Source organism: Muricoccus harenae (assembly GCF_009848505.1).
GTDB lineage: Bacteria > Pseudomonadota > Alphaproteobacteria > Acetobacterales > Acetobacteraceae > Roseomonas > Roseomonas harenae.
The window spans coordinates 1-56455 of the sequence record NZ_WWDL01000011.1; the positions used below are offsets into that span (position 1 = coordinate 1).

Annotated in this window: 51 protein-coding genes and 3 pseudogenes (1 of these 54 cut by a window edge); 13 read left to right on the plus strand and 41 right to left on the minus strand. The window is 69.0% G+C overall.

Annotated elements, in window-relative coordinates; genetic code table 11:
• From GSE44_RS09800 to GSE44_RS09815, 4 genes and pseudogenes are all read right to left on the minus strand, one after another.
• Positions 1-726 (minus strand): annotated as a pseudogene (locus GSE44_RS09800) (IS630 family transposase); the annotation flags it as partial.
• A gap of 91 nt (positions 727-817) precedes the next feature.
• Complete coding sequence (locus GSE44_RS09805; protein WP_159348620.1) at positions 818-1396, minus strand: helix-turn-helix domain-containing protein; 579 nt, start codon at positions 1394-1396, stop codon at positions 818-820.
• A gap of 143 nt (positions 1397-1539) precedes the next feature.
• Complete coding sequence (locus tag GSE44_RS09810; RefSeq protein WP_159348621.1) at positions 1540-1908, minus strand: MFS transporter; 369 nt, start codon at positions 1906-1908, stop codon at positions 1540-1542.
• Positions 1905-2042 carry a hypothetical protein gene (locus GSE44_RS09815; protein ID WP_159348622.1) on the minus strand — a complete coding sequence of 46 codons (138 nt, stop codon included), beginning with the start codon at positions 2040-2042 and terminating at the stop codon, positions 1905-1907. The genes GSE44_RS09810 and GSE44_RS09815 overlap by 4 nt, the downstream gene beginning before the upstream one ends.
• 318 nt (positions 2043-2360) lie before the next feature.
• Here GSE44_RS09815 and GSE44_RS09820 point away from each other — a divergent pair, with 318 nt between their 5' ends.
• Positions 2361-3050: a Crp/Fnr family transcriptional regulator gene (locus GSE44_RS09820; RefSeq protein ID WP_159348623.1), complete on the plus strand. Its 690-nt coding sequence runs from the start codon at positions 2361-2363 to the stop codon at positions 3048-3050.
• A 13-nt stretch (positions 3051-3063) separates the two neighbouring features.
• On the opposite strand, the gene GSE44_RS09825 is transcribed toward GSE44_RS09820, so the two are convergent.
• Genes GSE44_RS09825 through GSE44_RS09840 form a run of 4 tightly spaced genes read right to left on the minus strand, consistent with a single transcriptional unit; the run spans position 3064 to position 6926 of the window.
• Positions 3064-3594 carry a hypothetical protein gene (locus tag GSE44_RS09825; RefSeq protein WP_159348624.1) on the minus strand — a complete coding sequence of 177 codons (531 nt, stop codon included), beginning with the start codon at positions 3592-3594 and terminating at the stop codon, positions 3064-3066.
• Positions 3591-3893 carry a hypothetical protein gene (locus GSE44_RS09830; RefSeq protein ID WP_159348625.1) on the minus strand — a complete coding sequence of 101 codons (303 nt, stop codon included), beginning with the start codon at positions 3891-3893 and terminating at the stop codon, positions 3591-3593. The genes GSE44_RS09825 and GSE44_RS09830 overlap by 4 nt, the downstream gene beginning before the upstream one ends.
• Complete coding sequence (locus GSE44_RS09835; RefSeq protein ID WP_159348626.1) at positions 3883-4920, minus strand: radical SAM protein; 1038 nt, start codon at positions 4918-4920, stop codon at positions 3883-3885. The genes GSE44_RS09830 and GSE44_RS09835 overlap by 11 nt, the downstream gene beginning before the upstream one ends.
• Positions 4917-6926 (minus strand): S8 family serine peptidase, encoded by a 2010-nt coding sequence (locus GSE44_RS09840; protein ID WP_328799066.1) that lies wholly within the window; start codon positions 6924-6926, stop codon positions 4917-4919. Before GSE44_RS09840 ends, GSE44_RS09835 begins: the two co-directional genes overlap by 4 nt.
• A 206-nt stretch (positions 6927-7132) precedes the next feature.
• Here GSE44_RS09840 and GSE44_RS09845 point away from each other — a divergent pair, with 206 nt between their 5' ends.
• Complete coding sequence (locus GSE44_RS09845) at positions 7133-9970, plus strand: ATP-binding protein (RefSeq protein WP_159348628.1); 2838 nt, start codon at positions 7133-7135, stop codon at positions 9968-9970.
• A gap of 88 nt (positions 9971-10058) precedes the next feature.
• Here the strand turns inward: GSE44_RS09845 and GSE44_RS09850 are convergent, their stop codons facing one another.
• The 4 genes from GSE44_RS09850 to GSE44_RS09865 form a co-directional block, all read right to left on the minus strand.
• On the minus strand, positions 10059-11072 hold the full coding sequence (locus tag GSE44_RS09850; protein ID WP_159348629.1) for a zinc-binding alcohol dehydrogenase family protein: 1014 nt from the start codon (positions 11070-11072) through the stop codon (positions 10059-10061).
• 281 nt (positions 11073-11353) lie between these two features.
• On the minus strand, positions 11354-12577 hold the full coding sequence (locus tag GSE44_RS09855; RefSeq protein ID WP_159348630.1) for a serine hydrolase domain-containing protein: 1224 nt from the start codon (positions 12575-12577) through the stop codon (positions 11354-11356).
• A gap of 177 nt (positions 12578-12754) precedes the next feature.
• Positions 12755-13318, minus strand: coding sequence for a peptidoglycan-binding domain-containing protein (locus GSE44_RS09860; RefSeq protein ID WP_159348631.1), 564 nt, complete (start codon positions 13316-13318; stop codon positions 12755-12757).
• Positions 13319-13644: 326 nt separating this feature from the next.
• Entirely contained in the window at positions 13645-14691 is a 1047-nt protein-coding gene (locus tag GSE44_RS09865) for an NAD(P)-dependent oxidoreductase (RefSeq protein ID WP_159348632.1), read from the minus strand.
• A 287-nt stretch (positions 14692-14978) separates the two neighbouring features.
• On the opposite strand from GSE44_RS09865, the gene GSE44_RS09870 reads away from it, so the two are divergent.
• Positions 14979-15794 (plus strand): MBL fold metallo-hydrolase, encoded by an 816-nt coding sequence (locus tag GSE44_RS09870; RefSeq protein WP_159348633.1) that lies wholly within the window; start codon positions 14979-14981, stop codon positions 15792-15794.
• Between the two features lie 29 nt (positions 15795-15823).
• Here GSE44_RS09870 and GSE44_RS09875 read toward each other — a convergent pair whose 3' ends face one another.
• From GSE44_RS09875 to GSE44_RS09950, 16 genes and pseudogenes are all read right to left on the minus strand, one after another.
• Entirely contained in the window at positions 15824-17407 is a 1584-nt protein-coding gene (locus GSE44_RS09875; RefSeq protein WP_159348634.1) for an ABC transporter substrate-binding protein, read from the minus strand.
• Between the two features lie 112 nt (positions 17408-17519).
• Positions 17520-17639 (minus strand): biotin/lipoyl-containing protein, encoded by a 120-nt coding sequence (locus tag GSE44_RS26215; RefSeq protein ID WP_268893641.1) that lies wholly within the window; start codon positions 17637-17639, stop codon positions 17520-17522.
• 121 nt (positions 17640-17760) lie between these two features.
• Positions 17761-17835, minus strand: a pseudogene (locus GSE44_RS25660) (hypothetical protein); the annotation flags it as partial.
• Between the two features lie 63 nt (positions 17836-17898).
• A complete protein-coding gene (locus GSE44_RS09890; RefSeq protein WP_159348636.1) occupies positions 17899-18546 on the minus strand; it encodes a peroxiredoxin-like family protein in 648 nt (215 codons plus the stop codon).
• Between the two features lie 156 nt (positions 18547-18702).
• On the minus strand, positions 18703-19266 hold the full coding sequence (locus GSE44_RS09895) for a DNA-3-methyladenine glycosylase (RefSeq protein WP_159348637.1): 564 nt from the start codon (positions 19264-19266) through the stop codon (positions 18703-18705).
• A gap of 75 nt (positions 19267-19341) precedes the next feature.
• Complete coding sequence (locus GSE44_RS09900; RefSeq protein WP_159348638.1) at positions 19342-22368, minus strand: caspase family protein; 3027 nt, start codon at positions 22366-22368, stop codon at positions 19342-19344.
• A 13-nt stretch (positions 22369-22381) separates the two neighbouring features.
• Complete coding sequence (locus GSE44_RS09905) at positions 22382-23380, minus strand: YMGG-like glycine zipper-containing protein (protein ID WP_159348639.1); 999 nt, start codon at positions 23378-23380, stop codon at positions 22382-22384.
• 326 nt (positions 23381-23706) lie between these two features.
• A complete protein-coding gene (locus tag GSE44_RS09910; protein ID WP_201306010.1) occupies positions 23707-26154 on the minus strand; it encodes a GcvT family protein in 2448 nt (815 codons plus the stop codon).
• An 89-nt stretch (positions 26155-26243) separates the two neighbouring features.
• Entirely contained in the window at positions 26244-27215 is a 972-nt protein-coding gene (locus GSE44_RS09915; protein WP_328799067.1) for a DMT family transporter, read from the minus strand.
• Between the two features lie 20 nt (positions 27216-27235).
• Complete coding sequence (locus GSE44_RS09920; RefSeq protein WP_235924692.1) at positions 27236-28225, minus strand: Gfo/Idh/MocA family protein; 990 nt, start codon at positions 28223-28225, stop codon at positions 27236-27238.
• Positions 28226-28322: 97 nt separating this feature from the next.
• Entirely contained in the window at positions 28323-29159 is an 837-nt protein-coding gene (locus GSE44_RS09925) for a metal ABC transporter permease (RefSeq protein WP_159348643.1), read from the minus strand.
• Positions 29156-30025, minus strand: coding sequence for a metal ABC transporter permease (locus GSE44_RS09930; RefSeq protein WP_159348644.1), 870 nt, complete (start codon positions 30023-30025; stop codon positions 29156-29158). The genes GSE44_RS09925 and GSE44_RS09930 overlap by 4 nt, the downstream gene beginning before the upstream one ends.
• A complete protein-coding gene (locus tag GSE44_RS09935) occupies positions 30025-30807 on the minus strand; it encodes a metal ABC transporter ATP-binding protein (protein WP_159348645.1) in 783 nt (260 codons plus the stop codon). The genes GSE44_RS09930 and GSE44_RS09935 overlap by 1 nt, the downstream gene beginning before the upstream one ends.
• Positions 30807-31727 (minus strand): metal ABC transporter substrate-binding protein, encoded by a 921-nt coding sequence (locus GSE44_RS09940; protein WP_159348646.1) that lies wholly within the window; start codon positions 31725-31727, stop codon positions 30807-30809. The genes GSE44_RS09935 and GSE44_RS09940 overlap by 1 nt, the downstream gene beginning before the upstream one ends.
• A 95-nt stretch (positions 31728-31822) precedes the next feature.
• Positions 31823-32302 (minus strand): hypothetical protein, encoded by a 480-nt coding sequence (locus GSE44_RS09945; protein ID WP_159348647.1) that lies wholly within the window; start codon positions 32300-32302, stop codon positions 31823-31825.
• Positions 32303-32677: 375 nt separating this feature from the next.
• Positions 32678-33016 carry a hypothetical protein gene (locus tag GSE44_RS09950; RefSeq protein ID WP_159348648.1) on the minus strand — a complete coding sequence of 113 codons (339 nt, stop codon included), beginning with the start codon at positions 33014-33016 and terminating at the stop codon, positions 32678-32680.
• A gap of 120 nt (positions 33017-33136) precedes the next feature.
• Here GSE44_RS09950 and mntR point away from each other — a divergent pair, with 120 nt between their 5' ends.
• Together mntR and GSE44_RS09960 are read left to right on the plus strand one after the other, a co-directional pair.
• On the plus strand, positions 33137-33625 hold the full coding sequence (mntR, locus tag GSE44_RS09955) for a manganese-binding transcriptional regulator MntR (protein ID WP_235924693.1): 489 nt from the start codon (positions 33137-33139) through the stop codon (positions 33623-33625).
• Positions 33626-33902: 277 nt separating this feature from the next.
• Complete coding sequence (locus tag GSE44_RS09960; RefSeq protein ID WP_235924694.1) at positions 33903-35165, plus strand: D-alanyl-D-alanine carboxypeptidase family protein; 1263 nt, start codon at positions 33903-33905, stop codon at positions 35163-35165.
• 16 nt (positions 35166-35181) lie between these two features.
• On the opposite strand, the gene GSE44_RS09965 is transcribed toward GSE44_RS09960, so the two are convergent.
• Positions 35182-36609 (minus strand): mandelate racemase, encoded by a 1428-nt coding sequence (locus tag GSE44_RS09965; RefSeq protein WP_159348650.1) that lies wholly within the window; start codon positions 36607-36609, stop codon positions 35182-35184.
• Entirely contained in the window at positions 36606-37427 is an 822-nt protein-coding gene (locus GSE44_RS09970) for a sugar phosphate isomerase/epimerase family protein (protein WP_159348651.1), read from the minus strand. Before GSE44_RS09970 ends, GSE44_RS09965 begins: the two co-directional genes overlap by 4 nt.
• Before the next feature lie 147 nt (positions 37428-37574).
• On the opposite strand from GSE44_RS09970, the gene GSE44_RS09975 reads away from it, so the two are divergent.
• The 3 genes from GSE44_RS09975 to GSE44_RS09985 are packed head-to-tail and all read left to right on the plus strand — an operon-like array spanning position 37575 to position 40652.
• A complete protein-coding gene (locus GSE44_RS09975; protein WP_159348652.1) occupies positions 37575-38582 on the plus strand; it encodes a Bug family tripartite tricarboxylate transporter substrate binding protein in 1008 nt (335 codons plus the stop codon).
• A complete protein-coding gene (locus tag GSE44_RS09980; protein ID WP_159348653.1) occupies positions 38579-39121 on the plus strand; it encodes a tripartite tricarboxylate transporter TctB family protein in 543 nt (180 codons plus the stop codon). Before GSE44_RS09975 ends, GSE44_RS09980 begins: the two co-directional genes overlap by 4 nt.
• A 10-nt stretch (positions 39122-39131) precedes the next feature.
• Positions 39132-40652, plus strand: coding sequence for a tripartite tricarboxylate transporter permease (locus GSE44_RS09985; RefSeq protein WP_159348654.1), 1521 nt, complete (start codon positions 39132-39134; stop codon positions 40650-40652).
• A gap of 39 nt (positions 40653-40691) precedes the next feature.
• On the opposite strand, the gene GSE44_RS09990 is transcribed toward GSE44_RS09985, so the two are convergent.
• The 4 genes from GSE44_RS09990 to GSE44_RS26220 form a co-directional block, all read right to left on the minus strand.
• Positions 40692-41255, minus strand: a complete 564-nt coding sequence (locus GSE44_RS09990) for a hypothetical protein (RefSeq protein WP_159348655.1) — start codon at positions 41253-41255, stop codon at positions 40692-40694.
• Positions 41256-41890: 635 nt separating this feature from the next.
• Complete coding sequence (locus tag GSE44_RS26755; protein WP_201306011.1) at positions 41891-42523, minus strand: FAD-dependent monooxygenase; 633 nt, start codon at positions 42521-42523, stop codon at positions 41891-41893.
• A gap of 597 nt (positions 42524-43120) precedes the next feature.
• Positions 43121-44824, minus strand: a complete 1704-nt coding sequence (locus tag GSE44_RS10000; RefSeq protein WP_159348656.1) for an IlvD/Edd family dehydratase — start codon at positions 44822-44824, stop codon at positions 43121-43123.
• Positions 44825-45033: 209 nt separating this feature from the next.
• A complete protein-coding gene (locus GSE44_RS26220; protein WP_268893642.1) occupies positions 45034-45162 on the minus strand; it encodes a hypothetical protein in 129 nt (42 codons plus the stop codon).
• Between the two features lie 32 nt (positions 45163-45194).
• Here GSE44_RS26220 and GSE44_RS10005 point away from each other — a divergent pair, with 32 nt between their 5' ends.
• The 3 genes from GSE44_RS10005 (at position 45195) to GSE44_RS10015 (ending at position 47090) form a co-directional block, all read left to right on the plus strand.
• Positions 45195-45635 carry a hypothetical protein gene (locus GSE44_RS10005; RefSeq protein WP_159348657.1) on the plus strand — a complete coding sequence of 147 codons (441 nt, stop codon included), beginning with the start codon at positions 45195-45197 and terminating at the stop codon, positions 45633-45635.
• Positions 45632-46327, plus strand: a complete 696-nt coding sequence (locus GSE44_RS10010) for a GntR family transcriptional regulator (protein WP_159348658.1) — start codon at positions 45632-45634, stop codon at positions 46325-46327. Before GSE44_RS10005 ends, GSE44_RS10010 begins: the two co-directional genes overlap by 4 nt.
• A 376-nt stretch (positions 46328-46703) precedes the next feature.
• Positions 46704-47090, plus strand: coding sequence for a response regulator (locus tag GSE44_RS10015; protein WP_159348659.1), 387 nt, complete (start codon positions 46704-46706; stop codon positions 47088-47090).
• A 49-nt stretch (positions 47091-47139) separates the two neighbouring features.
• Here the strand turns inward: GSE44_RS10015 and GSE44_RS10020 are convergent, their stop codons facing one another.
• The 3 genes from GSE44_RS10020 to GSE44_RS10030 form a co-directional block, all read right to left on the minus strand.
• Entirely contained in the window at positions 47140-48825 is a 1686-nt protein-coding gene (locus GSE44_RS10020; protein WP_328799068.1) for a PAS-domain containing protein, read from the minus strand.
• 438 nt (positions 48826-49263) lie between these two features.
• The gene (locus tag GSE44_RS10025; RefSeq protein ID WP_159348661.1) at positions 49264-49671 is read right to left on the minus strand and encodes a hypothetical protein; all 408 of its coding nucleotides are present in this window, start codon (positions 49669-49671) and stop codon (positions 49264-49266) included.
• A 241-nt stretch (positions 49672-49912) separates the two neighbouring features.
• Positions 49913-50410 carry a PrpF domain-containing protein gene (locus GSE44_RS10030; protein WP_159348662.1) on the minus strand — a complete coding sequence of 166 codons (498 nt, stop codon included), beginning with the start codon at positions 50408-50410 and terminating at the stop codon, positions 49913-49915.
• 149 nt (positions 50411-50559) lie between these two features.
• On the opposite strand from GSE44_RS10030, the gene GSE44_RS10035 reads away from it, so the two are divergent.
• On the plus strand, positions 50560-50748 hold the full coding sequence (locus tag GSE44_RS10035; protein WP_159348663.1) for a DUF1328 family protein: 189 nt from the start codon (positions 50560-50562) through the stop codon (positions 50746-50748).
• A gap of 82 nt (positions 50749-50830) precedes the next feature.
• On the opposite strand, the gene GSE44_RS10040 is transcribed toward GSE44_RS10035, so the two are convergent.
• Together GSE44_RS10040 and GSE44_RS10045 are read right to left on the minus strand one after the other, a co-directional pair.
• Complete coding sequence (locus GSE44_RS10040) at positions 50831-51817, minus strand: Bug family tripartite tricarboxylate transporter substrate binding protein (RefSeq protein WP_159348664.1); 987 nt, start codon at positions 51815-51817, stop codon at positions 50831-50833.
• 401 nt (positions 51818-52218) lie between these two features.
• Complete coding sequence (locus GSE44_RS10045; RefSeq protein ID WP_159348665.1) at positions 52219-52890, minus strand: extracellular solute-binding protein; 672 nt, start codon at positions 52888-52890, stop codon at positions 52219-52221.
• Between the two features lie 310 nt (positions 52891-53200).
• On the opposite strand from GSE44_RS10045, the gene GSE44_RS10050 reads away from it, so the two are divergent.
• Positions 53201-54148 carry a sugar-binding transcriptional regulator gene (locus GSE44_RS10050; protein WP_201306012.1) on the plus strand — a complete coding sequence of 316 codons (948 nt, stop codon included), beginning with the start codon at positions 53201-53203 and terminating at the stop codon, positions 54146-54148.
• Here the strand turns inward: GSE44_RS10050 and GSE44_RS10060 are convergent.
• Both GSE44_RS10060 and GSE44_RS10065 read right to left on the minus strand, forming a co-directional pair.
• Positions 54134-55761, minus strand: a pseudogene (locus GSE44_RS10060) (FGGY-family carbohydrate kinase). The gene GSE44_RS10050 and the pseudogene GSE44_RS10060 sit on opposite strands and share 15 nt — an antisense overlap.
• Positions 55739-56455: the 3' portion of a zinc-dependent alcohol dehydrogenase gene (locus tag GSE44_RS10065; protein WP_159348667.1), read on the minus strand. 72 nt of this gene lie beyond the right edge of the window; the window shows 717 of its 789 coding nt (coding positions 73-789); the start codon falls outside the window, past its right edge — the gene reads right to left on this strand; its stop codon occupies positions 55739-55741. Before GSE44_RS10065 ends, GSE44_RS10060 begins: the two are co-directional and overlap by 23 nt.

A 56455-nucleotide genomic window follows, 5' to 3' on the forward strand; every position in this document is an offset into this window, starting at 1 on the left:
CCTTGACCTCGGGCAGCACGACAGCGGCGCCGACGGCGCGCTCGGGGCAGACCGCGCCGAAGAGCCAAGCCCAGGTATAGCGGTGGTCGCGCACGGCACGTGGGCGCGTGCCCCGCTTGGCCCAGATCCATGTCAGCGTGCCCTGTTGGCCCACACGGGCTTCGTCCATGAACCAGACCTCAAGGGGAGTGCCGGGTGCAACCGCGCCGACAACCTCCTTCACCCGATCAGCAAAGCCCCCCTAAAAGCGGCTTGCGCGGCGGGGTCGCTCTGGGGGTGCTGTGGCCGCACGGAAAGTCGGCGGAAGCGCAGCTTAGCGAGCAGCTTGCCGACCGTGCGCTCGTGCAGGCTGACCCGGAACTCGCTGCTGATCCGCTCCTGCAGGTCGCGGCAGCGCCAGCGCACAACGCCGTCCCGCTCCAGGTCTGGTCCTTCCTCCACCCAGCGGGCCACCACCGCCTCCTGCTCACTTGAGAGCCGTGGAGCCGGACCCGGAGCACGGCGGTTCACCAGCCCGGCAAGCCCCTCGGCGTTGTAGCGATGCACCCAGTCACGCAGCGTCTGCCGATCCATACCGCAGCTCTCGGCCGCCTCCTCACGCGAGACCCCCTCCAGCACCAGCGCGATCGCCAGCATCCGGCGTGCCGCATTCGCATCACGGCTCCGCGCCGCTGACTTCCGGAGTTCGGCCGCCGAAAGATCCTGCCGCGTGATCGCCAACGCCATCTCAGCCTCCCGAACCAACCATGGGGAGGAGCGAATCACACCTGTGGCGCTGGCGGGATCACATGCGAGTCAGCGATCAAGGCGGTTGGTATCAGCCGATCCCCTGGAAGAATGCAGCTTCCTCGCGCAGCGCGGAGTTCACCATGTCCAACGCCTCATCGGACAAGGTGATGCAGACGCGGCGCCGGTCCGTTCCATGGGAGTAGCGCCGCACAAGTTGTGCGCCTTCGAGCGCAGCCAGCTTCCGCAGGGCGGTGCTCTGCGGCGCTCCGGAGGAGATGCACACGGCGGAGACCGACACATGGGCGCCCTCCGCCCAGACCGCGGCCAGATCGAGCAGCATGTCCCAGGCCGGCCATTCGAAAAGCTCGTCATTCGACCGGGAGCGCCGCCGGGCACGCATCCGCAGGAGCTGCTTGAACCGTGCGGCGGTGAAGTCATCGGGCGACGCACGCCGCACTTCGGTGGGATGGACCGGCGGCGAGTCCTCTCCGGGACTCTTGGTCTCGCCAAACTTCGCGAAGAGACGGTCGCAGGTCGCCCGCAACTCCGCGAGCAGAGAGGCAGCACTCGCATGCATATCGAGCGTGTGCTCCCCCGGTGCCGCCGAAGACCTGGACAGGGTGGAGCGGAGCTTCTCGACGTTTGAAACGTTCAGGACCTGGTTCATCAGCACGTCGCCTTTCCCTCGTTGAAGCTTGCAATCATCGGAATGGACGCAGCGGTATCCGGTCTCGCCACGGCCTGGCCCGTCCCCGGGAGGAAAGTCATCCCGTGCGACTGCGGGACGCCGGATCGCGCGGCTCCACCGCGTCACCATGAGGACGGACACACGGGTGAAAGTCGCTCGGCCCCGCGGCGCGGCGCCCCGGCGCTGCGCAACGCGCGCGCCAGCAGCAGCGTGCCGGCCAGCGCGAAGGCGTTCACGATTGACAGCGGCAAGGCATGGCCGCGGGCAGAGCCGATCACAGCCACGAAGGGTGGGCCCATGAGCACGGCCAGGGCGTGGCCCGTGAACAACACGCCGATCACCGCGCCCGCCGAGCGCCGCCCATAGAAATCCACCCCGGCACTGGGCAGCAATGCGACGAAGCCGCCCTGGAAAAGACCGAAGCTTAGAGCGAAGACCACGAAGGCCACGCCCCGGCGGTCTCCGCCCATGCTGTCGGGCAGGACGATCACAGCGGCGCAGGATCGGCTGCGGGCGGCAGCGCGACACGCACAGGGCCGGCGCCCGGCCAATCGACAAGCTCGATGCGAAGCCCGTCCGCAGCCGCGTCCACGCCCAGCAGGGCCAGGCTTGCGAGCGCCGCCATGGCTGGCAGGCGCGATGGAGAGGTGAAGTCATCCGGGCCGTCCTCCGATCGACGGGGGGACCCTGATCGCTCTCCCGTGTGGCGCGCTGTGCCCTTGGTCACATCGCGTAGCCCGACCGCCGCCGAGACTTGCCCTGGCAGGCCAGGAGGCAAGGATGCCGCGAGCCGTATCTTGCCCCTGCCGCCAGGGTGGAGGCCTGCCACGGGGATCAACACTGCAGGGCCCCTCGCCAGCCTCGTCCGAGCTGGCGCCCTGAGGCCGCCATGCGTTTACGCAGGCGGGTGAAGGCGGCACTCTGGCCGGATGAGCCCTGCCTGATGGACGACCTCAGCCGCCTGGCCTTCTTCCGCCCGTTCAGCCGCGCCGCGCTGGAGTCCCTTTCGGCGGTCGCCCGTTGGCGCGGCTTTACGCCGGGACAGACGGTGCTGGAGGCGGGCGATCCGGCGCCGGAAGTCTACTTCATCGCCGAGGGCGAGCTGCGCGTCGTGTCGCGCAGCAGCGGCGGACATGAAATGATCCTCAACGAACTGCACCCCGGCAGCTTCTTCGGCGAGATCGCGGCGATCGATGGCGGGCCACGCTCCGCCGGCATCGTGGCGCTCACCCGGGCCAAGGTCTGCGCCATAGCGGCCACGCCCTTCTTGGAGTTCGCGCTCTCCACGCCCGAAGCCTCGCACCACCTCATGCGGATGCTCGCCGCACTGGTGCGCGAGAAGGACATGCGGCTGCTGGAACTCGCGGTGCTGCCGGTGCGTGCCCGGCTGGCGGCCCTATTGCTGCGGCTTGCACGCCCGCGCGACGGCGGCGGCTGGATCGTCTCTCCGCCACGGCCACATCACGAGCTCGCAGCCCGCATCGGCACGCGCCGCGAAGTGGTCTCCCGCACGCTGGGTGCGATGCAGCGCGGCGGCATGGTCGAGCTGACGCGCGGCGGCGTGGTGCTTTCGAGCCGGGACGGGCTGGAGGCGGAGGTGGAGGCCGGCTACCGCGCAGCCTCCGGCGGGTGAGCCGAAGGATGCGTCATCCAGGTGGCTTCGCCGTCTCGATCAGCGTCGCCGCCGCGAGCTGCAGGATCACCTGGCTGCGGCCCGCCGTGTAGTCCGGGTCGCGGAAGCCCATCAGCGCCTTGACCGCCTCGCCCCATTTGTTCTTCGGATCGGCCACCTGCGCGGACATATCCTCCAGGAGCTTCAGGCTCTCCAGGCCCCAGATGGTCCGGAAGCTGCCGAGGCTGCGCTCGCTCTGCTGAAAGACCGTGTAGGTGCCGTGATAGGTCAGGCCCGCAACAGGCGATGTCGCGAGCAGGCCGTTGTTGTCGCGCAGGAAGGCCTGGAAGGCGCCATACTGGGCACGCGGCACCTCATAACCCCATTCGAGCAGGATGCGCCCGAGCGCGCTCGCGCTCGGCTCGCCATCGGACGGCGGAATGATCAGGAACTGCTCGCCGCTGCGCACCACCGAGACGAGCGGTGTCACGCTGGCCGGCGGAACGCGGCCCTGGGCGCGCAGAAGCGCCTCCGCGGCGCCCGCGGGATCGGATGGTTCGGTCATGCGGAACTCTCCTCGTCGGCGCTCGGGCCGGGAACACGCTGCAGCAGGCCGGAGGCGCACAGCCCCGCCAGGCCTTCGTCGAGGGTTTGCCGCGACGCCTCGGCCGAGAGTGCTGGGGCCGTACGGAGGGCGAAGGCTTCCGCAAGCGCCGCATCATCGCGGCCATCGGCCAGCTCGAGGATCAGCCAGGCGGTCGCGTTGAGCTGGTGCAACTGCGGCGCGGCCGGCGTGTAGGCGAGGCAGGCCCCGAGTTCCGGCAGAGGCCGGAGCCGGAGGCCGGGCGCGTGGCTATGGCGCATCGGTACGCGCGCCCTGCACCGGATCGAAGGAGGGCAGCACCCGCAGGTCCACACCATCATTCAACCCGGCATCGAAGGGGTCGGGCGCATCCCAGCGCCCATGGAAGGCGAAGGCGGTGGAGCGGCAGCCGCCATGGGTGTGCTGCGTGGAGGCGCAGCCGCCACAGCTCTTCTCCACCTTCCCCGCGCGCAGATGCCGGTACAGCGGGTCCTCCCAGGTCTCCAGGAAGGGCGTCACCGTTACGTCGCCATAATCGACGTATTCGCGCAGATACATGCAGCCGATGGAATGGCCATAGGCGTTGACGGCCGCCATCTGCCAACAGCAATTCGCGTCGTTCGGATGCCAGGACTGCATGAGGCGGAGCCCGGGCGGGGGCCGCAGGACCGCGATCGCCGCCATCATCTCGTCCAGGGACAGCGACAGCTCCGCCCAATCCCGCTTCATCCGCCCCAGCGGATAGGGGCGCAGCACGCCCACCGCCTCGGCGCCCTCGGCATAGGCGAGTTCCAGCAGCGGCTGCAGTTCCCGGTGGTTGATCCGGTTCATGATGACCAGCACTGTGACCGGCAGGCCGGCGCGGCGCAGCGCGCGAATGCCGGCAAGGCTGCGGGCGTGGCTGCCCGGCACGCCGGTCAATGCGTCGTGCGTTTCAGCCGTGGCGCCCAGCAGATCCACCATCGCATCGCCCAGGCCAATGGATTTCAGCCGCGCCGCCATGGCGTCATCCACCAGCGTCGCATTGGTGCGCAGCCGCGTCATGGCGCGCGGCGCCGCATGAGCAATCACCTCCAGCACGTCCGGACGGTGCAGCGGCTCGCCGCCCTCGATCATCACCGAGATCACGCCGGCCTCGAAGAATTCATCCAGCAGGCGCAGCCAAGTCTTCCCCGGCACCTCGCGCGGCGAGGGCTCGCGCGTGCAATCGGCGTAGCAGACGCGACAATCGAGGTTGCAGGATTGCGTGTAGCCGATGGTCACCTTCATCGGCCGGTGCAGCGGTGGCGATCCGCCGGTCAGGCTCATTCAGGCTCCTCCAGCGTCATCGCCAGCGCCGCGGCCGCATCCACCCGGCCGGCGCCCAGGTCGGGCTTCCAGGCGGCGCCGGCATGGGCCTGCCGCTCCAGCGTCGTCTTGCGCAGGATCTCGCTGATCCTCTCGGCGGTGAGCCGCGGCCGCGCCTGCAGCATCAGAGCCACGACGCCCGCGACCTGCGGCGCCGCGGCGCTGGTTCCGTCCATCGTCACGCGTGCGACATGGGTCTGGCCGGCACCGTCGCGCAGCCCACCCAGTCCGGAAGCGCCGATCACCGCCTTGCCGGGCGCCGCGACGTCCGGCTTCAGGCGGCCGATCCTCGTGGGGCCGAGGGAGCTGAATGGCGCGGGCTCGCCGTCGGGAAGCGTGTAGGCCCCGACGCAGATCGGCCCATCGGCGCAAGCGAGCGAACCGAGGGAGCAGCCGGTCTCGGCCTCCGGCGCCAGCGGCGGCTCGAAGCGCGAGCTGCTGAACGGGCGCAGGTCATCGCGCTCGATCCAGGCCGCGAACTCCCAAGGCACCGTCGCTGCATCCGGGCGCAGGCTGAGCGTCACCTGCCAGCTTTCCTCCGCCGCCGAGGGCTTCAGGCGGATCTCGACATGCTGGATCGGCTCCTCGGAGGAGGGCGGGTGGATCGTGGAGGCTGCGGTGCCGATCATGTCCCGCCCGGCGGCATCGCGCAGCACGACCGCGGGCTGCTGCCGCAAGGCATCTGGCGGCAGGGCGGAACCCGGCGCCTCGTCGGGCCGGCCCAGGGCGATATCGAGCACGGGTCTGCCGGCCTGCAACGGAGAATAGACGCGCAGCATGTTCACGGTGGGATCGCCGGCCGCGAAGCGCCAGTGCAGCGTCGCCGGCTCGTCCGGGGTCACCCGGCCGGAGCGGTGCTGACAGGCGCCGCGCATGTTGCCCGCCGCGACCGTGATCGCCCGTCCAGGCGTCCGGAGCAAGGCGTTGAAGGCGCGGTCCATGAGGCCCTGGCCATCATGCGCGCCCGTATTGGCGCCGATGCTGAGGTTGACGACGGCCGGCATGCCTTCGCGCCGCGCCAGTTCGAACAGGGCGCAGACACCGTCGAAGACATCCGTCGCGTCCCCTTCCGACACCAGGGCGCGCGGCCGGAGATGCACGAAGGCCAGGGCCGCACCGGGCGCGATGCCCGGCGGCGTCGAACTGGCCCAGGGCCCCTCGGCGGGCTGCCGGCCGCCGGCCAAGGAGAGAACATGGGTGCCATGGACCCGGGCGCGGCGGCTGAGTTCGGCGGCGGGGCTGTGGGCCGGCCCCGCATCCTCGGGCGCGTAGCCCTTTTCCCAGGGGACATAGCCGCCGGCGGGATAGGGATTGGGCAGGTCCAGCAGCGCATCCAGCTCGGCGGGCCCGTAGAAATGGCCAGGCAGGTTCGCCCCCGGCGGGGTGGCGCCGTTCTGGTCCCAGAGCAGGCGCAGCCGGGTTCCACCCAACCCGTCCGGGCCGTTCCGGAAGGCGGGATGCGCGAAGGCGCAGCCGAAATCGACGGCGCCGACCAGAACGCCCGTGCCATCCACCGTACGGGGCGGCAGCACCGGAAGATCGGCGGGCCGGGCATGTATTGCGGCCATCGTCGCGGAGGAGGGCACTGCGGCCACGCGCTCCACCTGCATGGCCCAGCCTTCGTCGGCGAGGTCGCCGAGCGTCCCCAGCAGCTGCTCCATGAAATCGCCTGTCTTCAATCCGGCGATGGGCGCCAGGTCGATCCGCATCGCCGCGAAGACCCCGCCATCGCTGCGCGGCGGCCCGCCATTGGGCGGCAGGATAGTGCCATCGGCCTCGCGCACCGCGTGGCCGAAGCGGAGCCCCGGCCTGGCGCGGATCGTGCTGCCGTCCGGAATGAAGGCAAGGACGCCGAACTCCGTCTGGTTCGGGTCCATGACCAGCGCAAGAGCCGCCGCCCTCAAGACGGGGTCGACGCCGAAGGGTAATGCGTCCTTCTCCGCAGTATCCGACTCGAACAAGACCATTCCACCTGCCCTGCTGTTAGGAGGTTAACAGGCCGGAACATCGCGTGTCAGTGATTTCGGTCACGTCCTGACAGCCCTCTCGGGCTCTGCCAGATTGGCGGCGGTGCCACGGAGAACTTGTCCTGAGTCCCTTTTCCGCTGCTGCCCTGTGCGAGGCCTGCGGCTTCTCCAATCCCCCGGGAATGCGTTTCTGTGGCGCGTGCGGGGTGCGGCTGCGGGTGCTGACCGGCTCCGATACCGGAGAGGCGGGGGAGCGCCGGCCGATCACCGTCCTCTTTGCCGACCTGGTGGGATCGAGCGCCCTGGCGGCCCGGCTGGACCCCGAGGACCTGCGGCGCCTCCTGCTGGCTTATCGGGAGGAAGCAGGCGCTGCGGTGGCACGGCAGGGCGGCCGCCTCGCACAACATCAGGGCGACGGGCTGCTCGCGCGCTTCGGCTTCCCCATCGCGCATGAGGATGATGCCGCACGGGCCCTCCGCGCGGCGCTGGACCTGGTCGCGGCGGTCGAGGGCCTGCGCGAGCGCATGGAGGTCAACCTTCAGCTGCGCGTGGCGGTGCATAGCGGCATCGTGGTGGTGGCCACGCTGGGCCATGGGGCTGTGGCGGAGCCGGGCGCCATGGTGGGGGAGGCCACCACCATCGCCGCGCGCCTGCAGCATGCCGCCGCGCCCGGCGAGGTCTGGGCCAGCGAGGCGACCCGCCGCCTGGCGCATGGCCGCTTCCGCTTCACTCCCCAGGGCGAGATCGCGCTGGCCGGCCTGCCGCGCCCGGTCCTGGCGCATCGGGTGGAAGCCGAGCTGCCGGCGGGGCTCGTGGCCCCTGCCCTGCCCATGGTGGGGCGCGAGGATGAGCTGCGCAGCCTGTTCGCGGCCTGGCGCGATGCCGAGGAGGGAGCGGGCACGGTGCTGATGATCGAGGCTGAGCCGGGATACGGCAAAAGCCGGCTGATCGATGAGTTCCGTACCGGGGTGGCGAACGCTGCGACGGTGCTGATCGCTTGCGGCGCTCAGGACGATGCCAGCGCCTTCCGCCCCTTGCTCGCCTGGCTGGCCGGTGTCGCCGGCATCCCGCCACGCGCAACGCCACCCCGGGCCCGCGCCGCCCTGCAGGACTGGATGACGCGGCGTGGCCTGGCTGGCACCGAGCATGCCGCCCCCTTGGCCGTCCTGCTCAACTGCGCCACGGCCGCGGAAATGGGGGAGATGGAGGCAGCGGCCCGGCGGCGGCGGCGGCGCAACATAGCCGCCCTGCTGGCCGCGCTCCGCGCCGAGGCCGCCGGCCCGACGCAGCTCTTCATCGCCGAGGATATTCACTGGGCCGATGACAGCACGCTGGCGGTGCTACGGAGCTTGGCCGATGCCTGCATGGCACCGGATGCGCCGATGCTGCTGCTGCTGACCCGCCGCCCCGAGGGGCGCAACCTGCCCGGCCCCTCGCCGCTCACGCTGCGCCTTGCCCGGCTCGGCAAGGAGGAAGCCGCGCGCCTCGCGGTCGCGGCCGCGCCGGAGGGGGTCGACGACGCGCTGCTGGCCGGGATCATCGCGCGCGCCAGCGGGGTGCCCATGTTCCTGGTGGAGGCGGCGCGGGATGCCCAGGCCGATGCCACCCTTCCGCTCAGCCTGCGCGCGGGGCTGACGGCCCGGCTGGATACGCTGCCGGAGGCGAAGCCCGTGGCGCAGCTCGCGGCCGTGCTCGGGCGGTCCTTCCGGGGCGACATGATTACGGCGCTGGCCGAGGCGGTGGGCCTGCCCTCCCCGCGGCGCCCGCTCCGCCGCCTCGTCGAGGCTGGCTTCATGGAGCCCGAAGGTCCTGCGGAAGCGCCAACCGGCTATTCCTTCCGTCACGAGCTGATGCGCGACACGGCTTATGAGACCCTGCTGCGCAGCCGTCGTGCCACCCTGCACCTGGCGCTTGCGCGGCTGTTGCCCGAGCGCTTCGGGGAAATGGTCGAGGAGCGGCCCGAATTGCTGGCCCGGCACCTCGCCGCCGGTGGCGCGGCGCGGGAGGCTATAACGGCCTATGAGCATGCGGCCGCGCGCGCGGGCCGTGCGCAGGCCCATGGAGAAGCCGCGGGGCATTTCCGCGCCGCCATCGCGCAGGTGCCGAAACTGCCGAAGGGCGAGCGCGACGCGATCGAGGCGAGGCTGCAGATCGGGCTGGCCGCGCAGGTCACCGTTGCCCGCGGCAATTCGGTGGCCGAGGTCGGGGAGGCCTTCGCCGCAGCGCATGCCGCGGCCCTTCGGCTGGATGACCGGCGCCTGCTCCTGCGTACATTGCGGGGGCTGCAGACCTTCCATCTCGTGCGCGGGGACGTGTTCGAGGGCCATGCCATCGGCGAGCGGATCATGGCGCTGATGGAGGGAGAAAAGGACGAAGCCACCTTGCTCCAGGCGCATCGGCCCTTCGGGCTCGGCCTGCTGTACCTTGGACGTTTCGCGGAGGCGCGGCAGCATCTGGAGCGCGTGCTGTCGCTCTACGACCCGGCGCGGGACGAGCCGCAGCGCTTCGACTATGGCTCCGATCCGGCCGTGCTGGCCCGGGCCCATCTCGGCTGGGTCCACTGGTTCGAGGGCGATGCGGAGGGCGCGCTGGCGGCCGATGCCGCGGCGGTGGAAGCCGCGCGCGATCTCGATCATGCGCACAGCCTCTGCTTCGCCCTCGCCTTCCGCTGCGCGCTGGCGCAGTTCGGCGGGCGTGCCTCCGATTGCCTGGACGCCGCGCGCGAATTGCAGGCGATCGCCGCCGCGCAGGAGTTCGCCTACTGGTCGGCCTGGGGCGCGATGCTCGACGGCTGGGCACGCGGCCGCATCGGCGATCTGGCAGGCGGCGAGGCGCTGTTGCGCCGTGGATTACGCGACTATGCGGCCACGGATGCGGGGCTGCTCCGGCCTTACGGACTGGCGCTCCTGGCGCAGACCCTGCCGCCCGGCCGCATGGAGGAAGCACCCGGCCTGTTGGATGAGGCCGAGCGGCTGAGTGCAACGGGCGGCATCTTCTTCTCGGCCTCGATCATCGCTGAAACGCGTCAGCTGCTCGGCCAGTAGACCGCGTCGGGTGCCGGCGGATCCGGCGCCGCATCAGCAGCCGGCATCGCGCCCCTCCTCATCCGCTGCCCCGCGCAGGACCGCCGGGTCAGTGGCGCGAGAGAATGGCCTTCCCGATGCTCCGCCCACTCTCGACCGCCGCATGGGCACGACGGAGATTGGATGCATTCAGAGGGCCGAAATCCTCGCGCATCGTGCTGCGCAGCACACCACGGTCCACCAGGCCCGAAACCTCGCTCAGGATTCGGTGCTGCCCGATCAGATCAGGCGTGTTGTAGAGCGTGGGCGTGAACATGAGTTCCCAGTGCACCGCGATGCTCTTGCGCTTGAGCGGCACGACATCGAGCGTCACAGGATCGTCGATGAGGGCGAGCGCGCCGTGCGGTGCAAGCGATGCCTCGATCGAGGGCAGGTGCTTGTCGGTGGCGGTGAGGCTGGCGACGTAGCGAAGCTGAGGAATCCCGATCCCCTTCAACCCTTCCTCGAGCGGCTGACGGTGATCGATGACGTGGTGTGCTCCCATCTCGCGGCACCAGGCTACGGTTTCGGGCCTCGACGCCGTGGCGATGACGGTGAGACCGGTCAGGCGCCGGGCGATCTGCGTCAGGATGGAGCCGACGCCACCGGCCCCGTTGATGATGAGGAGCGCGTCCTCGGTGTTCATCTTGCCATGCGGTACGCGCAGCCGGTCGAACAGCAGCTCCCATGCCGTGAGCGAGGTCAGCGGCAGGGCGGCCGCCTCCGCGAAGGAGAGCGTGGCGGGCTTCGGCCCGACGACGCGCTCATCTACTGCATGCAACTCCGCATTCGTGCCGGGCCGATCAAGGGCCCCGGCATAGAAGACGACATCGCCGGGCTTGAACAGCGTCACCGCCGGCCCGACCGCCTCCACGGTTCCCGCGGCATCATAGCCAAGGACGCGCGCGGTGCCGGCCGGCGGGCGGGCACTGGCCCTGACCTTGACGTCCACCGGATTTACCGAGACAGCCTCGATCCGGACGAGCAGGTCGTGAGGGCGGAGTTCCGGCGGGGGAAGCTCGAGCTCGACCAGGGAGTCCGGTGCCGATATGGGCTGCGGGTTGTGAAAGCCGATGGCCTTCATGATGGCCTTCTCCTGGAAGGATGACGATGGGGTAGGTCGGGCTGGAGTGCCCGGCGGCCATGGCTGCGACTGACGCCCGCAATGCTGCTGGTGTCAGGCGCGGATCCGGCTGCCGGGCCAACATGCGGCCCCGCCATGGATTGCTGCCGGAGTGGTAGGCCCGCGCCTGGCAGATGTTAAGCGCATAGTTCTTCCAAGAAGCATTTGACAGGCAACCAGATGGGCCTCGTGGCGCGTCAGGCGGAAGGCACCATCCTCCGATGAGGCATGCCTTCCCAACATCAGTCGATGATCGCGCCATAGGTCAGGGACCGAAGCTCCCGCCGGATGGGATAGGTCGATGACGGCGTGAGCTGGGTCATCAGGATCACGGCCAACTCCTCGGCGGGGTCGATCCAGAACGCAGTGCTCGCTGCACCGCCCCAGGCATATTCCCCAAGCGTGCCGACGATCTGCGCGCGCGCCGGATCGAGCATGACGGAGAAGCCGAGGCCGAAACCCACGCCCTCATAGGAGCTCTCACTGAAGCGGGGCTGACCCATCGCCGCCATATCACCCCGGAGATGGTTGGTCGTCATCAACTCCACGGTCTTGCGGCCGAGCAGGCGCACGCCGTCGAGTTCCCCCTTGTTCAGCATCATCCGGCAGAAGCGGAGGTAGTCACCCGTGGTGGATACCAGCCCGCCGCCGCCCGAACACACGCGGCGGGGCTGCAGATAGCGGCTCGTGGCCGGATCATCGATGAGCTGAAGGGCGCCATCGGCGCCGCAGATGTAATTCGCCGCAAGGCGCGCGTGCTTCGCCGCCGGCACATCAAAGCCGGTATCCTCCATGCCGAGCGGGACGATCACGCGGTCGCGCAGGAAATCCTCGAAAGGCTGTCCCGAGATGACGGCCACCAGATGCCCCAGGACATCCGTGGCGATGCTATAGTTCCACTCGCTGCCGGGCTGCGCCAGCAGCGGCAGCGCCGCGGCACGCTCGACGACTTCGGCAAGGCTGGTTTCGGCGGTCTGGAAGTCGATCTCCTGCTCGCGGTACTGCGCGTCCACGAGCGTCGTGTTCATGAACCCATAGGTCAGGCCGGAGGTATGGGTCAGCAGATCCCGGAAGGTGATGTCACGCATGGCCGGCGCCGTCTCGATACGGCCACGGTTACCGCCCACGGCGACGCGCATGTCCCTGAAGCATGGCAGGAAGCGCGTGATCGGGTCGTCGAGCTGAAAGCGGCCCTCCTCATACAGCATCATGATCGCGACGCTGGTGAGAGGTTTGGTCATCGAATAGATGCGCAGGATCGTGTCCGGCGCCATCGCCACGCCACGGGCCTTGTCGGCAAGGCCGGTGCAGCGGGCATAGGCGACCATCCCGCGGCGAGAGACCAGCACGCTCAGCCCCGCCAGCCTTCCATCTTCGACGAGGCGGTCCATCCAACCATCGACGCGCGCAAGGGCCCGCGAAGAGAGGCCGACCGCTTCGGGCTCGGCTTGCAGCGTCCATTCCATCGGTGTTTCCAGCTGATCGAGGCGTTCGGATCCGCTGCCTTCGCGATCATCCTCGCGAGAACGGCGGACGCACCGAGTATGCGATGCGACACTGCCCCGGACCAGGGAGCTCCGCCGGATGCCCCGCTGCCTGCCCCCCTTACGTCATCCGGCGGGCGCCCGCCGCCCTGTCATCCCTCAACGAACGGGAACTTCGAGGTTGTTCGGATCAAGGCCCATGGCCTGGACCGTTGCCGGGTTGAGTTGCCCCGTCGGCTGAAGGCCACGGCCCTGCTGGAACCGCTCGATAGCGGCCTGCGTTCCGGCGCCCCACGCGCCATCGACACCGCCGCGATAGAAGCCCAGCGCGCGGAGACGCGACTGCACGTTCCTCACCGCGGATCGGCTGAGCGGGCCCGGCGCGGGATCGGCCGCTGGAACGCTAGCCGGCCCGGGAGCGGCTGTCAGCAGGTCGCCAGCGTTGAGGCCGAGCGTCGCCGCCGTCGCCTGGTTGAGTTGTCCGGTCACCTGCAGGCCGTTCCGCTGCTGAAAGCGCTCCAGCGCCGACTGGCTGTCCGGGCCCCACACGCCGTCGGGCCGGCCAGGATAGGCACCGGCCTGCCGCAGACGCTCCTGCACCTGCATCAGCGCCGCCGGCCCGAGCGGCTGCACGTAGCTCAGCCCTGGCGCCGGCTGCGCCACCGCAAGGGATGCGAAAAGTGGTGCCGCAAGGATCAGCCCCGCCAGGGCCACCCGGTTCATTCTCATCACGCTTCCTCCCGCGGCAATATTCCGGCTGAACACCGAAGCGCGTATGGGGTTGCAGAAAGCTGCGGGCGGTCGGCGCCATCGCGACAACCTCCGTGGCCGGACGCGCCTGCGCCGCGCACCATTCTGCGGTGCGGGACACGGCCAGTTTTGAACACCAATGCAGGCCGCGGTGCTTCCGTGTTCTCGCAAGACGACATTCACGCCATTGGAGGCAGTGGCCTGTTTGCGTGACTGAACCTGCAACGGATGCGCGGAGGCAGGCCGACATGACGCGGTGGATCGAGCCACCGCGCCCGCCTAACTGATCCGTTACGCGGTCAGCCCGCCGGTCGCTCCGCGCCTTTTCCCAGGATGGCCTGTCGGCGCTCCGTAAAGCGTGGCACCGCCTCCGGATTCAGCAGACGCGGCGGAAGACCCGCCACCGCCGCCGCGAATGCCTCCGCCGCCATGCTGGCCACCCGCGCCCGGCTCTCGGCCGTGACGCCGGCCGTATGCGGGCTGCCCAGTACGGCTGGATGGGCGAGGAGCGGGTGGGACGCAGGCGGCGGCTCCTCGTTCCACACGTCCAGGCCGGCGCCGGCCAGATGCCCGTCCTCCAGCGCCGCCAGCAGCGCTGCCTCATCCACGATGCCGCCGCGGGCGGTGGAGACCAGGACTGCGCCCGGGCGCATGGCGCGCAGCGCGCCGGCATCGATCAGCCCGCGCGTCTCGCTCGTCAACGGGCAGTGAAGGGAAACTACGTCGCTGGCAGCGAGCAGCTCCGGCAACTTCACCTTCTGCGCACCGCGCGCGGCGCAGCCGGCCGCATCAATGGCAGGATCGGCGGCGAGCACGCGGCAGCCGAAAACGGCCAAGAGCTCGGCCATGCGGGTGCCGACATGACCAAGGCCAACGAGCCCGACTGTCCGGCCCAGCAGCTCGCGCCCCAGAAAGGCATGGCGTGCGCCCACCCTGCCCTCGCGCATGGCGGCCCAGGCCTCTGGAACCCGCTTGAGCAGCAGGAGGATCATGCCAAGGGCATGCTCGGCGACCCCTTCGGCATTGCCGCCGGCCTGGTTCACCGCAAGGACCCCAGCCTCGCTGCAGGCCTCGACATCGATCGTGTCGTAGCCGGCACCATAACTTGCCACCATGAGGAGCCCCGGCAGTTCGGCCAGAAGCGCGGAGGTGACGTGCAATCGGTCCGGCAGCTCATGCCGCGCCGCCCGGACGTAATAGCCCTGGCAACCAGCCAGGGCGGCGATCACGTCGCGCTCCGGCTGATCCGTCGTGATGTGGCAGATCTCGAGGTTGGGAAACGCGGCCGCCGATGTGAGGAAGGCCTCGTTCATCGGCAGGTCCAGATAGGCAACGCGGAAGCGCATCTCTCTCATCCCCAAACTCGCATCGGTCTCTGCCTGGTCACGGGCCGGACCTTCGTCCCGGGACGAAGCATGACCTTGGGCAGAGATCGCGGACAAGCCAGGACGGGTATGCCGCATCCTGGAATCTCCACAAGAGATGGCACGTTCCGACGATCGCCCCCATCCATTCCGCTGCTGCGATGCCGACCGGGCTGGCTGTTTGCCGATGATGGCTGCAACATCACCATGCTCATGCCCGGGGAACCCGCGTGAAGCGGTGGTCCCAAACGCACCTGCAAGGCGACGTCATGAAGGCTTTCATCTGCACGACCTGCGGCACGCAATTCGCTCCCAGCGCGGCACCACCCGATGCCTGCCTCATCTGCGAGGATGAGCGGCAGTACGTGCCGCTGACCGGCCAGGCCTGGACCACCCTGGACCGCCTCCAACTCTCCCACATGCCGATCTTCCGCTACGAGGCGGAGCTGATGGCAGTGGGCATCGCACCGGCCTTTGGAATCAACCAGCGCGCCCTGATCGTGCCAACGGCCCAGGGCAACGTGCTGTGGGACTGCGTCAGTCTCATCAGCGATGCGATGGTCGGGCTCATTCAGGGCATTGGCGGCATCCAGGCAATCGCCATCTCGCACCCACATTACTACACGACCCAGGTTGAATGGAGCCGCGCCTTCGGTGGCATCCCGGTCCATCTCCATGCCGCGGACCGCGAATGGGTCATGCGGCCAGATCCCTGCATCCAGTTCTGGGAGTGCGAGACGAAGGAGATTGCGCCGGGCCTCACCCTCATCCGCACCGGCGGTCACTATGAGGGCGGCACCGTCATGCATTGGCAGCAGGGGCATGGAGGGCGCGGCGCAATCCTCTCCGGCGACCTGCTGCAAGTGGTGGCCGACCGGAAACACCTCGGCTTCATGCGCTCCTATCCCAACTACATTCCGCTAGGCGCGAGGGCCGTGGAGGCGGTGGCGGGCCGGGTGGCGCCCTTCGCCTATGACGCCATCTACGGCGCCTTCTGGGGCGGCGTGATCCCGGCCAATGCGAAGCGTGCCATGGATGTCTCCGTCGCCCGCCACCTGGAATGGCTCGAGCGCCCGGCCCTGTGACGGGCGCGGGCCGCGCGGCGTGAAGCGCGTCAGGTCCTGCGCACGTTCCAGGGGAAAGGCGTGCTGGCCTCCAGCAGCCCGGTCAGGTTCCGCCGGAAGGCGGTGCGGATGGTGAACTGGCCCAGGGGGATGGTCGCAACATCTTCGAGCGCCAACCTTCCGAGTGCCTCGGCGGCGCGACCACGGCTGGCCTCGTCCGGCGCATCGATCCACTCGGCAGTCAGCGCCTCCGCCCGCTCGCTCTTCCACCAGCCGAACCAGCCGGCCTCCCCCTGTCCGCGGATCAGCGGCGACATGGCCGGGCTGCCATAGGTGTTCGAGGTGCCGGTGGTGTGAAAGATGCTCCAGCCGCCCTTTTCCACCGGCTCGCGCGAATTGCGCCGCTGGATCACCGTGCCCCAGTCACTCTCGGCTAGGTCGACGTTCATGCCGATCCGGCGGAGCGCGTCACCTGTCACTTGGCCGAGCGGGCCGATATCCGGGTAGTCCGTGGGATTGATGATGACGACCTTCGCGCCACCATAGCCGGCCTCCTTTAACGCGGCGCGAGCCGCGTCCAGGCTACCCGGCATCAGGTCCGGATTGTCCTTGTAGTAAGGCGTGCGCTTGGGGAAGAGGCTGCGCGTATCTGTCCAGACGGAGGTGTCGTCGCCCTGGGCTGCGCGCATGTAGTTCTCCTGGATGACGGAGAGGCGCACGGCGCGGCGCAGGCGCACGTCGTCGAAGGGCGGCTGCAAGCAGTTCAGCCGCATCAGCGCCATGCGGCCTTCCACATCCAGGATTTCGCGCCGGATCTCCCGGCTGCGTGCAAGCATGGATTGCAGGTCGGGGAGCGGCCGCTCCCACCAATCCACCTCTCCGTTGATAAGGGCGCCGGCGGCCGTTGAGGGATCGGTGATGATGTTCCATTCGACGCGCTGCATATGTGCGACCTTGCCGCCCGAGGCTCGCTCGGGCGGCTCCTGGCGCGGCACATAGCCGTCGAACTTCTCGTAGACGACGCGGGAGCCGGAATTGTACTCGCCGGCGAGGAATCGGTAGGGACCGGAACCGATCATCTCTGTCACCGCGCGCATCGGATCGGTGGCGGCAAGACGTTCCGGCATGATGAAGCAGACGCTAGCATCCGGCTTTGATAGCGCGGCCAGGATTAGCGGAAAGGGCTTGTGGAGGCGCAGCTCAAAGCTGCGGTCGTCGATGGCGCGCCATTCGGCGGTGGCTCGGGCGAGAAGCTGACCAAAGGGATCGCGCACGGTCCAGCGGCGGATGCTCGCGATGCAATCCGCCGCGCGCACCGGTTCACCATCATGGAAGCGCAAGCCGTCGCGCAGGCGGAATCGCCAACGCTTCCCGTCGTCCAGCACCTCATGCCCCTCCGCCATCTGCGGGCGGGGCGTGTTCGAGGCATCGACGGCGTAGAGCGTGTCGAAGACGTTGTAGCCGTGGTTCCCGGTGACGGTGGCCGTCGTCCAGATCGGGTCCAGGCTGGCGAGATTGGCCTGCGGCACGAAGCGCAGCGTCCGCGCGCGCATGTCCTGACCGAGTGCCGGGGCTGCGAGGCCACCCATCAAGGCAGCGCCAGCACCGGTACGGAGCAGGGTTCGGCGATCCATCCTGTTATCCTCCCGCGGGGCCCAGTCCGGGCATTTGGGCGCAGCCTGCGCCCGCTGGCAGGAAGGAGGCAAGCCTCGGCCTGGAAGGGAACCGCGCCAGAGCGGCCCATTTTTATTCCAGGGTGATGAGTTCGGTGTTGTCTTGGGCGAGTTCGCCCTTGTTGCAGAGAATGCGGGCGATGGTGGCGTCTTTGGGTGCGGTGATGCGCATCCGGACTTTCATGGCTTCCATGCCGAGCAGGCGGGGGCCAGGGCTTCGCGCGGGGCGGGGCGAGGAGGGTGCTGGCGTGGTAGCTGATGAAGCCCGTATCCAGCTCGCCCGCGCGAAAGGCCGGATGGGCGATGATGCCGCGCAGCAGGGGCAGGTTGCTGGCCGGGCCGAGGAGTTCCGTCCCCTCCAGCGCCCGCGCGAGGCGCGCCAGGGCCACGCCGCGATCCGCTTCCCGAACGAATTTTGACGAAGCCTGCGGCCCTTAGCCGGCGAATGCCCGCTAACGGTCCGAGAGCCCGCGAAGCGCCGCCAGCACTTCGGAAGGTTCCGCGCGCCGCGTGAAGTCCACGTCCACGAACGACCAGCGCACAATGCCGTCACGGTCCACGACGAAGGTCGCCGGGACAGGCAGGAACCAGGCTTCGCTGCCCTGACGCACCATGAGGTCCAGGCCACGTCCCGACAGCATCTCTCGCAGGGGCATGGGGCTCTTGAAGGCGATGCCGCAGGACAGTGCGAGGCCATGGTCCACATCCACCAGGATGTTGAACCCTGGCTGGGAGCAGCAACCCGCGCGCTGCGCCTGCCCACCGGTCTCGGGCGTCACGGCGATCAGCCTGGCGCCCAACTTCCGCATGGCCGGCAGCGCCTCGACCAACGCATCGACGGCAGCCACGCAGAAGGAGCACCAATGCCCGCGGAAGAAGGTCACGACGATCGGCCCTTCGGCCAGCAACTCGTCGCGCTCCACCAGGCTGCCAGCGGGATCGGGCAACAGGAAGTCCGGGAAGGGATCCCCGACGCCAATCGCATGCAGCGCAGCGCCGTTGCGCTTCAGCTCGGCGACCGTCTCGGCGACGCGCTCGTGCAACCCTGGCGCGTCCGCCATTTCTTCGCGCATCCCGTCCAGGGTCCTAGTCAGGGTCATGCCGATCTCCTCGGCCAGCACTTTGGCCGATCCGCTCGTCTCCGTCAGCCTGGATTGCCGGCATGGTTTCGATGCCGCCGTGTTATACGCCCTCCGGCGCCGGATGGCGCATGACGATCTGCTGGCGCGGGTCGGGATGTCCCGCCTCGCGAAGCCTCACTTGAAGCGCCGGCTCAGGAAGGCCGATCCAGCCATCCCGAAGCGCCAGGGCGTCTCCACCCCCCGCGTGATCCCGATCCGCGAGCCCGTGACCACTGGCACGGCCGCCGGGCGGGGCGACCAGGAGAACGGGGGGCGGTCCAGCGGCTGGCCGTCCAGCGCACCGGTCACGCCCAGGGCTTGGCACAGGCGCCCCGGTCCGCGGCAGAGGAGCGAGGGATCCGTCATGCCGCGCCGCTGCCGCATCACCTCCAGGCCCACTCTCGGCTCCAGCGCCCTGACCAGCACCGCACTGCCGAGCGGTGCCTCGCCGCAGACGAAATTCAGGCACCAGTGCAGGCCGTAGGAACGGTAGACATAGGCGCGGCCCGGCGGGCCGAACATCGAAGCATTGCGCCGGGTCGGCCCGCCGAAGCTGTGCGAGGCCGGATCCTCGTGATCATAGGCCTCCGTCTCGACCACCAACCCGCCGACCCCGTCGATCAGCAGCGTGACCCCGATCAGATCACGCGCCACTTCCGCCGCGGGGCGCTGAAAGAAGGCTGGGGGCAGGAAGGGCAAGGGACCTCCGAGGGCACGGGCGGGCTGTCTCCTATCCAGAACCGCCGCTGCCGGACAGGCCCGTCATGCCCGGCCTCAGGGAGGGGCCATTCCCATCGGGAAGCTGCGCAGATCGCGCGTGGCGGTCCGGAACACCGCGTTCTGGCGATGCTGCCGCTCCGCCGCCAGTTCCGGTACGCGGCGGGTGACGTATTCGCCCAGCGCCAGGGCGCTGACCCGCCCATCGCCATCCTTGGCGGCGCGGCCGCGCAGGCCCTCGCGCAGCGCATAGGCGAAGACGCCGTTGCGGTTGTCGTAGCTGTCCAATGCCTCCTGCACCGAGGAGGCAGCGGCCAGGAGATAACGTCCCGTCTCGTTTCCAAGGGCCGAAAGGCTGTCGAGCGCGATCTGGCCGGCATAGCAGGTGTCGATCAGCAGGAAGCCGTCCCGCGCGCGGATGCGCGCGAGCGCGGTGATCAAGGCATCATCGTCCAATCCGCGCCGGGCCAGATCGGCGATGGAGGTGGGCGCGCCGATATCGGCAGGCAGGAACAGGAAGCTCCCATTCTGCTCCACCCGCACGCCATGGCCGGCGATGTAGAACACGAAGGTGTCCTGCGGCTGCACCTGACGCGCGGCATTCGCCAGCGCCTTCAGGATGCCCTCCCGCGTCGCCTCCTGGTCCGTCAGCACCACGGTGTCCACGCCCGCGAACAGGCCGGCGCTGCCGGCCCGCAGCACCTCCACCACGGTCCGGGCATCCGGCACGGCGAATTGCAGGTTCATGTCCCGCCGGCCGTATTCGTTTACCCCGACTGCGAGCACCACCAGCCGCCCTGCCCCCGCTGGCGGCGCCGCCTCGCCCTCGCGCCGCAGGTCCAGCCCCGGCCCCTCGGCGAACAGGGTGCGATCGGCGGCGTAGAGGCGGGTGGCGACGTTGTTCGGCCCAGGATCGAGCGGCACCTCGGCCTGGATCGGCGCGACGACCGCATCGCCCCGGCGGTTTCCATCCGCCGCGCCCTTGGGCGCGTCAACGCGCACGGCGATGCGGCCGTTCACCATCACGTCGAGCGGGCCGAGCCCGAGGCCGCGATCCTGCGGCAGAAGGGTGAAGCGCAGCGCCGTCGCGCCCGTGGGCAGCGTGGCTTCGGTCCATTCCAGCCGCGGGCAGGTGCCGTCCGGCATTACGGCACAGATCTCGCCAGGCTTGACGGTCGGGGTATGGCCGATGCGCTCGCGCAGCCCGGCCAGCACGCCGGGGCGCGGCGTCTCCCCGGCCACGCGGCGGCGCACGGCATCCGGCGCATACAGGGCACGATAGGCCTGCTGGAAGCTGGCCCATTCCGGCGTGGCAGCGCGGCCCCCGTTCAGATGCACGCCGACCAGCTCCTGCCCGCCGGAGGCGGCATGGTCGAACAGGCCTTCCGGCGTCCACATCACCCAGCGCAGCGTGGCCGGCTGCACGAAGAGCGCGGCACGCTCGGCGATGCGGCCGCCCAACAATCCATACCAGCGCAGCGTCCCATCGGCATGCGCGGCGACAGCCAGCGCGCCGTCAGCCGAAACCGCCAGCCCCCAGGTGGCTCCCGGCCCCGTGGCCGCATCCACCAACGTGCCGCGCGGATCGAAAAGCCGCAGATGCGTGTCGGTGCCCAACAGGAAGCCGGCGCCACCCGGCAGCACCGCCGCGCTGCGGGCATATTCCCCCTGACCAAGAGCAAGCGGACGGCCGTTCAGGCGCGGCTGGGTGGAATCGCGCCACTGCGTCAGGCCTACCCCGCCCGCCGCCTCGGCCGCGACGGAATATCCTTGGCCTGGCAGGGCCGTGCCGGCCTCCAGCTGGCCGCCCGCGGCATTGAAGGCAAGCGGCGCCATGCCGGGGCGCGGCACGAAGCGCAGCCGCAGCCCGTCCGCGCTGACTGCCAAGGTGCTGCCGGTCGCGCGGAAATCGGCGGTGGCGGCCCGCGGCGCCAGAGCGAGCGTGCCGTCTGGCGCCACCCGACCCCAGCCGGGATCGGCGGCGGCAAAGGCCAAGCCACCCCGCGGCAGAGGCAGGATCTGCGCGATGGAGTCATGCGCGGCGGCGATGTCGGTGGCCGGTCCCAGCCCGAAATCGGCCCAGCGCCGGATGACGAAGTTGCGGGGGCTCTCCACGGCCTGCCCAGGCGCCGATGCCGCACTGGACGGCAGGCGGATGCCGCGCCCGCCGGGCTGCGGTGCCGCGGCTTGCGCCGCGCCGCGCCGTGCCACGGCCCCGCTCCGGCGGGCATATCCAGCGGCATGAAGTTGCACGCCGCCCCGGTCATCGCCGGCCCAGCCTACGGCTGGCAGCCCTTCTCCTTCCAGCCCGGCGGTATCGGGCACGGCGACGCCGCGCAGATCGGGCAGAGCAAGGATTTCCACGCGCAAGCGGTTCTCATAGCCCACGGCGGCCAACGTGCCGTCGGGCGAAAGCGCGAGGCCGAAGGGGCGGCCCCCGGCCACGGGCATGCGCTCGGCGATCCGGCGCCCACGCGCGTCGTAAAGCCGCACTTTCCCATCGGCGGCGGTGCTGACGAGGCGCCCGGAGGGATCGAAGGCCACCATCCGCGCGGGTCCGCCGTAATCCGGATCATCGAAGACAGGCCGCCCGCTGCGCGCATCCCAGACGCGGATGCCCGCGCGACCACCCAGCGCCGCCGCCAGCAGTGCGCCATCCGCCGAGATCGCCAGATGCTGCACCGGCGCCGGAAGGCCGGGCAGGCGCGCGGCGAGCCGCGATCCCGGGATGTCGAAGACATAGATGCAGAAGCTGCCGTCCCAGCTCCGGCAGGTGCTGCCCGCCGCGAAGGCCCGGCTGCCATCGGGCGTCAGCGCGACGGCATAGAGCTCCCCTTCCTCGGCCATTCCGATCGGCGGGCGCAACACGCCGCGCGGCGTGCCATCGGGCAGCGACCATAGCCGCAGCGTCTTGTCGTCGCTGACGCTGGCCAGGAGACGCCCCGCAGCATCCGTCGCAAGACGCGCGACAGGGGCAGTATGCGCCCCCGTCTCGATCCGCAGGATCGGTTGCTGCGGCGGCTCCTGCTGCGCCCAGGCCATGCCAGGCAGCAACAGGAGCGACGCGAGCAGGGCGGCGCGCATGGCCCCTCCGGCCTCAGCCGGCCGCCAGCTCGAAGCCGCTGGCCGAGGCCGTCTGCGCCTGCGTCACGCTCTCCGCGAAATTGTCGCGGCGGGCGATATTGCTGGCGGCGAGGGAGCGCGGCTCGCCCGTCACGGCGGCCGGCGTCGGGCGCGCCGGCGCTTCCAGCCCACGCGTGTTGGCAACGGCGTCGCGCGTGACATAGCCGCGCTGGCCGGAGGGCGTCTCCACCAGGACGAAGTTGTTGTTGGCGGGCTTGGCGCGAACATTCTGCCGCGGCTGCACGCTACCGATCTCGGGCGAGGCCGGATCCGGGCGCAGGTGGATCGGCGTCTCGCGGCGGAGCTGCACGTTGCGTGGCGGCGTCTCCCGCGCCGATGCGGCGGCGGTCTGGACCGTTCCCGGCGCGAAGCTTTCCACCGCGGTGTCGAACTCGGCGCCGCGCTTGTTGATGTTTTGGCTGATCGACTGCGCCATCGCGATCTCGCGCTGCGTCCGCTCCCGGAGTTGCGCCATCCGAGCCTGGCCGGTCGCGCGGTCCATGCTGCCATTGCCGACAGCCATGCGGATTTGCTGCGCCTGCCGGAAGCGGCAATCCATCAGCTGGTCGAAGGCGAGCTGCGTGCGGTCCAGCTCGGCATTCTCGCGCTCGAGATCGGAGGTAACGGCGGCGCGCAGGCTGGCCTGGTCGCGGTTGCGCTGCTGCTGCGCGTAGAGATAGCCGCCCGCCGCACCGACTGCCGCGCCCGCCCCGGCTCCGATGGCGGCACCACGCCAGTTGCCGCCGGCAAGGCCACCCACCAGCGCCCCGCCGAGCGCACCGATCGCCGCGCCCTTCAGCATATCCTCGGCGAAGAAGTTGCCCGTGCTGTCCAGTGCGACCAACTGCGAGCGGCAGGAGTCGCTCCCATCATCCGCCCCCAGGCGCCCTTCCCGGGTGAGCGGCGCGGCACAGCTTGCGAGGAGTGTCACGGAGGTGAAGACGGCGATGGCACGCCGCGCCGGGGACCACATGAGGACGCGTTTCCTTACGTTAACTTGGCGAAATTAATGAGATCAGCCGATTCTCGCCAGGATCACCGCCCTTGCCGCCGTACACGTAATGGGCGTACTCACGTTTTTGTGAAAACTAGCTCCCCAGAATTTGCCGTGCTGGCGCCTCTCTCCGTCGGCTCGTGGACCTGACACAGGCTTGTTCCAGCAGGCACAACGGCCTTGTGCCTTACCAGGATCCGCCACGCGCCCAGCGCGATGTCATCGCCTCCGTGCATCGATGCGGTTGAGCCAAAGGGAACGAGCGCCCGGCCGCGCCATACGACTCCTCCAGCGCCGCCCGCACGTCACGCCCTCACGCGCTGTCCGGACGGATCGTAGAACGGCTTGAGCGAGGCCGTGGCGGGAATGCGCTCGCCCGCGACCTCGATCTCATAGCGCCCGGCCTTCACATAGCCGGCGTCGACCGGCCCGTTGCCGCTGCGGACATAGCCCATGCCGAGCGAACGCCCGAGCGTATGGCCGAACATGCCGGAGGTAATCCGCCCCACCAGCACGCCGTCCCGCCAGACCGGCTCGTTGTGGTAGAGAAGGTGGCCGGTGCTCTCCAGGGCGAAGGAGACCAGGCGCTTGCTCACCCCTGCCTCCTTCTGCCGCAGCAGCGCATCCCGGCCGAGGAAGCCGGGATTCTTGGTCCAGGACACGGCAAAGCCCAGGCCGGCCTCGATCGGTGTGTCCTCATCCCCGACGTCATGCCCCCAGTGGCGATAGGCCTTCTCCATGCGGAGTGCGTTCATGGCGTGGTAGCCCGCATGGCGCAGGCCCACCGTCGTGCCCGCCTCGACGATCACGTCATGGACGGCCTGGGCGAACTCCGTCGGGATGTAGAGCTCCCAGCCCAACTCGCCGACATAGGTGATCCGGCTGGCCCGCACCCTGGCATAGCCCAGGTCAATCACCTGCGAGGTTCCGAAGGGAAAGGCTTCGTTGGACAGGTCGGCGGGCGTCAGCCCCTGCAGCAGCTCCCGCGATCGCGGGCCCATCACGCCTAGCACGGCATAGGCCGAGGATACATCCACCGCCAACGCGCGCTCATCCTCGCGAAGGTTGCGCTTCAGCCAGCCGAAGTCGCGGACCTGCGTCGCGCAGGCAGTCACGATGAGGTAGCGCGTCTCGGACTCCCGGGTGACGGTCAGATCCGCCTCGATGCCGCCGCGCGCGTTCAGCCATTGCGTGTAGACGATGCGGCCCTCCGGCACCGCCACGTCATTGGCGCAGATCCGGTTCAGCGCCCGCTCCGCATCCGGCCCCTCCAACACGAACTTGGCGAAGGAGGACTGGTCGAACAGGCCGACAGCCTCGCGGGTCGCGCGGCACTCCTCGGCGCAATGCTCAAACCAGTTCTGCCGGCCATAGGAATAGCGGTATTCCGGCACCACACCCTCCGGCGCGAACCAGTTCGGGCGCTCATAACCAGCCACCTCTCCAAAGCACGCACCGCTCGCCGCCAGGCGGTCATGCAGCGTGGAGCGCCGCACGCCACGTGCCGTCGCGGGCTGCCGGAACGGCCAGTGCATGTCGTAGAGAAGGCCGAGCGTCTCCTTCGTGCGGTCATGCAGGTAACGGGCATTGCGCTGGAAGGGCATCATCCGGCGGATGTCCACGTCCCACAGATCCACGGGCGGGTGCCCGTCCAGGATCCAGTCCGCCAGCACCTTGCCCGCGCCGCCGGCGGACTGGATGCCGATGGAATTGAAGCCGGCCGCCACGAACAGGTTCCGCACCTCCGGCGTCTCGCCCAGCAGGTAGCGGTCATCGGGGGTGAAGCTCTCCGGCCCATTGAAGAAGAGCTGGATGCCAGCCTTGCCTAGCGCCGGCACACGGTGAATCGCTGCATTCAGCTGCGGCTCGATGTGCTCGAAGTCCCCGGGAAGCTGGTCGAAGCAGAAGGTCTCGGGGATGCCGTTCACGCCCCAGGGCTTCGCCACCGGCTCAAACCAGCCCACCAGGAGCTTTCCCGTCTCCTCCTTGAAGTAGGAGCAGGCGGCGCCATCCCGCAGCACCGGCAGGTGCGGCGTCAGGCCCGGCACCGGCTCGGTGACGATGTAGAAATGCTCGGCGGCATGCAGCGGGATGCTGACATTGCTCCAGCCCCCGATGCTGCGGCCCCACATGCCGCCGCAATTCACGACATGCTCGGCGCGGATCTCGCCAAACTCCGTCCGCACGCCGGCGGCACGGCCGTTCTCCACCATGATGTCGGTGGCGCGGGTATTCTCGAAAATCCGTGCGCCGCGGCTCTTCGCGCCCTTGGCCAGGGCCTGGGTGGTGTCGACCGGACTCGTCTTGCCGTCCTTGGGGAGGAACACGGCGCCGGTCACGTCATCGGTCCGAATCAGCGGCCAGATCCGGCCCGCCTCCCGACCGGACAGCACCTCCACCTCGAGCCCGAAGCAGCGCGCCGTCGAGGCGCTCCGGCGCAGCTCCTCGAAACGCTCCGCGTCCGTCGCCAAAGCGAGCGAGCCCGTTTGCATGAAGCCGGTTGCCTGCCCGGTCTCGGCCTCCAGCGAGGCGTAGAGCTGGGTGGTGTACTGCGCGAGGCGGGTCAGGTTGGGCGTGGCACGAAGCTGCCCCACCAGCCCGGCCGCGTGCCAGGTGGTGCCGCAGGTCAGCTGCCTGCGCTCCAGCACAACGACGTCCGTGCAGCCCCGCCTGGTCAGGTGATAGGCCACGCTGCAACCGACAATGCCGCCGCCGATGATGACGACCTGGGCGCGAGACGGAATGTCGGCCACGGCTGGCTCCTTCGGCATGGGCAGTTCGTAGAACTATCCGCGATCGTTCCGGATCGGTGAAGCCGGCCGATCCGCAACAGGATCGGCCCTCAGCTCGCCTTGCGCTGCGTCCAGCCAAGGTAAAGCCCCGAGGCGACGATGATGGCGCCACCGGCCCAGGTAACCGCATCCGGCAGGTGCTGGAAGAACAGCCAGCCGATCGCGACGGAGCCGAGCAACTGGAAGTACTGGAAGGGCGAGACGATGTTCGCGGGCGCGTAGAGCAATGCACGCGCCACGAAATAATGCCCGATGGCTCCGAATGCGCCGCAACCGAGGAACAGCAGGAAGTCGGCCAGGGTTGCCGGGTTTTGCCACACGAAGGGCAGCGTCAGCATCAGACCGAAGGCCCCCACAAGCGTGCACCAAAGCGCCGACGTCGCCGGCGGATCATAGGGCGCCACGAGCCGCGTGAGGATTTGGTACACGCCATAGGCGGTCGCGGAGAGCAGCACCAGGACCGAAGCCCACTGGAACACGCCGCTGCCCGGGCGCAGCAGCACCAGAACGCCGATGAAGCCGACGAGCACAGCGCCAATCCGGCCGGGCGTCGTCCGCTCCCGCAGCACCGGCCACGCGAGGAGGGCGACAATCAGCGGGGCCGCCAGCTGGATGGCGGCCTGCTCGGCGAGCGCGATGAAGGTCAGCGCATAGAAGGACGCGAGGTTCGAGGTGGTCAGCATGGCAGCGCGCATGAGCTGAAGGCCGGGCCGCCGACTGCGCAGCACGCCAAGCCCCGAGCCCGGCAGGAACAGCGCCGACAGGAACAGGAGATGGACGAAGGCCCGCGCCCAGGACACCTGCAGGGAGGAATAGTCCTGCCCGAGGATCTTGGCGAAGCCGCTCATCACCGGGAACATGAGCCCCGCCGCGCACATGCACAGGATGCCGTGGAGGATACGACGCGGGGCCGGCGCCTGGCCCGATGTCACGCCTGGAGGCTCTTCATCCGGCGCAAGCTTGTCGTGCCCGCACCCGCCATGCAACCGGGCCGCCGCCCTTCCCAAGGGCGGCGTGCCCATGAACCCTCGCCTGGAAATCCTCAGCCGGTGGCGAGGATTGCCTCGACGATCTCCTGCACCTCCAGCGCTTCCCGCAGCGTCGCGAGGCTTTGCGGCTCGCCCCGGGTCATTGCCACCACCTTGTCGAGCTGCCCGCGCAGCACCAGCGGCCGCATGCGCTCATTGGGCAGCGCATCGGCCTCGGTGGCCCAGCCGCCATCCGTCTCGCGCTCGGCCACCGACCAGTCCCGCAGGCGGATCGCGCCGGCAGAGCCGCGCAGGGTCCAGCCATTGGCGTCGTCCCGCTCGGTGGTTCCAACGGAGCCGCGCAGGGTTACGGGGACGCCGCCCGCGGTCAGCCGGGCCACGATGGAGGTTTCCGCCCCATCCCCGCCCGGATAGGTCGCCCGCGCCTGCTCCAGCTTCAGCGGGCCGAGCAGCCGGCGGGTCAGGAACAGGAAATGCGACACGACCTCCCGCGTGAAGCCGCCCTCGGCCCGGCGCGCGAGCCAGCCTGAGGCGTCGTGCTGCCAGGAGCGAGGCCAAGTGGCGAAGGCGACCTCGATCTCCAGCGAGGCCGGGGCCCCCACCGTGCCGCCGTCCCGCCAGGCCAGGAGCTGCGCCACGGCCGGGGACGAGGCCATGGGGAAGTTCACGGCCGCCCGGGCCCCGCCGGCCTCGGCGCGGAGCACGAAATCACGGGCGGCGGCGGTGTCGTGGGAAAGCGGCTTCTCCAGCAGCACGGCGCGTCGCGCAGAGAGCGCCGCTTCGGCTAGGGGGAGGTGGGCCGCCGGCGGGGCGGCGATGTAAAGGCAGTCGCAGGCGTCGATCACCGCCTGGGCGCTCTCCAGCATCGGCAGACCCGGGGCAATGGCCGCAAGCCGGGTCGTGGCATCCGGGGAGGGGTCCCACACACCCGTCAGGTCGAGCGGCGCCGTGCTGTGGTCCAGCGCCGCGCGCAGCAGCCGCTCCCCCATGATGCCGAAGCCGACGATACCCAGCCTCACCGCGTCAGCACGCTTTGCTTCCAATCCGATATGTCCTCTGATTCGAGAGCGCGGGACCATGAACGCAGCCTTCGTGCCACGCCAGTCCCGGCGGTGCCGAAAGCAACCGGCAGGGATAGGATCAGCCCCTGACCGCTCTCGCCCGCAGCAGGCCGTGCCGGGGCGACGCCAGCAGGGCCAGCAGGAACAGCCCCGACAGCACCACCACGATGGAACCGGCGGAGGAGGCGTTCAGCATGAAGCTGATCTGGATGCCCGCGACGACCGCCAGGCAGGCACTGCCCACGGCCACCAGCACCATCCGCCCGAACCGCGCCGTCATCAGCAGGCCGATGGCGCCCGGCGTGATCAGCAGCGCCACCACCAGGATGACTCCCACCGCCTGCACCGCCGCCACGATGCTGGCCGCCAGCACGACCAGAAGAAGCAGGCGCAGCCGTTCCACATGCAGGCCCGCAACGCGCGCCTGCCCTGGATCGAAGCAGAACAGCAGCAGGTCGCGCCCGCGCACCGCCAGGATCAGCAGCGCCGCGCCGGCGATGCCCAGGATCTGCCAGAAGTCCTCATCCTCGATGCCCAGGATGCTGCCGAAGAGAACATGGGAAAGATGCACGTCCGACCGAACCTGGGTGAGCATGACGAGACCGAGGGCGAACATGCCGCTGAACATCACCCCCATCGCCGCATCCTCCTTCACCCGACTCACGGCGCGGATGGCGCCGGCGCCGACCGCGCAGGCGAGCCCGGCGACAAAGGCGCCGATCACCAGCGGAATGCCGAGGAGATAGGCGCCGACGACACCGGGTAGGATGGCGTGGCTGACCGCGTCGCCCATCAGCGACCATCCCTTCAGCACGACAAAACAGGAGAGGATGGCCGAGAGCACGGCCACCAGCAGCCCGACCAGCAGTGCCTGCTGCATGAATCCATGGGTCCATGGCTCGATCAGCGCGGTCATGCCGCCACCTCGTCGCCCTGGGCGGAACGCCTTGCGGCGCGCCGCGCGGCCAGGATGCCGTGGCGCGGCGCCGCCACCAGCACCGCGAGGAAGATCAGCGCCTGGGAGGCCACGATGACGCCGCCCGTGGAACCATCGAGGAAGTAGCTGGCATAGGCGCCCAGTAGCCCGGTGCTGGTCCCGATCCCGGCGGCAATTGCGGCCATGCGGCCGAAGCGGTCCGTCAGCAGATAGGCGGTGGCGCCCGGGGTGACGAGCATACCGATCACCAGCACCGCCCCCACCGCCTGCAGCCCTGCCACCGCCGTCGCGGCCAGCAGCGTCAGCAACAGCAGGCGCATGGCACCCGGGCTACCGCCGATCGCCGCGAGCTGCACGGGATCGAACAGGGAGAGCATGAGGTCCCGCCCCTTCACGGCCAGGACCAGCACCACCAGCACCGCGATGATGGCCATCTGCAGGATGTCGGCATCCGCGATGCCCAGCACATTGCCAAAGACGATGGTGCGCAGCCGGACATTCGAGGGAAAGAGTGAGAGCAGGAACAGTCCCAGGCCAAAGAAGCCGGTGAAGACCACGCCGATCACCGTGTCCTCGCGCAGGGGCGTCCGGCCGCGCAGACCGGCCATGGCCCCTGCCGCGAGCAACCCCGAGGCAAAGGCGCCGATGGCGAAGGGAATCCCGCCCATCCAGGCCAACACCACCCCAGGCACCACCGCATGGCTCAGCGCATCGCCCATCAGGGACCAGCCCTTCAGCACGACATAGCAGGAGAGCAGGCCCGCCACTGCGCCCACCAGTGCGCTGATCGCCATGGCGCGCAGCATGTAGTCATAGGCGAAGGGGATCAGCAGCTCCTCGACCATCAGGCGGTCTGCTCCGCGGGCCGCCGCTGCGGGAGCCGGGCCGGGTGCCGCAGCGCGCCGCCGAAGGCCATGCGCAGGTTCTCCTCGGTGAAGACCTCTGCGGTGGGGCCGGAGGCCAGTACGGTGCGATTCACCAGCACCACCTCGTCACAAAATTCCGGGATGCTGCCGAGGTCATGGGTGGAGACGAGCACGATCCGGCCTTCCTCCCCGAAGCCCTTCAGCAGGGCGATGATCGCCTGCTCCGTCGTCGCGTCCACGCCGGTGAAGGGCTCGTCCAGCAGGAGCAGCTCCGCCCCCTGCGCGATGGCGCGGGCGAGGAAGACCCGCTTGCGCTGCCCGCCCGACAGCTCACCGATCTGGCGATCCGCCAGCGCGCCCATGCCAACGCGCTCCAGCGCCCCCGCGACCGCGGCACGATCCGCGGCGCGCGGGATGCGGAGGATGTTCATGTGCCCGTAGCGGCCCATCATCACCACGTCCCGCACCGAGACGGGGAAGGTCCAGTCCACCTCCTCCGCCTGCGGCACATAGGCCACGCGGTTCCGGCGCAACGCGGCCTCCACCGGCTCGCCGCCGATCAGCACGCGCCCGGAGGTGGGGCGCACCAGTCCCATGATGGCCTTGAACAGCGTGGACTTGCCGGCGCCGTTGATGCCGACCAGCCCGCAGATCGTGCCCGCCTCCAGCCGGAAGCCGGCATCGCGCAGCGCTGTATGGCCGTTTGCATAGGTGACGGAGACGGCCTCGACCGAGAGATCGGGTGAGACGGGCGCGCGCATCAGCGGGACGCCTGGCCGTCGCCAAAGGCGCGCAGGATTGTCTCCGCATTCGCCTCCAGCAGCCGGAGATAGGTGGGGACCGGGCCATCCGCCGCGGTCAGGCTGTCCACATGCAGCACGCCGCCGAAGCGCACCCCGGCCTCGCGCGCTACCTGGCGCATCGGGCGGTCGTTCACCGTGCTCTCACAGAAGGCCGCGGGGGGACGGCTGCGGCGCAGCGTGTCGATCAGTGCCCGCACCTGGCGCGGCGTGCCCTCCTCCTCGGCGTTGATGGGCCAGAGATAGGCCTCGCGCAGGCCGTAGTCGCGGGTGAAATAGCTGAAGGCCCCTTCGCAGGTGGCCAGCACGCGGCGCTCCGCCGGAATGGTCGCCAGCCGCTCGCGCAGCTTGGCATCCACGGCCCGCAGCCGCTCCGAATAGGCCTGGGCATTGGCTGCGAAGACTGGCGCCCGGGCGGGATCGAGCTCGGTCAGCGCCTTGCGGATGTTCTCAACATAGGTCAGTGCGACAGTCGGCGACATCCAGGCATGGGGATTGGGCTTGTCCTTGTAGGGCCCTTCGCCGATGCCGATCGGCGCCACTCCCTCGGTCAGCACCGCCTGGCGGACATTGCTCACGCGACCGAAGAACCGCTCGAACCAGCGCTCCAGCCCCATGCCGTTCCAGAGCACGAGATCGGCTGCCTGGGCCCGCGCCACATCCTGCGGGGTGGGGTCATAGTCATGGATCTCAGCGCCGGGGCGAGTGAGGCTTTCCACGATGGCGCCGTCACCGGCCACGTTGCTCGCCATATCCGCCAGCACGGTGAAGGTGGCCACCACCCGCTTCGGCGCGCCGGGCGCCTGGGCCATGGCGGGCATGGCTGCACCTGCCGTCAGGGCGGCGGCGAGAAGCAGGCGGCGGGGAAGCTGAAGGAACATGCGTTCTCCTGTCGGTGTTTCCCGAACGTCCAGCACGTGAGCTAGAACGTAGGATATGCTACATTCAAGGTCGAGTGGAGACCCTGACCGCGATTTCAGAAGCGGTGGGCCACGCCGAGGGCGATCCCGAGGTCATTGGCGGTGACGCCGCCTTCCTCGATCTGCCGCCAGCCAATCTGCATAGTGAGGCCCGGGAGGACGGCCTGCGGAGGCAGCAGCTCCTCCAGAACAACGTCCAGGCCGATGGTACGCTGCGCCGAACGGGATTTGGCGCCACCCTCGTCCTCGTTCCATTGCCGGCCCTCCGTATAGGAGAGGCCGAATGCCCCCCATTCCAGGGAAACGCCCGCCATGGCGAAGCGTCGCTCCCTCCTGCGGAAGCCATCGGCATGGTCCAGCCGCACCGCCTCAGCCATCGGCACCACGCGGAGGCCAGGCACGGGGCGAAAGGCCCAGGCGACGGCGCCCACGAGGCCACGCTCCGTCGCGTCCTGTCCCGCAAGCCGGGCATCCTCCCCGGCTCCCCGGTGGGAAAGGCCGAAGCTGTAGTCCAGCACACCCAGCGGCAGGGTCATTCCCTCCCCGGCCAGGGAGACCACGGTGCTGGAGAACCCGTCAGTGTTGCCCGTCCCCCCCACGGAACGGCGAAGCTTGGCCCGGTGCGAGCGGCGGCCGGTCTGCGGATCCTCCACCGCGTAACGGTGGTTGAAGAAGCCTGTAGAGAGGAAGCTGCGATCTGCCCGGAAGATCTCAACCCGGACCGAACTGGCGCCCCATTCCGGCAGCAGATGAAGAAGGTCCGGTAAAGAGATGTCGATACCGGCGCCAATCTGCTCGGCGATCTCGTAGCGCTCCCCGAACTCGGTCCCGTAGAGGCCGGGGCCCGCGTTCCAGCCCAGGCCGAAGCGCGGGTGGATCTTGCCAGCCGCGAGCGCCAGGGGGCGGGCCGTTTAGGTGAGATAGAGCTGATCGACATAGGCCGTTTCGTCCCGCAGGACCTGGCTGCGCCCCGTCGCCGCGCGGTCACGCTGCTCCATGCGGAAGGCGCCGGTCAGACCGAGCCCGGTGCTGCTGGTGACGGTCAGATCCGCCTCGACCTCCATGAAGGCATTTGAATGGGCGCGCATGCCGCCGGCGGGACCCAGGCGGTCGGCCCGCAGGACGATCTCCGCACCGCCATCCACATCGACCCAGAAGGGGCCCCGGGCATGCGCACCGGTGGCGCCGAAGGCGAGCATAGCCATGAGGGCCAGGAAGAGGGGTAAAGGCGACACGCCCAGCGCAACCATGAAGAAACTCCAACTTGTCTAAGTCTCACCCGATTCATGAGCAACATCCTAATTGTAGCCAAAGCTACATTTCTGCAAGTGGGTTTGCGGCGGCGTGGCCGATGGGCTACCCGGAGCCTTGTGACCGCCACTCCAACACGCAGACCGCGCCGCACGCCCCGTGGCGCTCCGCCAGCAGAACTGCCCGCCGAGCCCGCGCAGGCGGCACGCCACAAGCGTGCCCGCACCGCGCGCGCGGGCGCGCTGCTCGAGGATTACGTGGAGCTGATCGATGACCTGCTGGCGACGGGCGGCGAAGCGCGCGCCACGGATATCGCCCGCCGCCTCGGCGTCAGCCATGCCACGGCCATCAACACGATCGGTAGGCTGAAGCTGGCGGGCCTCGCCCATAGCAAGCCCTATCGCGGTATCTTCCTGACCGAGGCCGGCCAGGCGCTGGCGCAGACGGTCCGCGCTCGCCACCGGCTGGTGGTGGATGTGCTGGTGGCTATCGGCGTGCCGCAGGATGTTGCGGAGACTGATGCCGAGGGCATCGAGCATCATGTCTCTGAACCGGCGCTCAAGGCCTTCGAAGAATTCCTACGGAACCGGCCGCGCGATCCTCGCTGATTTGCCGGCGCCGGTTCCGCTCCGGCACCGAAAGCAGTCCGGCGGTGCATTGTTGTCAAAATGTATCTTGCACGGCGCGGATGGCTTCAAAGCTTCCCACCACCGCACGGGATATGCATGCTGCGGGCAGGCGGACACGGCTTGTCCATGCGACGTCTGCCAATGGCCGAGGCGATGCATGGCCTTGACCAATCCGCCGGTGGAACTCGCCGCCGCGGGCAGTGACACGCGCGCAGAATCCGGGGGGAGGTTGCGCGCGTAGAGGGGGGATCTGCCGATGCTGGCTGCCAGCATAGCCGTAGCCGTAGCCGCGCGTGCGCGCATCGTCCTGCATGTCGCCCGCTTGTGTGCTTTCGGTATGGCCGCGCTCGTCATGCCGGCCCTCATCGCATCTCCCGTATCCGCGCAGATTGGCAGCGAGCGCTATGCCGCCTTCATGCAGGACGCCGATACGGGCGAGGTGATGCTCGCCATCGATGCCGACGAAGCGCGCTATCCGGCCTCGCTGACGAAGATAATGACGCTCTACTTGGCCTTCGAGGCGCTGCAGAGCGGCAAGATCAGCGAGAACTCCCGCATCCGCGTGTCGCGCCACGCTGCGGACATGGAACCGTCCAAGCTGGGATTGCGCGCCGGCAGCACGATCCGGGTGCGCAATGCGATCATGGCCCTCGTCACCAAATCGGCCAATGACGCGGCGGCGGCGCTCGGCGAACATCTTGCTGGCGGCAGCGAGGCCGCCTTCGGGCGGATGATGACGCGCAAGGCGCGCGCGCTCGGCATGTCCAGGACCACCTTCCGCAATGCCTCGGGCCTGCCGCATCCGGCGCAGGTGACCACGGCGCGGGACATGGCCACGCTCAGCCGCCGGCTGATCCAGGATTTTCCCCAGCGCTACGCCTATTTCAGCGCAGCGAGCTTCGACTGGCGTGGCCGCAACATGCCCAACCACAACCGGCTGCTGGCCGATTACGATGGCGCGGATGGGATCAAGACCGGCTACATCCGCGCCAGCGGCTTCAACCTTGCCGCCAGCGCCAAGCGCAACGGCCGGCGCCTCGTGGCCGTCGTGTTCGGCGGCGCCTCGGGGCGGGAACGCGACGCCCATGTCATGGCGCTGCTGGATCGCGGCTTCGGCGAGATGGAGCGCGACGCACCCTCGGATCTGCTGATGGCGCGCCGCAGTGGCGGCCTCCGGCTGGTCGGGAGCGCAATGGCCGCTCCCATCGCACCGACCCTGCGACGCCCAGCTGCCCGCCCCGTGGCCATGGCGGCGCCGCGGCCGGCGCCAAGGGCGCGGGCCTCGGCCAGCCGGGGCGACTGGGCGGTGCAGGTGGGCGCTTTCGACGCGCGCGCATCGGCCCAGGCCGCCGCGCGACGGGCCGCGGCACGCGGTGGCCAGGTGCGGGTCGAACGGGTCCGCGCCGGCGGGAAGCGGCTCTGGCGCGCACGGGTGACCGGCCTTTCCGCCACGCATGCACGCAGCACCTGCCGCGCCACGCGCGGGCCCTGCATGGTGCTTTCATCCTCCCGGCAGTAGCGCCGGCACAGGGTTGTTAAACGGGCGGCCAGGCTGCCCTGGGCATCGCCTCCATGGTGGCAGGGTCGGGCTCCACCCCCGCGCCGAGCCCGGGCGCTTCCAGCGACCCGATCTCCAGTGCCCCGTCGCGGATGCGCAGATGCGGTCCCCGGCCGGAATCCTCATACAGGTCTGGATGCGCCTGTGCGAAACGCGACGCCTCCGCCGCCGGGCGGCCGCCGAAGCCGGCGACGAAGTGGTGCCCGTTGCGCTCCACATGCCCTATGCCCAGCAGCGCGACCAGCGCCAGATCCTGCTGCACGCAGACGCCCGCCAGCGTCGTCAGGTCTTCCGCCGACATGAAGAAAGGGCCCTCCCCCCCGCCGTTCCACGCCCGGCAGCGCGCGTGGTTGACCAGAGACCGCCAGACGCCTTTGCACGCCTTGCTCGACACGCCGGCATAGCCCATCGCCCGCGCCTGCACGAAGGCATCCATCGGCCCGTCGCTCTCATCCACGATCACGGGACGCGATGCGGCGAGCGCCGTCATCGGCACGGATAGCGCCCTTGCGCGCTTCACCGGCTGCTCCACGAACAGGATGGCCTCGCGCAGGCGGTCCAGCCGCGTCTCAGCCTCCATCGCGCGCCAGAGGGCGGCGGCACCCTCCGCATCCTCGTACTGCTCGTTGCCGTCCAACGTGGCCCGGTATCCTGGCCGGCGGTCCAGCACGGCGGCAATGCGGCAGAGCCGGTCCACATCGGCCTCGATATTGCCGCCCACCTTCAACTTCCAGAAGCGGTGGCCATAGGTCTCCGCCACCTCCTCCAGCGTCTCCGGCAATCCGTCATTGACGCGCTCCACCTGATCCGCCGTGGTGATCGGATCCACCAGCCCAACAGTGTGGCGAGCCTGGATGCTGCGGGCGGGGCGCATCGTCGCCAGCATAGCGCTGAAATCGAAGGCGCCGAGATCGGCGGCCACCGCATGCGGCGCCATCCCGCCGAGATTCGCGCGCATGCCGGCGAAGAAGGAAGCGCCCTGCGCCTTCAGCAGCCCATCCAGCATCGCCCGGTCCAGCAAGGCGCGGCCATAGGCTGCAATCAGCGGATTCAGCCCCTCCCCGGCGCAGGCCGCCTCATGCGCCGCCCAGCTATCGGCGAAATGCCCGAAGGCCGTGTTGAGCCCGGCCGCCAGCGACGCCTCGGAGGCAAGTTCCAGTGATCGACGCAGCTGGTCTTCGTTCTGGGCGTCGCTCCAGCGCGAATCCTTGTCGAACCATTTCGCCGCCAGCGATTCTGCTGCAATCCCTCGCGCCTCGCGCCCATCCTCCGTGCGGATGCGCACGGCCAGTACGGCCTGGCGCCCATGCGTCACGGTGATGACGCCGAAGCGGAAGGGCAGGCGCAGGCGGAAAGGCCATTCGCGCCGCTCGACTTCGAGCAGGCGGAAGCGCGGCGCGGTCATGCCAGCGTCTCCTCGATGCCGCGCAGATAGCCGATAGCACGGGCAGCGGCGCCCGGCCCGTCCGGCCGGTAGTCGAAGGGCTCCACCGCGCACCAGCCGTCATAGCCATGGCGCCGCAGCGCCGCGAGGGTAGGCGCGAATCGATCCTCCCCCTGGCCGGGCCCGCGACGGTTGCGGTCGTTGAAATGGATATGGCCGATCACGCCAGTCGGCAGCCAGCGGTCGAGCAAAGCCGCAATCGGTTCCGACTCGCCATTCCCCGCCGCCGAAACATCGAGCATGGTCGTGAGCCCCGGCGAATTCACCCGCCGGACGATCTCCGCCGCCTCCGCCACCGTCCGCGCCCAGCTGGTCTGCCCGGCATCGAGTGGCTCCAGGCAGTAGGTGACGCCCTCGGCGCGCGCCCATTCGCCCGCTAGTCCCATCGTTTCCTCGGCTCGCGCCGCATCATCCGCATCCCGCACCAGCCGCTGCTGCGGCGAACCATGCACCATCACTGTCGCGCCCAGCTCCGCGGCCAGGCCGATCAAGCCGCGCATCACCTCGCGCGTGCGGGCGAGCAAGGCCGGATCGGCGGCGCAGATTGAAAGCCCCGCCGGCGCCACCAGCAGCCAGTGCAGCGAGACGATGGGCAGGCCCGCATCCTCCGCGGCCCGCCGGAACGCCCCGCGCTGCGAGGCAGGCAGGCGGTGCGGCGACTCCGGATCGAGCGTGAAGGGCGCGACCTCCATCCCGTCATAGCCGAGCGACGCAGCCAATTCGCATTGCCGTGCGAAGGGAAGGTCTCTCACCACCTCATTGCAAAGCGCGATCCGCATGCTTCCCCCGATGGATTCTTGCCCAAGTCCTGCGCCCGGCGACGAAGGCCGTCCAGCCGGCGCAACGAAGCCGCTTGACCATCACCCGGATGCAGTTCCAAGGTTCAAGTAACCAACAAGTTATCTAAGAAGCACGAGGGACGAGCCATGAAGCGTCGACATCTTCTCGGTGCCGCCACGGCCACGCTGGCCCTGCCGTCGATCGGCCATGCACAACCCTATCCTTGGAAGCCGGAGCGGCCAGTCAGCCTCATCGTGCCCTGGGCCGCCGGCGGCTCCACGGACCAGATGGCCCGGCTCGTCGCCGCGGAGTTGGAAGCAGCCATCGGCCAGCGTTTCATCGTGGTGAACCAGCCGGGCGCCTCGGGCTCCATCGGCACGCGGAACGCGCTGGAGGCGGCGAAGGACGGTCTCACCTGGGCCGCCGGCGCTGCGGTGGACCTCGGCTGCTACAAGGTGCTCGGCCTGCTCGACACGATGCTGGCCGACTGGAACCTGTATTTCGCCGTGGCGAACGTGAACACGCTTTGCGCGAATCCCTCGGCCGGCTACCGCGACTTCGGCCAATTCCTCGAGGCTCTGAAGGCGCGCGGATCGTCCATCGCCATCTCCACTGCCGGCGTGTCCTCCGCCGGGCACAACTTCATGGAGGCAATCCGGAGCGCGGCGAACATCCAGTACCGCCACGCCACCTATGACGGCGGCAATCCCGCCACGATCGCGGTGGTTTCCGGCGAGGTACCGGCGGGCGCCATGCTGATGGTGGAGGCGGCGGAGATGATCAAGGCACGCCGCCTGATCCCGCTGGCCGTGCAGAGCGAGAAGCCGGTGACACTGGCCGGCTTCGGCGAGATCCCGCCCATCACGCGCTGGCTGCCCAGCGTGCCCGCGCCACTGAACTACTTCGGCATCTGGGCGCCAAAGGGCGTCCCGCAGCCCGTGACCGACACCATGTCCCAGGTCTGGCGCGAGAAGATCGCGAACAGCCAGCGGCTGAAGACCTATGCGGCCGAACGCGCGGCGATCTTCACGCCCCTGCACGGCCAAGAGGCGCAGGACGAGGCCTGGAAGATGGTCCGCCAGACCGCCTGGCTCTACTTCGACGGCGGCAAGGCACGCGTCTCGCCCGATACATTGGGAATCCAGCGCCTTTGAGCCCCGCGCCTTCCTCCGAGGAGGTCGTCGAAACGGCCTCGCCCTTCGAGGACGAAAAGGCGCCCCCCTCGGTTCGCGCGGATCTGGTCACCTCGGCGGTCCTGCTCGTGCTGGGCCTCACAGTGGTGGCGCTCAGCCTGCGGATGCCGACTTTCCTGGAGCAGTCCGGCACTGGGCTGACGGCACCGGGCATCGTGCCCGGCTTCTATGGTGTCGTGCTCGCAGTGCTGGCCGTGCTGCTTGCCCTGCGTACGCTCCGCCGCACGGCGGTCGTGGGAGAGAAGGTGGCCGGCAACGACAATGGCCGCCTCGCGATGGCCGCAGGGCTCGCGCTGCTCTACGCTGGCTTCCTGGTCGGCCGGCTGCCTTTCTGGATGGCGACGGCACTTTTCGTCTTCGCCTTCATCGCCGCCTTCGAATGGCCGCGCGGCCCCGCCGGGCGCCCACGGCGCCTCATCGAGGCCGCGGCGATCGCCCTCTGTACCGCTGCCGCCATCACCCTGCTGTTCGAGGAACTCTTCCTCGTGCGCCTGCCCTGAAGGCCTGCCCATGAACGATGCCTTCTCCATGCTGGGCGGCGGCTTCGCCAACATCCTCCAGGGCGGCACCATCCTGCACGCGCTCTGGGCCATGCTGGTCGGCATCATCATCGGCGCGCTGCCGGGACTGACCGCCACCATGGGCGTCGCGCTGTTGACCACGCTCACCTTCAGCATGGGCCATGAAACCGCGATCTTCGTGCTGATCTGCGTCTATATCGGCGCGATCTATGGCGGCTCCCGCTCTGCCATCCTGCTGAATATCCCCGGCACCCCGGCCTCCGCGGCCTCAACGCTGGATGGCTATCCGCTGGCACGTCAGGGGCTGGCGGGCCGGGCCATGGGCATCTCCACCACCGGCTCGTGGCTGGGCACGCTGTTCGGTGCGCTCTGTCTTGCTCTCTTCGCCCCCGCCTTCGGGGAATTCGCCCTCCGCTTCGGCTCCTATGAAATGTTCTGGGTGGCACTGTTCGGCATCGTCATCGCGGGCTCCCTTTCGGGCGGCGATCCGCTGAAGGGCTATATCGCCGGCTTCCTCGGCCTGCTGATCGCGACGGTGGGGCAGGAACCGAACCACGCCTATCCGCGTTTCGCCTTCGGCAATGCAGATCTCGCGGGCGGGCTGGGCTTGCTGCCCGTGCTCGTCGGCGTCTTCGGCGTGGCGGAGGTGCTGCAATCCATGCGCGGCCCCGCGATGAAGGCGGTGGTGAGCAAGGTGGACAGCGTCCTGCCGCGCCCGGCCGATATCGCGAAATACTGGCGGACCATTCTGCGCTCGGGCGGCATCGGCACCTTCATCGGCGCCATGCCGGGGCTCGGAGAGGATATCGCCGCCTGGACCTCCTATGCCGCCGCCCGGCGCGGCTCGGCCGAGGCGGAGAAGTTCGGCAAGGGCAGCGTCGAAGGGCTGATGGCGGCCGAAACGGGCGAGAGCGCCTGCGTGCCGGGCGCCATCATTCCCGTTCTCACGCTGGCCGTCCCCGGCTCGGCCCCCGCGGCCGTGCTGATGGCGGCGATGATGATCCACGGCATCAACCCGGGGCCGATGCTGGCCATCACCGCGCCGGAACTCATCTACAACATCGTCGCCATGCTCATCGTGGCCGACATGGTGAAGCTGCTCTACGGCCTCGTGCTCGTGCGGCCGCTGCTCTACGTGTTGCTGATCCCGCGGGAGCGGCTGATGCCGATCGTGCTGGTGCTCTGCACCGTCGGCGCCTTTGCGATCACCCAGCGCCTGTTCGATGTGTGGGTCATGCTCGGCGCCGGGCTGGTCGGTTTCGTGCTGCGGGAGTTGCGCTTCCCCATGGCGCCGCTGGTGCTGGGTGTCGTGCTGGGGGAGTTGCTGGACAAGAACCTGCTGCGCGGGCTGGTGCTGTCCGGCGGCGATGTCTCGCCCTTCTTCACCCGGCCGATCAGCGCCGGCCTCTGCGCGCTGACGGTGATCGCAGCCCTGTGGTCCATTCCCGCGGTGACCGAGCGGCTGCGGGGCCTGATCGGGCGGACCCGGCCCCGCACGCAGCCGGGATGACCGTCACGGCCCAGCGTCAGGTCAGGTCCCAGCGTCAGGTCACGGCTGCCGGGACAACGGCTCAGGGCCGAGCGTGGCGCCGCCCGCCTTCATCGCCTTCCGCCAGATGTGCACGGCCGCATCGTAAAGGCTTCCCGGAGCAAGCGCCTTCGGGCTGCCATCCTCGCGCTTTATCTCCCCGGCGGCCCATGCGGGCAATTCTTCGAGGAAGCGCTCATCCACCAGAAGCTGCTTGATGCAGGAGAGGCGCATCTCCTTGTACCGGCCGGGCGGCTTGCCGCGTTCGGCGAATAGCGCCTCGAAATAATCGCGTGCCGCCAGCACGACCCGCGCCTGCTGATCCGTCCAGCCCGTCGCGTCGATGCCGACCGACTGCAGGGCTGCAAGCTGCCGCGGCGTGATGGGCGCCGTGCCGAGGGGCGGCAGCCTCGGGATCAGCTTCGGCGGCGCGAGCCACTTGGGGGCAGCCGGGGGCTCCGGCGCGGCTGGCGGTTCCGGGGAAAAGGGCGAAACCGCGATCGGCTCGGCATCCGGCTCCGGCGCGTACTCCGGCTGCACCGGATCCGGCGCCTCCACAGGCGGCGCCTCGGCCTGGGCAGGCACGTAAGGCTCCGGCTCCGGGGCGGAGGGTCGAGGGATCGGGGCAAGCTGCAGCTCTTCCATCTTCGGCCGCGCGGGTTGCCGCAAGCCGAAAAGCCTGGACCAGAGGGACATCGCCTAGAGCGCGGCCAGGGGAGAGGCCGAAGCGTGATCGCCGCGGCCCCGGGCAAGCATGAGGGCCCGGGATGACCACCGGCGCTTCATCGGCTGAGCAGCACCAGAACCGGGAATCGAAGGGACGCGGGAACCACGGCAGTTGCACGAATCGGCTTGGAGCATGGCCGGACAATAGTCCAACCCACCCCCGCCCTGTCTAATCACCAAACCTCCAGAAGCCGGATATCCGGGACCGGGCACCGCCGCGCCGGCCGAGGACCGATGGCCCGCACTCTCACACTGGAACGGTGGTCGCGTCATAGCGAAAGAGCCAGTCATAGCGCTGGCGACCCGCGGCTCCGCCCATTCGCGCTCGACATAGTCCTGCGCCCCTTCCGGATCAGCCAGTCGCGGGTTGTGGAAGCGCCGCGCATTATCGGCGGAGCCGTGCACCATGCGCGTGGTCCGCTCCCGCCGTGCCTCCTCATAGCGTGCCAGCGCCGTTTCGGCGGTGTCATGCTCGGCCAGCGCCCGCGCCAGGATTAAACCATCCTCGATGGCCTGCACGGCGCCCTGTGCCAGGTTCGGCAGCGTCGCGTGGCGGCATCGCCGAGCAGCGTCACGCGGCGATCCGTCCAGCGCGGCAGCGGCTCGCGCAACATCAGGGCCCATTTGTACGGCACCTCGATTGCGCGGATCATGATCTGCACATCCTCGTGGAAGCCCGCGAAATCGGCGGCGAACTCTTCGGGGCTGCCCCGCGTACTCCAGGATTCCACCTGCCAGTCGTCGCGCTCCACGATGCCGACGAAGTTCATCACCTCACCCCGCCGCAGCGGGTAGTGAACCACATGCCGGCCCGGTCCGACCCAGTTGGTCCCCACCCAGCGGGTGAGATGCGGGGGCAGCCGTTCCATGGGGATGATGCCTCGCCAGGCGACCTGCCCTGTAAAGCGCGACTCATCCTTCCCGAACAGCCCGGCCCTGACGTGGGAATGGATCCCGTCCGCGCCCAGGAGCACGTCGCCCGTGACCGTTTCGCCTCCTTCCAGCAACAGCGCGACACCAGAGCCGTTCTGCCGAAATCCCTGCACGCGGCACCCTAGATGGATGGCATCCGGCTTCAGCCGGCGCTCTCCCGCCTCCAGCACCGAAAGCAGGTCGGGGCGGTTCACGGTGAGGTAGGGGAACCCATATTGCTCCAGGGAGACCGCCCCCAGGTCAAAGAGCGGCCATGTCTGCCCCGTGCTCCAAAGCCGGATCTCCTTCCCGCTTGCCTGGCAGGGAGGGCGGCGAGATGATCCCCGACGCCGAGCGCATCGAGGACCCGCGTGCCGTTGGGGCTGATCTGGACGCCGGCGCCGACCTCCTTCAGCTCCGCCGCCTGCTCGTACACATCGACATCGAAGCCCCGGAGCAACAAGGCCAGCGCCGCCGTGAGCCCACCGATGCAGCCACCTGCCACAAGCACGCGGCTGCCGCTGCCCTTCAGGCCGTTTTCCCAGTTATTCTTGCGCGACGCGGTTCCGCGGAACCGCCATGGCGGTCCGGTACCGCGCCCATGTTATTCCGGCACCAGCGTCGCCGCCTTCGTCCCGGGCGCCGAGCCCTATGTGCCCGTCGCCCGCCACAGGAAAATCCGGGCCAGCCTCGCCAGACCGCTTGGCCCGGCTTCAGCCCGTGGGCGGCACCTTCGTGATCCTGCAACCCGCGCAAGATTTGCACGGCCGCATCCCCGTCCCCTTCGAGGACGGGGATGCGGCCAGGCCAAATCAGGCGGGATCGTCCTCGCCGGCCAGGAAGTCGAAGTCGCAGCCGCGATCGGCCTGCAGCACCGTGTCGTGGAAGAGCTTGGCATAGCCGCGGCGCGGAACCGGGCGCGCCGAACGCGCCTCGCCCGAACGGCGGGCAAGCTCCGCCTCGTCCACCAGCAGCTCGATGCTGCGCTTCTCCACATCCAATGCGATCTGGTCGCCATCCCGCACCAGGCCTAGGGGCCCGCCCACGGCGGCTTCCGGCGTCACATGCAGCACGATGGTGCCGAAGGCGGTGCCGGACATGCGCGCATCCGAAATGCGCACCATGTCCTTCACGCCAGCTTGCGCCAGCTTTCGCGGGATCGGCAGGTAACCCGCCTCCGGCATGCCCGGCGCGCCCTTCGGTCCCGCATTGCGCAGCACCAGCACGTCATCCGCCGTGACGTCCAGTTCCGGGTCGTCGACACGGTTGGTCATGTCCTCCACGCTGTCGAACACCACGGCCCGGCCGGTGTGCTTCAGCAGGGAGGGCGTCGCGGCGGCATGCTTGATCACCGCCCCATCCGGACAGAGATTGCCGCGCAGGACCGCCATGCCGCCAGTGGACTTCAGCGGGTTGTCGCGCGGGCGGATGACCGTCTGGCCCGGCACCTCCTCGGCGAGCGCTAGGTAATCGCCCAGCGTGCCGCCCAGCACCGTCGGCGCATCCAGGTCCAGGAAGGGCTCCAGCTCCTGCAACAGGCGTGGAACGCCGCCGGCATGGTGCAGGTGCTCCATGTAGTGGTCGCCGCTGGGCTTAAGGTCGACCAGCACCGGCACGCGCCGGCCAATCGCGTCGAACTCCTCCAGATCCACCCGCAACCCCACGCGCCCGGCGATGGCCGCCAGATGCACCAGCCCGTTGGTGGATCCACCGATCGCCTGCAGCACCGTCATGGCGTTCCGGAGCGAGCCCTGAGTGAGAAGCGCCTTGGGCATCGGTCCGCTGCGCCGCGCCATCTCCACCGCCACCCGGCCCGTCGCCTCGCCGCAGCGGAACCGCTCGGCATGCGGCGCCGGGATTGCGGCGCTATAGGGAAGGGATAGCCCCAGCGCCTCGATCATGCAGGCCATGGTGCTGGCCGTGCCCATTACCATGCAGGTGCCGACGGATGGCGCGAGCCGCCCGCTGATCACCTCGATCTCCGCCTCGTCGATCTTGCCCGCCCGGTGCTGGCCCCACATCCGGCGGCAATCCGTGCAGGCACCCAGCACTTCGCCACGATGATGACCGACCACCATGGGACCCACCGGCAGCACCACGGCCGGGATGCCCGCGCTGGCGGCCCCCATGATCTGTGCCGGCAGCGTCTTGTCGCAGCCGCCGATCAGCACCACCGCATCCATCGGCTGGGCGCGGATCATCTCCTCCGTGTCCATCGCCATCAGATTGCGCAGGTACATGGAGGTGGGATGCGCGAAGCTCTCGTGGATGCTGATGGTCGGGAAGGCCATGGGCAGGCCGCCCGAAAGCATCACGCCCCGCCGCACCGCCTCGATCAGCTGTGGAGCATTGCCATGGCAGGGATTGAAGTCCGACGCCGTGTCGGTGATGCCGATGATCGGCCGGTCCAGCGCATCATCCGAATACCCGGCGGCCTTGATGAAGGCCTTCCGGAGAAAGAGCGAGAATCCCGCATCGCCGTAACTGGTCAGACCCTTCCGCAGGCCGCTCGACATCCCTCACTCCTCGCACCGTTGATTGCTTTTTGCCCCGAAGGGGGTCGCCTGCCTACTGGCATGAAGACAGCGCCGATTGTCAATGATCCAGCGGTCACCGACGTGAACACAACCTTCAAATCCGACCCGCGCAGGAGCTATTCGCCCGCATCAAAACACTAATATTGACAATCCGATACCGTACGGTTTCCCTGCGCGCGATAAGCGACTTAGGGGAGCAGGAAATGCCTCGATCCGTGCCGGGATGGCTGCACGGTGGCGCGGCAGAGCATCAGCGCCCGGCGCCTCGCCATCGGCAGCCCGACGATGAACACCGCGCCGGCCAAGGACCGCGACATCGCCATGGTGTTCCAGTCCTACACGCTCGCATATGAGCGCCGATACCTTCGTCGCGCGCTTCCTCTGCAGCCCGCCGGTGAACCTGCTCCCGGCACGGCTGCGGCGCGCCCGCTCCCACCCTTCCGGAGGCGCTGCTCGCGCAGGTGCGGATCGTGCTCGCCTGATGGTGGATGAGAACTGGCGCTTCCGCCCCTATTACCGGGACATGCGTGTCTGGATCGCCGCCGGCCGCATCGGCGCGCCCCGCCATACCCTGGCCACGCCGCTCAACGCCGGGATGCTGCCGGGACCGGACGCCGCGGACGGCACGCGTGATGAGCGGCGCTACGACCTCGCCGCCTGCTGCCAGGGCGCCTGCAATGCGGTGATCGCCCGCCTCGTGGATGGCGCAGGTTTCGAGACCTCCCCCGCCGACAATCTCAAGACGATGGGGCTGGTTGAAGCCATCTATGCCCTGGAGACGGCGCGATGACGCTGCCCCCGATCGCCATTCCCGGGGGCGCGCGCCCGCAGGAGCCGGACATGGTGCTCGCCCTGCAGGAGGACATCATCTTCGGCCGCCTCGTCCCCGGCTCGCGGTTGGTGGAGGACGCGCTGATCGCCCGCTTCGGCGGCTCGCGGCACTATGTCCGCCAGGCGCTGGACCGGCTGGAGCGCCTCGGCCTCGCGGTGCGGGAACGCAACAAAGGCTTCACGGTGCGCTCGCTCACCCCGGCCCAGGTGGCGCAGATCTATGAGGTACGCGAGTTGGTGCAGCGCCAGGCCGCGCTGCTGATCCCGCTCCCGGCGCCGCGGGAGCTGGTGCGGGACCTGCTCACCCTGAATGCCGAGCTGGCCGGCCATATGGCGGCCTACAACCTGCGCGGCGTGCACGACACGAACGACCGGTTCCATCTTCGCATGTTCGGCGCCTGCGGCAACGAGTACCTGCTGGCCACGATCGAGCACTACATGCGGCTCAGCCTGCCGGTGCGCGCCAAGACCCTGGCCGACCCGGCTTCACTCTCGGTCTCCCACGCCCAGCACCAGCTGATGATCGACATGCTGCAGGGCCGGGACAATTGGCTGCTGGCGCAGCTCTGCGTCGATCACCTGCAGCCCAGTAAGAAGGACTACCTGGCGCGCGCCGGCCTGCCGGCCGCCAGAAGCGATCAGGCGGCCTGACCGCCGCGGGCCATCCGCCCGCCCCCACCCGGCAGCTTCAGCCCGCCAGCCTTGGCATGGCGCCTCCCGAGATCAACGGCAGCAGTCCTATCCGCCTGCCCTAAAGGCATGCGCGAAGGCGGCGGAGCCATGGCCGGCACGGAACCGCTTCCGGCCCCGCAGTGCTCCCCGGCAAGGTGCCAAGCGGCCACAGCGGAGCCTTAAGAAGCGAGAATCGCGCAAACGTGACTCAACGCTCCTACCCTACCGCATCCGAAGTTGCTCGTTTTGCGGGAAACAGAGCGCACTTCACCTGGCAGGGTGACCGAAAGGCGAGGCACGAAGTGGGGGTTGAGGAGGTTGAACATACCGGGGCGAGTTCCGCGATGAGAACGGCATGTCACTAGGCACCGGGACGGCGCCGCATGTGCTCGTCGCCGAAGACGAGGTGCCCATCGCGATGATGATTCAGGAAGCCCTGGACGAGGCGGGCTTCCGCGTGACCTGCGCGCCGGACGGTCTCATCGCACTCGAGGAATCATTCCGGACACGTTTCGACATCCTTCTCACGGATGTCCGCATGCCGAATCTGGACGGCGTGGGCCTCGTGCGGCAATTGCGCGCGTCCCGCCCGGACCTGCCGATCGTCGTCCTCAGCGGCTACATGACCAATCGGGACCGGCAGGACTTACTGCAACTCGGCGTTCCGGCCGATTCAATCCTCGAAAAGCCGGTAACGCTCGGCACGCTGAACAGCGTCCTGCGGCGCGCCCTTACGGCCTGACCCAAGTCGCAGTGCCCGGCCAACCGCACGGGGATGCCCGTACCGGCCGCTAGGCCGGGTCGGGCGTCCTGATGGCCAACTGCGCGTCGAGCACCCCCCGAATCATCCGGGCCAGCTTAGGAAGCGCATATGGCTTGACGAGATAGTCGCTCCCCAAACCCGACGAGCCATCACCGGACGAGGCACTCTCGGGGCCGCCGGAAGTGTAGAGGATCGGCAAGGCGGGCCACCGGCGCCTGGCCTCCCAAGCGAGTTGGTGCCCATCGATGCCAGGCAGCCCAAGATCGGTGAACAGGATGGCGACATCCGGCGTGCCCTCCAGGATCGTCAGCGCGGAGGAGGCATCCTGTGCGCCGAGGACATGATAGCCCAGCGCCTCCAGACCTTCTGTCGTATAGGCCAGGATGTCCGGCTCGTTCTCCACCACCAGGATCTTCTCGCCACGCCCCGCATCGCTGCTGATATCGCCTGACTTCGGGGAGGTCCCCTCCACCGGCTCATCGGTAACCAGGCACGGGAGATAGATCGTCACCGCGGTCCCGCTTCCCGGCTTGCTGTCGATCCGCACATGCCCGGCGGCCTGGGTGGCGAAGTCGACCACCTGGAAAAGCCCGAGCCCTGTCCCCTTCCCCGCCCCCTTCGTCGTGAAGAACGGCTCGCAAGCCCGCTCGGCCACCTCCGGCGGCATGCCGCTGCCGTTGTCCCGCACCGTGATCTGCACGAACTCATTGCCGGGAACCGGAACGGAATGCGGGTCGCCCAGGGCGCCGCGCGTGACATTCGCGGTTTCGATCGTGACCACGCCGCCCTTGGGCATCGCGTCACGTGAATTGATCACCAGGTTCAGCACGGCGATCTCGAATTGGTTCGGATCCGCCAGCGTCAGCCAGGGCTGGCTCACCAGTGCGAACTCCACCACGATGTTGCTCGCGGCCGACTGGCGGATGAGATCGGACAGGTTGGCGATCAGCGTATTCGCATTGACCGGCTGCGGCTCACGCGGCTGGCGCCGCGAGAAGGCGAGAAGCCGCTGCGTAAGGGAGGCGGCACGGCGCGCACCGCTCCGCGCCACCTCGATCCCGCGCAAGGCACGCTGCATGTCCGACCCCTTGAGCGAGCGCTCAACGATCTCGAGATTGCCGAGGATGATCATTAGCAGGTTGTTGAAGTCATGCGCGACGCCGCCGGTGAGATGCCCGACCGCCTCCATCTTCTGCGCCTGTCGAAGCTGTTCTTCCGCCTGCCGCCTCGCGGTGACATCGGTGTAGAGCGTGACGAAACCGCCCTCCGGCAGCGGATTGCGGCGCAGCTCCATCACCCGCCCGTTCGGCCTCTTGCGCTCGATCGTGCCGGAACTTCCTCCGGCCCGCAGCAGGGCGATCCGTCGGGCGACCTCCCCCTCGACATCGATATCGCCGAACTCGCCCGCTGCCGCCTGGACGCGCAGGATCTCCTCCATGGGCAACCCGACCCGCAGCATCTCAGGGGGAATGCCGGTGAACTCCGGAAAATGCGCATTCCATTCGACGAGGCGCAGATCTCCATCGATCATCATCACGCCGTCGCTCATGCCGGCGAGCACGACCTCAAGGCGCTCAGCCTTGGACCGCTCCCCGGTGCCACCACCCGGCGCCTCGCCTGGACTAGCGGGGTGCGCTGCAACCCACTTGGATTGATGCCGCCTGCGCCACACGCGGCGTCCCACCACTGACAACAACCCCAGGCTCGTGCGCATCCCGTTGGACACTGGCCCACCCTTCTCAGCTTCGGGATCCCCTGCGATTGGTTGAAGATGCAGGCCACCCTCAGCGGGACGGTCACCATAATGGAACGCAGGCTCAACAAGAAAGCTTCAGCATCCTGGTTGCTGCAGGTGAACCAAGCCAAACTATTGGTTTCTCAGGCCAAATGCACGCTGGTGATGTGTGTGCCGCGCGAAAAGCAACTGGTGGGCGAGCAAGGGCGCCCTATTCGGTTCGGCGCAGCCACTGGCGCATGGCGGGATGCGATGGAGATCGGAGATCTCTCGTGGCTCTGCCAAGGGCAGCGCCACACCGGGGACCAAGTCCAAAGTCAGGATAATGCACTACCGCCGGCGCCCGCAGCCTTGAACGGATGCCGCTCGTTCCGCTCTGCTCCTGTCCGCCGTGCCGGTTAAGGCAGGCCGCCCCTTTCAGGCGACTGCGCGGATCTCCTCCATGGGGCTCTCCGACGGAGCACGCATCATGGTGAAGCCGTCTTCGATGCAGGCCAGTTCCGCCAGGGCCGAGTCGATGTCCGTGAATGTGGCAATAGCCCCGCCATTGACCGGATGCACCAACTGGATGCCGCTATAGCTCCGCAGGATGTGCCAGTTGAAGTCGCCTGGCATGATGTAGGCATCTTGCTTCGAGGAAGGCGTGACCATCCCGACGATCACGGCACCATCCGCGGAGGTAATAGCCTCGGCCTGGTACAGATCACCCGTGCGCCGGGCCAGGGCCAGGGCCCAATCCCGAGCCTGCGCCACTTCAAATAGCGTGAGGCCGAGCAAGGCGGCCTGGGCTTCGCTGGCAAGCTCGACAGACTTGGACTGGGACATAGACGGGACCTTCGGGCGTGGATGGTGCACCAAGCCCCTGGTTACAGGGCCTACCTGCCGGGTGGCCCCGCGGCAGGTACGGCATAGTTACATCACAAAGCCGGGACTTCAACAGAAGTTTACCCTGCCTGCCTCCTTCAGGCGTCTCATGATTTAGAGAATCCCGAACGGCCCACAACCCTGCACCGCGCCATGCTTACCCAAGTGCAACCATCCGCCCCATTGGTGGCCCCGCACTCGCTCATGCACTGGCCGGTGCCGCCTCGCGGATGAGGACCGTTCCTTTGAATGTCGCCGCAAGATCCGATAGGGGGTGGCGTGAAGGCAGTGCTGGCCACCCCTCCGCGCCGTGTCCGGCTGCACGGCCGCATCCGCCACCACGACGTCCGAGGCATGGCCATCCGGATCGGCCGCCCGGCACCTCCAGCACATCCAGGGCATGGCAACTCGGAAACAAGCCGTCGCTGCGTGCCTCGCCGGGATCGAGGAAGTCGAGCCGGATCGGCGCGCCGGTGTCGGAGACGCCGTCGAGCGCCAACGGTCCATCCACCAACGCCTCGCCCCCCCCGACCGCCTCGAAGCGCGAGACGATGATGCGGCCCGCATTGGCGTCGTGGATACGAAACGTAATCCCCTCATCCCGCCCCGTATGTGAACACCGCCCTGAAGCGCCGCTGCCGCACCTGAATCGGCATCCCCCTGCCCCATCACCCGCCGTGGCCAGGTCGAAGGGTGACACTGGCCGCTTCCGATCGTGGCGGCTCTTCAGGGCGCCTCACTCCCCTTTCCAGACGCAGGGTGCCCTCGCTCCGCCCTGCCGGGGCGGCGCCCGCAACTTGTACGCACCGGCATGGTTAAGTCCCAGCAACATACCTAGACGAGGCACACATGCCAGCAGGCAGTCTCCTACACTGGGCCATTATCGCGCTGGTCGTCGCACTCGTCGCCGCGGTCCTTGGCTTCGGCGGCATCGCGGGCGCGGCGGCTGGAATCGCGAAGATCCTGTTCTACGTTTTCCTTGTGATCTTCGTCATCGTACTGATCATGAACTTCATGGGCCGCGGTCGAGGAGTCTGATCTTCCCTGTTCGGCAAGTCAGATGCTGCCGCGTATCCGCCGGTGAACGGCGGCCCCATATAGGGGCCGCCGCCATGCGCGTTCAGTCGACCGTCGCGCCAGACTGGGCCACCACCTCCGCCCAGCGCGCCATGTCGGCCTGGTGGACGCGGCGGAAGTTTTCGGGGCTCGGATCCTCAGCCGGGCTGATGCCCTGGTTGTTTACCAGCCACTCACGGAATTCAGGCTGGCTGATGATGCGGATCACCTCCCGGCTCACCCGCTCCTGGATCGGGGCGGGCAGGTTGGGCGGTGCCAGCAGGCCATACCAAGTGGTGCTGGAGAAACCGGGCAGGTTGCAAGCCTCCGCCACTGTCGGCACGTCGGGCAGCGGCGGCAGCCGGCGCGGGGTGGAAACCGCCAGCGCGCGCGCCAGCCCCTGCTGCACGGCCGCAATGCTCGGGCCGCTCTGGTTGAAGAAGAAGGTCACCTCTCCCGTCAGCAGCGCCGTCATCGCCGGCCCCTGCCCGCGATAAGGCACATGCGTCACGTTGATCCCCGCAGCATGGGCCAGCTGTACGGCACTCAGATGGGTGGAGGCGCCATTGCCGGTGGAGCTGTAGTTCAGAGCCCCCGGCCGCGCCTTCGCGACGGCGATCAGATCCTGACAGCTGCGGATGCCGGGCGAATGCTGCGGGTGCACCAGAAGCACGTTCGGCACGTCGCCCAACAGCGCGATATGCGTCACGTCACGAAAGGCATCGAAGGACAGGCGCTTGTAGAGGGCAGCATTGATGGCATGCGTGCCGGCGGTCGCCAGCAGGAAGGTGTAGCCATCCGGCCGCGCCTTGGCGACAAGGTCCGAGGCGATGTTGCCGCCCGCGCCGGTGCGGTTGTCCACCACCACGGGCACGCCGAGTGCGTGGCTCAGCGGCTCGGCCAGCTTGCGGGCGTAGATGTCGGTGCCGGCGCTGCTGGGAAAGCCGTTCATGATGGTGATGGGCCGGCTGGGCCAGGGCGCCTCCTGCGCATGGGCCAAGGAGAGCGCCGACAGCAGGGTGGCAAGAAAAGATAGGGCGAAGCGAAGCATCCGGAGCGACTCCTTGCGACGGCGTTGCGCGTCGTGAACTGGCGTTCCTGTTGCTGCACCCGGGCCAGGCGGGAAGGCTTCGACACCGCCAGCGCTGTCCCAGGAACGGAGCAGGACCCTACTCAAGCCTGCCCCGGTCCACCATCCCCGGCCACCTTCTTCCGCAACGAATACGAGACCCTGGCGTGCCGCTGCGGACTTGCGCGGGGCGTCACGCCGTGCAGGCAGGTGCGGTCCTGCGCATCGGCTTCGTTTCTCCGCCGGTCTGCGCGGCACGCATCCGATCCCGACTCCGAAGGATCGCATGGGCTCGTCACCGCCACATGTCGATTTTCGTCCCTCCAAACCCGACGAAGGAGGTGCCTCGGCGATGAGCAAGACCTGGGTCCTTTTGGCTTCCATCACCCTGTCGGGCCTAGCGGCCTGCATCGCCCCGCCACCTGCAGCAGCCCGTCATCCATCCAGCGCTTCATGCGGCCGACCTGCTGCACGATGGGCGTCTTGTTGTAGGTGAACTCCGTGTCCGGCCCGCCGAATCCGTTGTTCTTGGTGGCATACTGGAAGTTGTTGATGGCGCGGTGATTCTCGAACCAGCTCCAGTGATAGTCATCGGCCATGATGCTGCCGGGCCCGCCGACAGACTTCACCTGTCGCTGCTGCTGCTCCAGCGCCTGCCAGTTCTCCGCCGGCTTCTCCAGCCCGGCCTTGGCGAAATGCGCCTTGTTGCAGAACAGGATCGGCGTCGAGGAACTGAAGGGCATCGCCGCCAGCTGGCCCTTCTGGGTGTAGTAGCCGGCGATCGGCTTGATGGAGTTACCCCAGTTGATCTGGTGGCGCTGCACCGCCATCAGCTCCTGCACCGGCATCACCGCGCCGGAGAGCAACATGGTCATGAAACCGCGCTCATAGATCTGTTCGAGCTGCGGCTGGTTCCGGGTGCGATATGCCGCAACCGTCGCGTTGATCAGCTCGTCATGGGTGCCCTTGAAGATGGGCGAAGCGGTGTACTCGGACTGGGACGCGTCGAACCGCCGCGTCATCTCCTCCAGCCGCTCGCCATTCACTCTGCCCATGGCGTGCCAGAAACGGATCTCGCGCGGCGGCGCCGGCAGCCAGGACCATGCGACGGGGGAATGCTACGGCCATCTTCGTTCCTTCCCTGTGACACAGCGGCACGCTTCGGTGCCCTTATCGGCGCCCGCGAAGAAGCCCGGCTCAGGCGGCCTCAGCTGTCCGCTCCCTGGACTGCGCCACAAGGCAGCCAGGAGGAAAGCACGTGTAAACCACCGAACGCAATTGTAATGCACGCCGCCCCGTGACATCCGCGGGCACTTCGCCCAGCCTTGGCACGGCCCGTGGCGGGGCGGGCGGGGGAGTGATCGATTGAGCGGTCTGGACGAGCAGCTTCAGGTGCGCGTGGCTTGGCTTTACCACATGGAGGACCTGACCCAGGCGGAGATCGCGGCAAGGCTCGGCCTGACGCGCCTGCGCGTGAACCGTATCCTCTCGGAATGCCGGGCCAGCGGCCTCGTCCGCGTCCATCTCACCTCACGGCTGGAGAGCTGCGTCGCCCTGGAGCGGCAGCTGGTGCGGGACTTCGGCCTCGCCGATGCCGTCATCATCCCCACGCCGGAGGACCCGGAGAAGCTGGCCGGGCTGATCGGCATGGCCGCAGGCGACTACCTTTCGCGCTACCTGGCGCGAACCGAGGTGAAGGTCTTCGGCGTCGGCTGGGGCGCCACGCTGCACGAGACGATCCGCCACATCGCCCCGGCCGACCTGCCCTCCCTCTGGGTCACCGCCATGATGGGCGGGCTGACCCAGGGGCTGGAGCTGAACACCTTCGAGACGGCGGGCGAACTGGCCCGGCGGCTGAACGCGCAATGCACCTATCTCGCCGCGCCCATCTATGCCGGCAGCGCCGCCTCGCGCGATACGCTGGTCGCGCTCGACGTCTTCGCCGAGGTGTTCGAGCGCATCCGCGCGGTGGATCTCGCGCTGCTCAGCCTGGGCGACCTCACGCCGCGCTCGCTGCTGGTCCGGCACGGGTTGCCAAAGGACGTGACGGTGAAGGAGCTGCGCGCGGCGGGCGCGGTGGGCGACGTGCTAGGCCAGTTCCTCGATGCCCGGGGCCGCCCGATCGACCACCCCATCAACGACCGCGTCATCGGCCTGCCCTCCGCCCGGCTGGCCGAGGTGCGCCATGTGGTTCTCGCGGCCGGCGGGCGGAACAAGGCGGCGGTGGTCAGCGCGGCACTGCGCGGCGGCATCCCGCGGGTGCTGATCACCGATGAAGAAACGGCCAAGGCCGCCCTCTCACTCGTGGGCTGATGCCGCCAGGGCGGCGGAGGCGCGCATCGCCTGGTTCCGTGCCTCGAACAGCCCGCGATAGATTCCATAGGCGATGTCATGCGCCCGCGCCCAGCGCGGCTCCGCCGGCTGGGCCGTTGCACCCGGCCCCATCGCCGAGACCGCCGAGATCAGGTCCGGATGCCAGCCCGCCGCCACCGCGGCCACCATCGCCGTGCCCAGCAGCACGGGTTCCGGGGCACGCGGCAGCACCAATTCGCGCCCCAGCGCATCCCGGTACAACCCGACGAGGAGGGGATTGCGCGCGTGTCCGCCCGACAGCGCCACGCGCCGGATCGCATAGCCATGCGCGTCCAGGTGATCGAGGATCTGCCGTGCCTGCAGCGCAATTCCCCGCGCAGTCGAGTAATAGGTCTTGAGGAAGTCGCGCTCGGTGCGCTCCTCTCCCAACCCCGTCACCAGCGCCCGCGCCCGCCCCTCCCCCAGCGGCGAGCGTTGCCCAGCCAGTCCGGCACGACATGCCGCGCCGCCGCGAAGCCCGGCCCCTCCGCCTCCAGCAGCGGCATGACGCGCGCCACCGTTGCCGCATGCTCTGCGGCCCCCGCGCGCCGCGGCCCGGCCGGGTGCTGCTCCAGCACCGCATCGAGCGCCGCGCCGGTGAGGGACTGCCCCGCCTCATGCAGCCAAAGCCCGGAGAAGACCGCGTCGCGGAATGGCCCCCAGACGCCGGGGATGCGCCGCTCATCGGGCGCGAAGGCCATCAGGCAGGTCGAGGTGCCACCGATCAGCACCAGCGTGCCGTTCATCGCCTCACGGAAACCACTGTCCAGCGCGCCGAGCGTTCCCGCCTCGGCATCGATCAGCCCGATCGCCACCGGCAGCCCGGGCGCCAGTCCTAGTTCCGCCGCTGCCTCCGGCGCCAGGCGCCCATGCAGCGCGCCCACCGGTGAAGGCGGCCGTGCCAGCGCCCCGCGCTCCAGCAGGTCGGGCAGCTCCAACTCCTGAAGCAGGCCGCGCCGCCAGGCTCCCTCGCCATCGGCCGGCAGGAAGGGCCATTTGCAGGCCAAGCCGCAGAGCGAGTGCCGGTCCTCCCCCGTGGCGCGCCAGGCGAGCGCGTCGCACAGGTTCCGCGCACCGGTCACCCGCGCCCAGGCAGCCGGATCATGCCGCTTCAGCCACAGCAGCTTGGGCAGGTGCATCTCGGGCGAAAGCGTGCCGCCCGTATAGTCCAGCAGCCGGTCGCCCGTGACGGTGACGCCTTCGGCCTCCGCCTCTCCCCGATGATCGGCCCAGCAGAAGACATCCGCCCCGCCCTCCAGCGGCGGCGCGCCGCGGTGGGACAAAGCCAGGGAGGAGGTCGCATCGAAGGCCATCCCGCACACGCGCGCGGCAGCCCCGGGGTGAAGCGCCAGTGCATCGCGAATGGCCCGCATCACGGCGGCCCAGATCGCCTCCATCCGGTACACGGCGTGATGCGGCGCGGGGCGCAGAAGCTCGAACCCGGCGGAGGCGCTGGCGAGCAGCCCGCCTGCGACGTCGAACAGTCCTGCCCGGGCCGACAGCGCCCCGACATCGACTGCCAGCAGCAGCCCGTCCGCCTCCTGCATGGGGCTAGCCGGCGCGTTCCACGCCATTCGGATAGATCAGCGTCTTGATGACGCCCGGCATGTCGGCGGCATGGTTGCGAAAGGCCTCCGCCGCCGCTGCCAGCGCCACGCGATGCGTGACGAGCGAGGCGACATCCACCTTCCCGGCCGCGACTAACGCGATGGCGCGCGAATAAACCTCGCCCATGCGGCGGGAGAATTTGATCGTCAGCGCGCGCCGCCGCGCATCCGCCGCCGGCAGGGTGTAGGTGTCCCCATCGGGGATGCCCACCAACACCACCCGCCCGCCGATCCGGGCCGAGAGCACCGCGTCACGGAAGCCGGTGGGGGAATTCGTCGCCTCGATGACGAGCGGCGCGCCCTCGCCCTCCGTCCAGCCCTGGATGTCGGCGACCGATGCACCAACGCGATCGGCGCCAAGCCGCTGCGCCATGGCGCGCCGGTGATCCAGCGGATCCACCGCCAGCACCTCCCCGGCCCCGGCTGCCTTCAGCACCTGCAGGATGAGCAACCCGATCGGGCCGCAGCCCAACAGCGCAACGCGTTCCAGTAGACGCGGCTTCGCCAGGTCCACCGCATGGATGGCGACGCCGAGCGGCTCCAGCATCACCGCATCCAGCGGCGAGAACTGCTCCGGCAGCGGCACGATCTGGCTGCGTGGCACCCAGATGCGCTGCGTCATCGCCCCGTCGAAAGGCGGCGTGCCGATGAACTCCACATT

Bases quoted from the DNA above. Each gene is read 5' to 3' on its own strand.
- GSE44_RS09805 (WP_159348620.1), bottom strand. From the start codon at position 1,396: ATGAACCAGGTCCTGAACGTTTCAAACGTCGAGAAGCTCCGCTCCACC.
- GSE44_RS09815 (WP_159348622.1), bottom strand. From the start codon at position 2,042: ATGGCGGCGCTCGCAAGCCTGGCCCTGCTGGGCGTGGACGCGGCTGCG.
- GSE44_RS09820 (WP_159348623.1), top strand. From the start codon at position 2,361: ATGGACGACCTCAGCCGCCTGGCCTTCTTCCGCCCGTTCAGCCGCGCC.
- GSE44_RS09825 (WP_159348624.1), bottom strand. From the start codon at position 3,594: ATGACCGAACCATCCGATCCCGCGGGCGCCGCGGAGGCGCTTCTGCGC.
- GSE44_RS09830 (WP_159348625.1), bottom strand. From the start codon at position 3,893: ATGCGCCATAGCCACGCGCCCGGCCTCCGGCTCCGGCCTCTGCCGGAA.
- GSE44_RS09835 (WP_159348626.1), bottom strand. From the start codon at position 4,920: ATGAGCCTGACCGGCGGATCGCCACCGCTGCACCGGCCGATGAAGGTG.
- GSE44_RS09840 (WP_328799066.1), bottom strand. From the start codon at position 6,926: ATGGTCTTGTTCGAGTCGGATACTGCGGAGAAGGACGCATTACCCTTC.
- GSE44_RS09850 (WP_159348629.1), bottom strand. From the start codon at position 11,072: ATGAAGGCCATCGGCTTTCACAACCCGCAGCCCATATCGGCACCGGAC.
- GSE44_RS09855 (WP_159348630.1), bottom strand. From the start codon at position 12,577: ATGGAATGGACGCTGCAAGCCGAGCCCGAAGCGGTCGGCCTCTCTTCG.
- GSE44_RS09860 (WP_159348631.1), bottom strand. From the start codon at position 13,318: ATGAACCGGGTGGCCCTGGCGGGGCTGATCCTTGCGGCACCACTTTTC.
- GSE44_RS09865 (WP_159348632.1), bottom strand. From the start codon at position 14,691: ATGCGCTTCCGCGTTGCCTATCTGGACCTGCCGATGAACGAGGCCTTC.
- GSE44_RS09870 (WP_159348633.1), top strand. From the start codon at position 14,979: ATGAAGGCTTTCATCTGCACGACCTGCGGCACGCAATTCGCTCCCAGC.
- GSE44_RS09875 (WP_159348634.1), bottom strand. From the start codon at position 17,407: ATGGATCGCCGAACCCTGCTCCGTACCGGTGCTGGCGCTGCCTTGATG.
- GSE44_RS26215 (WP_268893641.1), bottom strand. From the start codon at position 17,639: ATGGAAGCCATGAAAGTCCGGATGCGCATCACCGCACCCAAAGACGCC.
- GSE44_RS09890 (WP_159348636.1), bottom strand. From the start codon at position 18,546: ATGACCCTGACTAGGACCCTGGACGGGATGCGCGAAGAAATGGCGGAC.
- GSE44_RS09900 (WP_159348638.1), bottom strand. From the start codon at position 22,368: ATGCGCGCCGCCCTGCTCGCGTCGCTCCTGTTGCTGCCTGGCATGGCC.
- GSE44_RS09905 (WP_159348639.1), bottom strand. From the start codon at position 23,380: ATGTGGTCCCCGGCGCGGCGTGCCATCGCCGTCTTCACCTCCGTGACA.
- GSE44_RS09915 (WP_328799067.1), bottom strand. From the start codon at position 27,215: ATGGGCACGCCGCCCTTGGGAAGGGCGGCGGCCCGGTTGCATGGCGGG.
- GSE44_RS09925 (WP_159348643.1), bottom strand. From the start codon at position 29,159: ATGACCGCGCTGATCGAGCCATGGACCCATGGATTCATGCAGCAGGCA.
- GSE44_RS09930 (WP_159348644.1), bottom strand. From the start codon at position 30,025: ATGGTCGAGGAGCTGCTGATCCCCTTCGCCTATGACTACATGCTGCGC.
- GSE44_RS09935 (WP_159348645.1), bottom strand. From the start codon at position 30,807: ATGCGCGCGCCCGTCTCACCCGATCTCTCGGTCGAGGCCGTCTCCGTC.
- GSE44_RS09940 (WP_159348646.1), bottom strand. From the start codon at position 31,727: ATGTTCCTTCAGCTTCCCCGCCGCCTGCTTCTCGCCGCCGCCCTGACG.
- GSE44_RS09945 (WP_159348647.1), bottom strand. From the start codon at position 32,302: ATGACCCTGCCGCTGGGTGTGCTGGACTACAGCTTCGGCCTTTCCCAC.
- GSE44_RS09950 (WP_159348648.1), bottom strand. From the start codon at position 33,016: ATGGTTGCGCTGGGCGTGTCGCCTTTACCCCTCTTCCTGGCCCTCATG.
- GSE44_RS09960 (WP_235924694.1), top strand. From the start codon at position 33,903: ATGCTGGCTGCCAGCATAGCCGTAGCCGTAGCCGCGCGTGCGCGCATC.
- GSE44_RS09965 (WP_159348650.1), bottom strand. From the start codon at position 36,609: ATGACCGCGCCGCGCTTCCGCCTGCTCGAAGTCGAGCGGCGCGAATGG.
- GSE44_RS09970 (WP_159348651.1), bottom strand. From the start codon at position 37,427: ATGCGGATCGCGCTTTGCAATGAGGTGGTGAGAGACCTTCCCTTCGCA.
- GSE44_RS09975 (WP_159348652.1), top strand. From the start codon at position 37,575: ATGAAGCGTCGACATCTTCTCGGTGCCGCCACGGCCACGCTGGCCCTG.
- GSE44_RS09985 (WP_159348654.1), top strand. From the start codon at position 39,132: ATGAACGATGCCTTCTCCATGCTGGGCGGCGGCTTCGCCAACATCCTC.
- GSE44_RS10000 (WP_159348656.1), bottom strand. From the start codon at position 44,824: ATGTCGAGCGGCCTGCGGAAGGGTCTGACCAGTTACGGCGATGCGGGA.
- GSE44_RS26220 (WP_268893642.1), bottom strand. From the start codon at position 45,162: ATGTCGCGGTCCTTGGCCGGCGCGGTGTTCATCGTCGGGCTGCCGATG.
- GSE44_RS10005 (WP_159348657.1), top strand. From the start codon at position 45,195: ATGAGCGCCGATACCTTCGTCGCGCGCTTCCTCTGCAGCCCGCCGGTG.
- GSE44_RS10010 (WP_159348658.1), top strand. From the start codon at position 45,632: ATGACGCTGCCCCCGATCGCCATTCCCGGGGGCGCGCGCCCGCAGGAG.
- GSE44_RS10015 (WP_159348659.1), top strand. From the start codon at position 46,704: ATGTCACTAGGCACCGGGACGGCGCCGCATGTGCTCGTCGCCGAAGAC.
- GSE44_RS10020 (WP_328799068.1), bottom strand. From the start codon at position 48,825: ATGCGCACGAGCCTGGGGTTGTTGTCAGTGGTGGGACGCCGCGTGTGG.
- GSE44_RS10025 (WP_159348661.1), bottom strand. From the start codon at position 49,671: ATGTCCCAGTCCAAGTCTGTCGAGCTTGCCAGCGAAGCCCAGGCCGCC.
- GSE44_RS10035 (WP_159348663.1), top strand. From the start codon at position 50,560: ATGCCAGCAGGCAGTCTCCTACACTGGGCCATTATCGCGCTGGTCGTC.
- GSE44_RS10040 (WP_159348664.1), bottom strand. From the start codon at position 51,817: ATGCTTCGCTTCGCCCTATCTTTTCTTGCCACCCTGCTGTCGGCGCTC.
- GSE44_RS10045 (WP_159348665.1), bottom strand. From the start codon at position 52,890: ATGGGCAGAGTGAATGGCGAGCGGCTGGAGGAGATGACGCGGCGGTTC.